Annotated in this window: 54 protein-coding genes (1 of these 54 only partly in view); 25 read left to right on the top strand and 29 right to left on the bottom strand. The window is 58.1% G+C overall.

The genetic code is table 11. From position 1 onward, the window contains the following. From KPHS_51360 to KPHS_51310, 6 genes are all read right to left on the bottom strand, one after another. A protein-coding gene (locus KPHS_51360; RefSeq protein YP_005229436.1) for a glucosyl transferase crosses the window boundary here: on the bottom strand, positions 1-579 show its 5' portion. 198 nt of this gene lie to the left of the window's left edge; only the first 579 of its 777 coding nucleotides appear in the window; it begins with the start codon at positions 577-579; the stop codon falls past the left edge of the window. Further along, positions 579-1853, bottom strand: coding sequence for a 3-deoxy-D-manno-octulosonic-acid transferase (locus KPHS_51350; protein ID YP_005229435.1), 1275 nt, complete (start codon positions 1851-1853; stop codon positions 579-581). The genes KPHS_51360 and KPHS_51350 overlap by 1 nt, the downstream gene beginning before the upstream one ends. A gap of 91 nt (positions 1854-1944) precedes the next feature. After that, positions 1945-2934, bottom strand: a complete 990-nt coding sequence (locus KPHS_51340) for a putative glycosyltransferase (protein YP_005229434.1) — start codon at positions 2932-2934, stop codon at positions 1945-1947. A 29-nt stretch (positions 2935-2963) separates the two neighbouring features. After that, entirely contained in the window at positions 2964-4058 is a 1095-nt protein-coding gene (locus tag KPHS_51330) for a putative glycosyltransferase (RefSeq protein ID YP_005229433.1), read from the bottom strand. A 2-nt stretch (positions 4059-4060) separates the two neighbouring features. Continuing rightward, on the bottom strand, positions 4061-5188 hold the full coding sequence (locus KPHS_51320; protein ID YP_005229432.1) for a glucuronic acid transferase: 1128 nt from the start codon (positions 5186-5188) through the stop codon (positions 4061-4063). Beyond that, a complete protein-coding gene (locus KPHS_51310; RefSeq protein ID YP_005229431.1) occupies positions 5185-6261 on the bottom strand; it encodes a heptosyl III transferase in 1077 nt (358 codons plus the stop codon). The genes KPHS_51320 and KPHS_51310 overlap by 4 nt, the downstream gene beginning before the upstream one ends. Positions 6262-6372: 111 nt before the next feature. On the opposite strand from KPHS_51310, the gene KPHS_51300 reads away from it, so the two are divergent. The 4 genes from KPHS_51300 to KPHS_51270 all read left to right on the top strand — a co-directional run bounded on the left by KPHS_51300 (position 6373) and on the right by KPHS_51270 (position 9499). After that, the gene (locus KPHS_51300; RefSeq protein YP_005229430.1) at positions 6373-7335 is read left to right on the top strand and encodes a deacetylase; all 963 of its coding nucleotides are present in this window, start codon (positions 6373-6375) and stop codon (positions 7333-7335) included. 18 nt (positions 7336-7353) lie between these two features. Further along, complete coding sequence (locus KPHS_51290; protein YP_005229429.1) at positions 7354-7719, top strand: putative heptosyl transferase; 366 nt, start codon at positions 7354-7356, stop codon at positions 7717-7719. A 21-nt stretch (positions 7720-7740) separates the two neighbouring features. Next, on the top strand, positions 7741-8709 hold the full coding sequence (locus KPHS_51280) for a transposase InsC for insertion sequence IS903 (RefSeq protein YP_005229428.1): 969 nt from the start codon (positions 7741-7743) through the stop codon (positions 8707-8709). 67 nt (positions 8710-8776) lie between these two features. Beyond that, complete coding sequence (locus tag KPHS_51270) at positions 8777-9499, top strand: putative heptosyl transferase (protein YP_005229427.1); 723 nt, start codon at positions 8777-8779, stop codon at positions 9497-9499. A 43-nt stretch (positions 9500-9542) separates the two neighbouring features. Here KPHS_51270 and KPHS_51260 read toward each other — a convergent pair whose 3' ends face one another. From KPHS_51260 to KPHS_51220, 5 genes are read right to left on the bottom strand one after another with little or no spacing between them, the layout of a single operon-like run. Beyond that, positions 9543-10712 carry an O-antigen polymerase gene (locus KPHS_51260; protein ID YP_005229426.1) on the bottom strand — a complete coding sequence of 390 codons (1170 nt, stop codon included), beginning with the start codon at positions 10710-10712 and terminating at the stop codon, positions 9543-9545. After that, positions 10690-11598, bottom strand: a complete 909-nt coding sequence (locus KPHS_51250; protein YP_005229425.1) for a putative glycosyltransferase — start codon at positions 11596-11598, stop codon at positions 10690-10692. The genes KPHS_51260 and KPHS_51250 overlap by 23 nt, the downstream gene beginning before the upstream one ends. Next, on the bottom strand, positions 11598-12569 hold the full coding sequence (locus KPHS_51240) for a heptosyltransferase I (protein YP_005229424.1): 972 nt from the start codon (positions 12567-12569) through the stop codon (positions 11598-11600). The genes KPHS_51250 and KPHS_51240 overlap by 1 nt, the downstream gene beginning before the upstream one ends. Before the next feature lie 3 nt (positions 12570-12572). Next, the gene (locus tag KPHS_51230) at positions 12573-13601 is read right to left on the bottom strand and encodes an ADP-heptose--LPS heptosyltransferase (RefSeq protein YP_005229423.1); all 1029 of its coding nucleotides are present in this window, start codon (positions 13599-13601) and stop codon (positions 12573-12575) included. A 39-nt stretch (positions 13602-13640) separates the two neighbouring features. Then, positions 13641-14573: an ADP-L-glycero-D-manno-heptose-6-epimerase gene (locus KPHS_51220; RefSeq protein YP_005229422.1), complete on the bottom strand. Its 933-nt coding sequence runs from the start codon at positions 14571-14573 to the stop codon at positions 13641-13643. Between the two features lie 213 nt (positions 14574-14786). On the opposite strand from KPHS_51220, the gene KPHS_51210 reads away from it, so the two are divergent. The 3 genes from KPHS_51210 to KPHS_51190 all read left to right on the top strand — a co-directional run bounded on the left by KPHS_51210 (position 14787) and on the right by KPHS_51190 (position 17975). Beyond that, on the top strand, positions 14787-15980 hold the full coding sequence (locus tag KPHS_51210; RefSeq protein YP_005229421.1) for a 2-amino-3-ketobutyrate coenzyme A ligase: 1194 nt from the start codon (positions 14787-14789) through the stop codon (positions 15978-15980). A gap of 12 nt (positions 15981-15992) precedes the next feature. Beyond that, on the top strand, positions 15993-17018 hold the full coding sequence (locus KPHS_51200; protein ID YP_005229420.1) for an L-threonine 3-dehydrogenase: 1026 nt from the start codon (positions 15993-15995) through the stop codon (positions 17016-17018). A 219-nt stretch (positions 17019-17237) separates the two neighbouring features. Continuing rightward, positions 17238-17975 (top strand): putative family 2 glycosyl transferase, encoded by a 738-nt coding sequence (locus tag KPHS_51190; protein ID YP_005229419.1) that lies wholly within the window; start codon positions 17238-17240, stop codon positions 17973-17975. 5 nt (positions 17976-17980) lie between these two features. Here KPHS_51190 and KPHS_51180 read toward each other — a convergent pair whose 3' ends face one another. From KPHS_51180 to KPHS_51160, 3 genes are read right to left on the bottom strand one after another with little or no spacing between them, the layout of a single operon-like run. Next, positions 17981-18928, bottom strand: a complete 948-nt coding sequence (locus KPHS_51180; protein ID YP_005229418.1) for a divergent polysaccharide deacetylase family protein — start codon at positions 18926-18928, stop codon at positions 17981-17983. 3 nt (positions 18929-18931) lie between these two features. Next, positions 18932-20203, bottom strand: a complete 1272-nt coding sequence (locus KPHS_51170; protein YP_005229417.1) for a murein hydrolase activator EnvC — start codon at positions 20201-20203, stop codon at positions 18932-18934. Positions 20204-20212: 9 nt separating this feature from the next. Beyond that, positions 20213-21757, bottom strand: a complete 1545-nt coding sequence (locus KPHS_51160) for a phosphoglyceromutase (protein ID YP_005229416.1) — start codon at positions 21755-21757, stop codon at positions 20213-20215. Positions 21758-22002: 245 nt separating this feature from the next. On the opposite strand from KPHS_51160, the gene KPHS_51150 reads away from it, so the two are divergent. The 5 genes from KPHS_51150 (at position 22003) to KPHS_51110 (ending at position 25232) form a co-directional block, all read left to right on the top strand. Next, the gene (locus KPHS_51150) at positions 22003-22434 is read left to right on the top strand and encodes a putative phosphatase (RefSeq protein ID YP_005229415.1); all 432 of its coding nucleotides are present in this window, start codon (positions 22003-22005) and stop codon (positions 22432-22434) included. A gap of 104 nt (positions 22435-22538) precedes the next feature. Further along, positions 22539-22790, top strand: coding sequence for a glutaredoxin 3 (locus KPHS_51140; RefSeq protein ID YP_005229414.1), 252 nt, complete (start codon positions 22539-22541; stop codon positions 22788-22790). 60 nt (positions 22791-22850) lie between these two features. Beyond that, positions 22851-23318 carry a preprotein translocase subunit SecB gene (locus KPHS_51130; RefSeq protein ID YP_005229413.1) on the top strand — a complete coding sequence of 156 codons (468 nt, stop codon included), beginning with the start codon at positions 22851-22853 and terminating at the stop codon, positions 23316-23318. Continuing rightward, positions 23318-24337: an NAD(P)H-dependent glycerol-3-phosphate dehydrogenase gene (locus tag KPHS_51120; RefSeq protein YP_005229412.1), complete on the top strand. Its 1020-nt coding sequence runs from the start codon at positions 23318-23320 to the stop codon at positions 24335-24337. Before KPHS_51130 ends, KPHS_51120 begins: the two co-directional genes overlap by 1 nt. A gap of 73 nt (positions 24338-24410) precedes the next feature. Then, entirely contained in the window at positions 24411-25232 is an 822-nt protein-coding gene (locus KPHS_51110; RefSeq protein ID YP_005229411.1) for a serine acetyltransferase, read from the top strand. Positions 25233-25313: 81 nt separating this feature from the next. On the opposite strand, the gene KPHS_51100 is transcribed toward KPHS_51110, so the two are convergent. The 5 genes from KPHS_51100 to KPHS_51060 all read right to left on the bottom strand — a co-directional run bounded on the left by KPHS_51100 (position 25314) and on the right by KPHS_51060 (position 30137). Continuing rightward, complete coding sequence (locus KPHS_51100; protein YP_005229410.1) at positions 25314-25787, bottom strand: putative tRNA/rRNA methyltransferase YibK; 474 nt, start codon at positions 25785-25787, stop codon at positions 25314-25316. A gap of 92 nt (positions 25788-25879) precedes the next feature. Then, positions 25880-27064 carry an L-lactate dehydrogenase gene (locus tag KPHS_51090; RefSeq protein YP_005229409.1) on the bottom strand — a complete coding sequence of 395 codons (1185 nt, stop codon included), beginning with the start codon at positions 27062-27064 and terminating at the stop codon, positions 25880-25882. After that, on the bottom strand, positions 27064-27837 hold the full coding sequence (locus KPHS_51080; RefSeq protein ID YP_005229408.1) for a DNA-binding transcriptional repressor LldR: 774 nt from the start codon (positions 27835-27837) through the stop codon (positions 27064-27066). Before KPHS_51080 ends, KPHS_51090 begins: the two co-directional genes overlap by 1 nt. Further along, on the bottom strand, positions 27834-29489 hold the full coding sequence (locus tag KPHS_51070) for an L-lactate permease (protein YP_005229407.1): 1656 nt from the start codon (positions 29487-29489) through the stop codon (positions 27834-27836). Before KPHS_51070 ends, KPHS_51080 begins: the two co-directional genes overlap by 4 nt. Before the next feature lie 285 nt (positions 29490-29774). Then, positions 29775-30137 carry a YibL family ribosome-associated protein gene (locus tag KPHS_51060; RefSeq protein YP_005229406.1) on the bottom strand — a complete coding sequence of 121 codons (363 nt, stop codon included), beginning with the start codon at positions 30135-30137 and terminating at the stop codon, positions 29775-29777. A gap of 272 nt (positions 30138-30409) precedes the next feature. Between KPHS_51060 and KPHS_51050 the strand changes: the two genes are divergently transcribed. Then, on the top strand, positions 30410-30634 hold the full coding sequence (locus KPHS_51050) for a hypothetical protein (protein ID YP_005229405.1): 225 nt from the start codon (positions 30410-30412) through the stop codon (positions 30632-30634). Here the strand turns inward: KPHS_51050 and KPHS_51040 are convergent. The 3 genes from KPHS_51040 to KPHS_51020 form a co-directional block, all read right to left on the bottom strand. Then, entirely contained in the window at positions 30623-31219 is a 597-nt protein-coding gene (locus KPHS_51040; RefSeq protein ID YP_005229404.1) for a mannitol repressor protein, read from the bottom strand. The genes KPHS_51050 and KPHS_51040 overlap by 12 nt on opposite strands. Continuing rightward, positions 31219-32367 (bottom strand): mannitol-1-phosphate dehydrogenase, encoded by a 1149-nt coding sequence (locus KPHS_51030; protein ID YP_005229403.1) that lies wholly within the window; start codon positions 32365-32367, stop codon positions 31219-31221. Before KPHS_51030 ends, KPHS_51040 begins: the two co-directional genes overlap by 1 nt. A 100-nt stretch (positions 32368-32467) precedes the next feature. Further along, positions 32468-34375 (bottom strand): PTS family enzyme IICB/enzyme IIA, encoded by a 1908-nt coding sequence (locus tag KPHS_51020; RefSeq protein YP_005229402.1) that lies wholly within the window; start codon positions 34373-34375, stop codon positions 32468-32470. 538 nt (positions 34376-34913) lie between these two features. On the opposite strand from KPHS_51020, the gene KPHS_51010 reads away from it, so the two are divergent. The 6 genes from KPHS_51010 (at position 34914) to KPHS_50960 (ending at position 41199) form a co-directional block, all read left to right on the top strand. Continuing rightward, entirely contained in the window at positions 34914-35282 is a 369-nt protein-coding gene (locus tag KPHS_51010) for a DUF3302 domain-containing protein (RefSeq protein ID YP_005229401.1), read from the top strand. 3 nt (positions 35283-35285) lie between these two features. Then, positions 35286-36422, top strand: a complete 1137-nt coding sequence (locus tag KPHS_51000; RefSeq protein ID YP_005229400.1) for an auxiliary transport protein, membrane fusion protein (MFP) family — start codon at positions 35286-35288, stop codon at positions 36420-36422. A 106-nt stretch (positions 36423-36528) separates the two neighbouring features. Beyond that, positions 36529-37137, top strand: a complete 609-nt coding sequence (locus KPHS_50990) for a putative glutathione S-transferase (RefSeq protein ID YP_005229399.1) — start codon at positions 36529-36531, stop codon at positions 37135-37137. A gap of 105 nt (positions 37138-37242) precedes the next feature. Next, positions 37243-38631: a selenocysteine synthase gene (locus KPHS_50980; protein ID YP_005229398.1), complete on the top strand. Its 1389-nt coding sequence runs from the start codon at positions 37243-37245 to the stop codon at positions 38629-38631. Next, positions 38628-40469, top strand: coding sequence for a selenocysteinyl-tRNA-specific translation factor (locus tag KPHS_50970; RefSeq protein YP_005229397.1), 1842 nt, complete (start codon positions 38628-38630; stop codon positions 40467-40469). Before KPHS_50980 ends, KPHS_50970 begins: the two co-directional genes overlap by 4 nt. Positions 40470-40713: 244 nt before the next feature. Then, on the top strand, positions 40714-41199 hold the full coding sequence (locus KPHS_50960; RefSeq protein YP_005229396.1) for a putative electron transport protein Fe-S center: 486 nt from the start codon (positions 40714-40716) through the stop codon (positions 41197-41199). Positions 41200-41241: 42 nt separating this feature from the next. Here KPHS_50960 and KPHS_50950 read toward each other — a convergent pair whose 3' ends face one another. Both KPHS_50950 and KPHS_50940 read right to left on the bottom strand, forming a co-directional pair. Next, entirely contained in the window at positions 41242-42498 is a 1257-nt protein-coding gene (locus KPHS_50950) for a valine--pyruvate transaminase (RefSeq protein YP_005229395.1), read from the bottom strand. A 170-nt stretch (positions 42499-42668) separates the two neighbouring features. Next, on the bottom strand, positions 42669-44702 hold the full coding sequence (locus tag KPHS_50940; RefSeq protein YP_005229394.1) for a maltohexaose-producing amylase: 2034 nt from the start codon (positions 44700-44702) through the stop codon (positions 42669-42671). A gap of 569 nt (positions 44703-45271) precedes the next feature. Here KPHS_50940 and KPHS_50930 point away from each other — a divergent pair. Continuing rightward, the gene (locus KPHS_50930; RefSeq protein ID YP_005229393.1) at positions 45272-45835 is read left to right on the top strand and encodes a mannosyl-glycoprotein endo-beta-N-acetylglucosamidase; all 564 of its coding nucleotides are present in this window, start codon (positions 45272-45274) and stop codon (positions 45833-45835) included. A gap of 37 nt (positions 45836-45872) precedes the next feature. On the opposite strand, the gene KPHS_50920 is transcribed toward KPHS_50930, so the two are convergent. From KPHS_50920 to KPHS_50890, 4 genes are all read right to left on the bottom strand, one after another. Then, on the bottom strand, positions 45873-47051 hold the full coding sequence (locus KPHS_50920; protein YP_005229392.1) for a putative xyl operon regulator: 1179 nt from the start codon (positions 47049-47051) through the stop codon (positions 45873-45875). Positions 47052-47283: 232 nt separating this feature from the next. Continuing rightward, the gene (locus KPHS_50910) at positions 47284-48465 is read right to left on the bottom strand and encodes a D-xylose transport permease ABC transporter permease (RefSeq protein ID YP_005229391.1); all 1182 of its coding nucleotides are present in this window, start codon (positions 48463-48465) and stop codon (positions 47284-47286) included. Next, positions 48443-49984 carry a D-xylose transport system ATP-binding component gene (locus tag KPHS_50900; RefSeq protein ID YP_005229390.1) on the bottom strand — a complete coding sequence of 514 codons (1542 nt, stop codon included), beginning with the start codon at positions 49982-49984 and terminating at the stop codon, positions 48443-48445. The genes KPHS_50910 and KPHS_50900 overlap by 23 nt, the downstream gene beginning before the upstream one ends. Positions 49985-50048: 64 nt before the next feature. Continuing rightward, positions 50049-51104 carry a D-xylose ABC superfamily ATP binding cassette transporter, binding protein gene (locus KPHS_50890; RefSeq protein YP_005229389.1) on the bottom strand — a complete coding sequence of 352 codons (1056 nt, stop codon included), beginning with the start codon at positions 51102-51104 and terminating at the stop codon, positions 50049-50051. 434 nt (positions 51105-51538) lie between these two features. On the opposite strand from KPHS_50890, the gene KPHS_50880 reads away from it, so the two are divergent. From KPHS_50880 to KPHS_50850, 4 genes are all read left to right on the top strand, one after another. Further along, positions 51539-52861: a xylose isomerase gene (locus KPHS_50880; RefSeq protein ID YP_005229388.1), complete on the top strand. Its 1323-nt coding sequence runs from the start codon at positions 51539-51541 to the stop codon at positions 52859-52861. Between the two features lie 92 nt (positions 52862-52953). Next, on the top strand, positions 52954-54408 hold the full coding sequence (locus tag KPHS_50870; protein ID YP_005229387.1) for a xylulokinase: 1455 nt from the start codon (positions 52954-52956) through the stop codon (positions 54406-54408). Between the two features lie 168 nt (positions 54409-54576). Then, entirely contained in the window at positions 54577-54948 is a 372-nt protein-coding gene (locus KPHS_50860) for a hypothetical protein (RefSeq protein ID YP_005229386.1), read from the top strand. Between the two features lie 31 nt (positions 54949-54979). Next, entirely contained in the window at positions 54980-55426 is a 447-nt protein-coding gene (locus tag KPHS_50850; RefSeq protein YP_005229385.1) for a YiaB family inner membrane protein, read from the top strand. A 26-nt stretch (positions 55427-55452) separates the two neighbouring features. Here the strand turns inward: KPHS_50850 and KPHS_50840 are convergent, their stop codons facing one another. Continuing rightward, positions 55453-56448, bottom strand: coding sequence for an inner membrane protein YiaH (locus KPHS_50840; protein ID YP_005229384.1), 996 nt, complete (start codon positions 56446-56448; stop codon positions 55453-55455). Positions 56449-56627: 179 nt separating this feature from the next. Between KPHS_50840 and KPHS_50830 the strand changes: the two genes are divergently transcribed. Next, positions 56628-56927: a putative outer membrane protein gene (locus tag KPHS_50830; protein YP_005229383.1), complete on the top strand. Its 300-nt coding sequence runs from the start codon at positions 56628-56630 to the stop codon at positions 56925-56927. The last annotated feature ends 106 nt before the right edge of the window (positions 56928-57033 follow it).

The following is a 57033-nucleotide window of genomic DNA, read 5'->3' as shown; positions in this document are numbered from 1 at the left end:
CTGGTGACGCTCAAGCGCCCACGCGGCGGCATACGCCAGCTGTTTTTGCTGGAAGCCAGCGAAGTCGCGGCAGGTCAGGTGCAGGAGATCGCCGGTCAGCGGAATAACCTCAGCGCCCAGGCTATCCAGCGATTCATGGACCAGATTATCGTTATAGCGGTAACGGGCGCGTTCGTACAGGCGCAGGACGCGATCGGGATACCAACCGCTGTGGCGCATAAAGCGTCCGAGAAAATAGTTACGGCGGGCGATGCTGTAGATGGCGCCGCGCTGGGGGGCGTCCAGTACCTTAAGAATAGCCTGCCTGAGTTCTGGCGTGACGCGCTCATCGGTATCGATCATCAACACCCAGTCGCCGGTGGCGTAATCCTGCGCGCGCTGGCGCTGAATGCCATAGCCTCGCCAGTCGGTATGGGTATAGACCTGGGCGCCGAGGCCGCGGGCCAGCTCAACGGTGTTGTCGGTGCTGCCGGAGTCGAGGACGATAATTTCATCCGCCCAGCTAACGGAGCCCAGACAATCCGGCAGCAGGTCGGCGGCGTTTTTAGCGATCATCACCACGGAAAGCCGGTTCGACATTAATGACTCCGCTGCGGCAGGTAAGGTTGCAGTAACTGTAGCAGACGCGACAGCGCGCCCTGGTTCTGATGCAGCACTTCCACCGCGTGACGGCCATACCACAGACGGTAATCTTCATCGGTCAGGAGCGTGGACACCTCCCTGACCAGCGAATCGGCATCGGTAACGGTGATCAGGCCATCGTCCTGCTGCAGCTTGGCGCAGATATCTTTGAAGTTGAAGGTATGCGGACCCATCAGCACCGGAATGGCGTGCGCCGCCGGCTCTAGCGGGTTATGGCCGCCGCGCTCCACCAGGCTGCCGCCGACGAAGGCGAGGTCGGCAATGCCGTAGAGCAGCATCAGCTCGCCCATGGTATCGCCAATGACTACCTGGGTACTGGAGGAGGGGATCTCGCCCGTGCTGCGCAGAGTAAAGCTCATCCCAGCCTTTTGTACCATCTCACGGGCGTCAGGGAAGCGCTCCGGATGGCGGGGAACAAGGATCAGCAGCAGGTTCGGGAAAGCCTCCAGCAGTTTTTTATGCGCCTGGAGGATGATTTGTTCTTCACCGTCGTGGGTGCTGGTGGCAATCCAGACCTTGCGGTGTGGTGCCCATTGCCGACGCAGCGTCACCGCCCGGGCCGCCAGCTCTGGCGTGACGGAGATATCGAATTTCAGGCTGCCGGTGACCGCCAGCTGGTTGCGCTTCAGCCCCAGGGAGAGGAAGCGGTTACCATCTTCTTCATTCTGCGCGGCGATAAGCGTAATGCGGCTCAACAGGCGGCGCATAAAGCCGCCCAGTTTGGCATAGCCTTTGGCGGAACGTTCGGACAGGCGCGCGTTGGCGATCACCAGCGGGATCTTACGCTTATGCAGCGCGGCCACCATATTCGGCCACAGCTCGGTCTCCATAACGATCACCAGCTTCGGCTGAACGGTGTTCAGGAAGCGGTTCATGGCGCCGGGCAGATCGTAGGGCAGATAGACGTGATGAACATCTTTGCCAAACGCCGACATGGCGCGCTCGGAGCCGGTCGGCGTCATGGTGGTGACGGTGATCGGCAGAGAAGGGTAGCGATGGCGCAGGGCGCGGACCAGCGGAATGGCGGCTAAGGTCTCGCCGACGGAAACGGAGTGCAGCAGAATGCCATCCGGCTCTACCTTGTTCTGACAGAAGCCATAGCGTTCCGCCCAGCGTTTGCGATAGGCAGGAGCCTTACGACTGCGCAGCAGCAGCCGCAGCCACACCAGCGGCTGAATAAGGTAAAGTAGGGTGGTATAAAGCAATTCCAAACTATTTATCCGTTCTCTGTTTTGGCGGGCAAATTCTAAGCATTTAGCCCGCGTAAAGCTATCTCTTTGGCGGAAACAGCGGGTTTTTGGTCTATCCCGCGTGGCGATAACGCTTAATACGCAGATAACGGCGTCCCAGGCGCCAGCGTAAACGGAAAGTACAGGCGTTTTTCCAGATTAACCGCCAGATACCGCGGTCGAAGAATTCGTTAATAATAACATGCTTTTTGGACTCATCTTTCATGCTATCGAAGGTATGGATGATCCCCAGGCCTTCTTTGGCGATCTGCCAGCGACAGGCGGCGATATGGCGTACTTTATCCGGGTAGCGCTGGTTAATCGCCTCCAGCATCTCCAGAATCTTCATATAGTGGCGCGCCGAACGCATCAGCGTGTCGTCGTTGTCCGGCTTATGCGACACCGACTCAGAGTGAATGTAGTAATCATAGAACTGCTGACTGGTGTACTGCACGCGCTCCGCGGCCAGCAGGGCTTCTGTGGTCCATGGGATATCCTGATGGCGCAGGCCAGGCTCGAAATGGAAGTGATGCTGGCGGATAAAGTCGTGACGATAAATATTAAGCCAGGTGACGTGCAGAAACTTCCGCGAGTCCAGGGCCTGCTTAAGCCAGACATGGCCCGGCAGCACACCCGTCGAGGGCAGGCGATCCAGTGGGAAGATCGGGTGGCTCTCGCGGCGCTTTTCGTACACATAGGTGCCGTTGCAGGTGGCGATATCGAGATGTTCTTTCTCGGCCATCTCCAGCAGCGTGCGATACATGCCCGGATAGAGTTTGTCGTCGATATCCGGAAACGCGAGATATTTGCCGCTGGCGGCGGCGAGGCCGGTATTGCGCGCGACCGAGACGCCCTGGTTTTCCTGCTCCAGCACCTGGACGTTCTGCAGCCGCTCCTGCCATTCGGCGATCACCGCCAGGCTGTTGTCTGTCGAACCATCGTTCACCAGGATCAGTTCATAGCTGTCCAGCTGCTGCTGTTCAATGCACTCAAAGAATTGCGCTAGAAATTTCTCACCGTTGTAGACGGCAGCCACGATGCTCAATAAAGGCGTTTGACTCATAAATCTTCGATCCTGGTTAACTAACGGCGTCAGGTGCGCTGCAGCTGACGGTACTGCTGACAAATGGATACGACGCTGAATTTTTCCAGCGCGGCATCGTCGATGGCCGGCGGGTTATGGTAAATGCTTTGCATCGTCTGAGCCAGCGCCGGACTGGTCAGATCCGCCAGACCGCGGGCAAGTTCGCCGGTGAGGATCTCGGTGACGCCGCCGGGGCAGCGGGTGCTGGCGACAGGAGTATGTAACAGCAGCGCCTCCACCACCACATTGCCGAATCCTTCGCTATCGGAGCTCAAAACCAGCATCCGTGCGCCTTTGATCCACGGTAAGGGGTTTTTCTGAAAGCCTTTGAACCACACCCGATCGTCAATGTGCAGCGTTTTTGCCAGCTGGCGCAGGCGCTGCTCTTGCTCCGGTTTTCCCTGGCCTAGCAGCACCAGTGGTGCGTCGATGCCGCTCTGCGCATAGGCTTCAAGCAGGCGGTCATGGCGTTTGCCCGGATGGAAGCGACCGACGTGAATCAGGTAGTCACCGTCCGGGCGCTCGCTATCGGCTTCCGCCTCGGCGCGCAGGGCGGCGATATCGAAGGGATTGTAGATGGTTTTCAGCTGTGCCGGGCGCAGGGCAAACTCTTCCACCAGATCTCGCCCCACCGCGTCGGAAACCGTCACCACGTTGCGACCCTGATAAATTCGCTTAATTTTCTGCTGCTTCATCCAGCGGTCAAAGCCGGTGCGGTGCCCGAGATAGGAGGCAGAGAATACGCCGTGCAGACAGAACCAGACGTTACGCTCGCGCAGCGCCCGGCTGCGGGCGACGATGCGGTCGGTTTTGTGCAGGTTGGAGAGCACAAGGTCAAATTGCCCCTGCTGTTCGGCCCGCACGACTGCGGCATCCAGCTGGCGGGCGCGGCGGGACAGCTCGGTCAGCTTGCGCCACGGTTTACGGCAGCGATCGGCAACTACCTGGTAGTCGAGCCCCTCGGGCAATGGGTACTCGCAGACATCGCGCAGCGAAATGAGCGACACCCGATCGCCGTCGCGCAGGAACTGTGCCGCCAGGGTCAGGACCACTTTTTCCGCGCCGCCGCCGGGTAAACCGTCAATCACAAATAAGATGCGCATCGTTATTTCACCAGATCCTGATAAAGAGAAAGCAGCTGGGTTGAGAGTCGCTCGCTGGTGCAGGCCATAATGCGCTCGCGGGCGTGACCGCCTTGCGCGGAGCCCAGCGCGCGCGCGGGCAGGGCCATTACCGCCTGCTGTAGCGCCGGGATATCCAGAGCGTCGCAGACGTAACCATTGTGGCCGTCGACGATAAACTCCGCCCCGCCGCAGCCGGTAGTGGTGATCACCGGCAGACCGCAGGCCATTGCCTCGAGGATGACGTTGGGGAACGGATCGTAGAGGGTGGGCAGCAGCAGACCATCGGCCATTTGATAGAAGGGCAATGTCTCCGACTGCATGCCGAAGAAGCGCACCCGCGCTTCACAGTTCAGGCTCTTCGCCAGCGCCTGATAGCGCGGCTGATCCTTATCTTTGCCGACCACCAGCAGGTAGCGATCGGTGGGAGCGATGGCGCGGATCGCCGCCGCCAGCCCTTTACGTTCAAAGCCGGAGCCGACGTAGATCAGGCAGGTCGCCTGCAGCGGCAGCTGCCATTTGGCGCGTAAGGCGGCAAAGGTCTCTTCGTCTGGCGGCAGGAAGCGCTGGTTGTCAATGGCGTTGTAAATAACGTGGATCTTCTCCGCCGGCAGGCCAAAGTCTTCGATAATCTCGCGCTTGATCATCTCGGCGTTGCAGATCACCCCGCGCAGGTGTGAGTCTTCATACATCTCGCGTTCCGCCTGCATGACGTAGCGGTGGTAACGGTCGGCGAACAGCAGGCGGCTTTTCCAGGCCGGTAAAATGCGCGAGCGCTGCTGCAGCCAGCGGCGATGAACGCCATCGCCAGCGCGGTAGAGATCGCAGCCGGGAATACGTTCATGGCTCTGCACCAGGTCGAAGGACTCGCGCTGCCAGAGCGCGCGCGCGGCGTTGGCAAAGCCGCGCTCGCGGCTGATGCGCCCCCATTTACGTGGGTTACAGATATGGATCTGCCAGTCCGGTTTCACCGGCCCCTGCCATTCGCGGGTGATGACGTTCAGTTGCAGATGACTGCTGTCGAGGGCTTCCAGCGCGCGGGAGACAAACCGTTCTGCGCCGCCGTCCGGGCGGTACTTCTGCCGCACCAGAGCCAGCCTGAATTTACTCATGCCAGTACCTTTTTCGCCGCCGCGATCACGGCGTCGGTAGGAATTAAATCAAGATAACGTTCGTCGGTGTTGGTGTTGATAGCGTCCGGATCGGGCAGCGGACCGAAGTCGCCGGCCCAGATCACCTCGCCTTTCGCCTGCCACGGACGCCAGAAGGTCAGCTTCGAGGGGCCGAACAGGGCGACCAGCGGAGTGCCAAGGGCTGCAGCCATATGCATCGGCACCGAGTCGACGCCGATAAACAACCGGGCATGATCGATCACCGCCGCCAGCTGGCGCAGCGTTAACTGGCCGGCTAAAGAGTGTAGTCGCGCCTGCGGGCAGCCGGCGATGATGGTATCCACCATCTTCTTCTCTCTAGCATCGGGGCCGGAGGTGAGCACCACCGCGTATCCTTCGGCGGACAGCGCGTTGATCAGGGCGCTCATCCGATCTTCGCGCCAGCATTTAAAGAACCAGCGCGACGTCGGCTGGATGACGATGTAGTGTTCCCGGAAGTCCTCCGGCAGCAGGGCGCGGCTGGCGGCCCAGTCTGCTTCGCTGTAGCCCATCCGCGCCGGCGCTTCGTTCAACTGGAGACCGAGCGGAGCGAGAATAGAGAGATTCTGCTGTACCGTATGCAGCTGGTTGTGCTGTTGGGTGGAGGCCAGCGCGGTGTGGCAATAGCGCCAGACCGGGTGGCGGCGCTTCGGAAAATCAAAACCAATCCGCGTCGCGGCGCCGGTCAGTTTGCTGATAACCGCGCTCGGCCACTGGTCGGCCAGGTTAAGCACCATATCGTACCGCTGCTGGCGCAGCGTCTGAATGAGCTGCCATTGCATCTTCAGCTGATACCTTTTTCCCTGCTTTTTCCAGCGGCGATCGAGACCATAAATATGGTGGATATCGGGGTTGGCTGCGAGCATATCCCGGGTCTCTTCATACAACAGGACATCCACGCTGGCGGCGGGGTACTGCTGTTTCAGCGCGTGAATAAGCGGGGTGATCAGCAGCATGTCGCCATGATGGCGCAGCTTAATGACCAGGATCCGCGCCGGGTTCAACGGGCCGCGGGAGAGGGTTTCAGGCGTCATACTCTGTTCTTCATCCAGGATAAGGGTTCCGATTCTAGGGGATCAGACAGATTGAGAGAAGCGTTGTATTGCTCTACCATGACCCGATACGTATGGCCTGAGGACGTTTTCGTGCACAATCCCGCATTTCTCATTACGATTGATACAGAGGGCGATAACCTCTGGCAAAAACATGACAGCATCACCACCGAGAATGCGCGTTATCTTCCGCGTTTTCAGCAGCTTTGCGAAAAGTATGGCTTTAAACCGGTCTATTTGACCAACTATGAAATGGCCATCGACCCCTTTTATATCGAATTCGCCAGAGACGTGATTGCCCGCGGCACCGCGGAAGTCGGCATGCATCTGCATGCGTGGAACAGCCCGCCGACCGAGCCGCTGACTGCAGATGACTGGCGCCATAAGCCTTATCTTATTGAATACAGCGACGCTATGATGCGTGAGAAGGTCGACTATATGACGCGTCTGCTGGAGGATACCTTCCAGACCAAAATGGTTAGCCATCGCGCCGGGCGCTGGGCTTTTGACGAGCGCTATGCGCGTCTGCTGGTGGAATACGGGTATCAGGTGGATTGCTCGGTGACCCCGCGGGTGAACTGGAAGACCGCCAAGGGGGCGCCGCAGGGCGATGGCGGGACCGATTATCGCCGCTTTCCGCAGCATGCCTATTTCCTCGATGAAAATGACATCAGCCGCGAGGGCCACTCGCCGCTGCTGGAAGTGCCGATGAGCATCCAGTACAAGCACTCAGCGTGGATGAACAGCGTGAAGCAGGGCTACGACCGCCTGCGCGGCAAAGTGCGATCCCCCTCCGTACACTGGCTGCGACCGATGGGCGGCAATGTGGAGACGATGAAAAAAGTCGTCGAACAAACGTTGACGCAGGGCAATGACTACGTGGAATATATGCTCCACTCTTCAGAGTATATGCCCGGCGGCAGCCCCACGTTCCAGAATGAACGGGATATTGAGCGTTTATACGCTGACCTCGAAGCCTTTTTTAGCTGGCTGGCGCCGCAGGTGAAGGGCATGACGCTGGCAGAATATTACCAGCGGAAAATTACACAGCGCTAACACAGCTCAAGGTACCGTATGCGTATCCTTAAACAATTAACGCGGAAAAAGAATGCTTTTTTCCGCGGCATTAAATTTAATTTAATTAACTATCGATACAGAAATAAGCCGGCGCGTAAAGCCTTCGACCCAGCGGCTGTGCGCCGCGTGCTGCTATTGCGTCTGGATGATAAAGTCGGTGATATGGTGGTCACGACCGGCTGCGCCAGAATACTGGCCGAACGGGGATATCAGGTTTCGGTGTTAACCGGACCAATATGCAGCGAAATATTAGCAGGCTCAGAATTCATTCAGCAAGTATATTTATATCGGCCTCGCATGTCCTTAAATACGTTGCGGGCGGCGGGTTTTGATGCGGTTATCGATTTTGATGGGTTTTGTTGAATAAATCGAACTTTTGCTGAGTTGAAGGATCAGATCACGTATCTTCCCGACAACGCAGACCGTTCCGTGGCAAAGCAAAAGTTCAAAATCACCAACTGGCCCACCTACAATAAAGCCCTCATCAACCGTGGCTCCATAACTTTCTGGCTGGATGATGAAGCTATTCAGGCCTGGTATGAGTCAGCAACACCTTCTTCACGAGGCAGACCTCAGCGCTATTCTGACCTTGCCATCACGACTGTGCTGGTCATTAAACGCGTATTCAGGCTGACCCTGCGCGCTGCGCAGGGCTTTATTGATTCCATTTTTTCTCTGATGAACGTTCCGCTACGCTGCCCGGATTACAGCTGTGTCAGCAGGCGGGCAAAGTCGGTTAATATCAGTTTCAAAACGCCCACCCGGGGTGAAATCGCACACCTGGTAATTGATTCCACCGGGCTGAAGGTCTTCGGTGAAGGCGAGTGGAAAGTCAAAAAGCATGGCCAGGAACGCCGTCGTATATGGCGTAAGCTGCATCTGGCAGTTGACAGTAAAACACATGAAATCATCTGCGCTGACCTGTCGCTGAACAACGTTACGGACTCAGAGGCCTTCCCCGGGTTAATCCGGCAAACCCACCGGAAAATCAGGTCAGCCGCCGCCGATGGAGCTTACGATACCCGGCTCTGTCACGATGAACTGCGGCGTAAGAAAATCAGCGCGCTTATCCCGCCCCGAAAAGGTGCGGGTTACTGGCCCGGTGAATATGCAGACCGTAACCGTGCAGTGGCTAATCAGCGAATGACCGGGAGTAATGCGCGGTGGAAATGGACAACAGATTACAACCGTCGCTCGATAGCGGAAACGGCGATGTACCGGGTAAAACAGCTGTTCGGGGGTTCACTGACGCTGCGTGACTACGATGGTCAGGTTGCGGAGGCTATGGCCCTGGTACGAGCGCTGAACAAAATGACGAAAGCAGGTATGCCTGAAAGCGTGCGTATTGCCTGAAAACACAACCCGCTACGGGGGAGACTTACCCGAAATCTGATTTATTCAACAAAGCCATTTTGATGACGTGACCAGCTATGAACGCTTTAAATTACTCGCCGATTTACGGGCGACCAGCGTGATTGGTTTTAATAAAGAGCCCTATAAACTTTACGATCACTCAATCGCTTTTTTTGACGGCAACAGCCATATTTCCCTGCGCTATAAGCAGGTGGTGAAGCTGTTTGGCATCGTTGACGACCGCCCGTATCACTATCATCTCCCCGGCTGCCGCCATGAGCGGGAGAAAGTGGCCCGCTTGCTTTCTCAGGCCGGAGAGGTCGAACTGCGTATCGCCATTAACCCTTTTACCGCCTCCGAGGATAAAGACTTCTGTCGTCACCAGGTGGCGACCCTGGTCGAGCGGCTACATGCTCTGCCTTACCGGGTCTGTATCGTGATGGTGGGGCGCAGTGAAAAAATCCGCCAGCTGGGGCTGGATATGGCGCTGTACATCGCCGACAGCACCATCAACTCCGCCGTAGAAGTGATCCGCAGCTGTGATTTAGTCATTACGCCGGACACCTCGATCGTGCATATTGCCCGGGCTTTCGATAAGCCGATGGTGGCGGTCTATAACAAACGCAAACTCAAGAATACCGGGCTGCCCGGCTATCACATCTGGGCGCCGGGCTATGACAAGGCGAAGCAGATAGTCTGTGAAGAAGCGAATGTCGCCGATGTGGCGATTGAGTCGGTGTGGCCCGTGATTAAAGAGCAGGCCGACCGGCTGGTCGCCGCCCGCAGTTGATTTAAAAAGTTAATATAAAAAGGGCCGCTGACGGCCCTTTTTGTTAGCGTTTTTCCGCCAACCCTTTGCTGAGCGCAATGCCCAGCGGCAGCCAGAACAGCACCCAGGTTTCCCGGGGATTGCTGATGATAAACATCCCCTGCGAGGCCATAAACACCAGCGCGTAAAACAGGATCGCCAGACTGTAGCGGCTGTCGGTATGGCGCTTGCGCCACGCCTGCCATAGCCCGCAGGCAATGATCGCCAACAGCAGCAGTAACCCCACGATGCCGCCTTTCAGCAGGGCGCCCATATACACACTGTGGGTGGTGGTGATGTGCTCGCCGCTGTAGTTGATGAAATCCAGTTCATAGCTGAAACCGCGCCCCAGCCACGGCTGGCTGGCCATCTCCGACAGCGTATGGTGCCAGATGCTCAGGCGCAGCCCGCTTTGGGTGCCCAGCTCCTCGAAACGGGCGAGCAGCATGTCGCCCACCGGCGTCATGACCAAAAGCAGCGCTACCAGCACGGCCAGCGCCGCGGCGATCAGCAGGTTGCGGCGGGTGAAGACGTGCAGGTGCAGCGTACAGCCGACCGCCAGCACCAGGGCGATGATCGGCCCGCGGCTTTGGGTGAGCAGCAGCATCACCAGCATGATGACCACCGGCAGATAGAGCCAGTGGCTGGCTTTTTCTTTCAGTAGCATGCCGCAAATTAAAATGCCGATGCCGCAGTAACCGGCAAGGTCGATAACGTTCGTTGGTCCGGGGTTCTCGGGGGAGACCGCTCGTTCGGTGAGAACCAGCGTATGGTCGATAATCAGCGTCCACAGGGAGAGCACGGTGATCCCACCGACCACCGCCAGCATCGCCAGTCGGCGGGTTCGTCCGTCCCTGAGCAGCATCGTCATCAGCAACAGATACCCGGTCAGATACACGCCGTGGGTGATCGGCGAGTCAATATGCTGCGGCGTATGGCCCCACACATTACTGAGGGCGTAATAGATAAAGAAAGCCGCCAGCAGCGTCCAGGTCTGCCACTGCTCGCGTAACACCCCGGCCAGCGCCTGGCGGTTTTCCTGGCGTACCAGCGACAGCAATAGCAGCAGGATCGATAAATGCAGCAGATTATTGGTCCGGGTGGACATGCAAAAAATCGCGCTGAAAAATAAAAACAAAGGAAAGACAATCGAGTAACCCTGTCTGGCGAAGTTACTCACTTTTAAAGTACTCATTAAACGCAACCTTTTCGAAGATAGTATCCGGCACAGCGCTTTCTGGGGAAAAATTAATCACCCGAATCTGGCGTTGCTGCAGTACCTGCGCGGCATGCGCAAAGGAGGGCATGACGAGGGTATCCACTTTTGTTGCCAGGTAAGAAGGCAATTTTTCTTGTTGTGTTTCGTAGAATCGCGGCTGGTTAAAGTTGGTCATATCCAGGCCGCTCACCAGGATAGTATTGAAGCCCAGCCAGGCGAGAATTTGCAGCGCCCAGTAGACCACCGTGCCGGCATCAAAGATGCCCTGGCGAATATCGGTGCTAAAACAGATATCCGGGCGCTGAGGATGAAAGCACATCGCCGCATTCTGCTGGTAAGTGCGCTTTATCGCTTCGCTGGCGACTTTCGGCTGGTAAATCTTATAGCAACCGTCCTCAATCAACGCCAAACGGCAGCGCAGCGCGTCCCCATAGCGATCGACGATTTTGGCGATCCCGTGCATGGTGGTGAACAGCAAAATATCCGGCTGGCTGACAATGGCGCGGATAATGTCCGGCTTCTTATCGAAAAATTCCATGTCGACGATGGTATAGAGTGAAAAGTGCAGCCGGTCGGCAAGATGCCAGGCGCCATTGACGCCCATCACCGGGATCGTTTTCGACAACAGGGAAAAATCGATATTGCGGGTTGAGGGGCCGGTGGCGGTCAGCAGGACTTCGCCCTGCATACTGTTTTTCAGCGCGCTCAGGCTGACCAGCGGCACCGTTTTCCCTTTATAGCGTAACGCGCTGATTTCGCCGCTTGGCGCGCGCGTAATACGGGTAAAAGGCCACAGATTTTCATTGTGGCGATACGCGCGAGGGCGCGTATAGCGGTAGATCTGCTTAAACAGGGATCCCATCAGAGCAGCCCCTGATTTTGCAGGAGAAGATGAATCCGGCTGGCCGCAATATCGCCGGTGCTGGCGCTGTTTTCCGGCCGCACGATATGCTGGTTTTTACCGTATCCGCCAATCAGCCCCGGGTCGGTCGGGCCGTAGAGCGTAAAGTTCGGTTTATCCAGCGCGGCGGTCAGATGGCTCAGCCCGGTATCGACCGAGACGACGGCCCGGGCGCCGGCCAGAACCTGCGCCACCTGCTCAAGGCTCATGCGCGGCAGCACTTCGACATACTCCCGGCCTTCCGCCAGCCGCTTCGCCCGCGCCTCTTCGTGCGGGGCCCCCCACGGCAGCTTAATGTGGACGCCGCTGTCGGCCAGCAGATCGAGAAGCTCCTGCCAGCGGGTTTCCGGCCAGTGCTTATCGTCGCGGGTGGTGGCGTGCAGAAACACCAGATAGGGCGCGGCAGCGCTAGCCTCGTGCTGCAGGAAATGGCGCGCAATGGCGTAATCCCCCTGGGTCTGGGGTTTCGCGTAGCCAAGGCTTTTGGCGAACAGCTCACGGGTACGCTCCACCGCGTGCTGCTGTTTCGCGATATGGTGGCGGCGGTTGTAAAACAGGCTCGCCAGCGGCTCGCGGGCCGTTTGCCAGTCCATACCGTGCTTGACGCCGTGCGCCAGGCGAGTAACCAGCGCGGCGCTTTTTACCAGCCCTTGGGCATCGATGATGGCGTCATACTTTACCGCCTGAACGGCCTCGCGAAAGGCTTGACGCTCGGCTTTGATCGGCGCGGAAAACCAGGCTTTGCGCCAGCGGCGGATCGCCACCGGGATAACCCGCTCGACGCTTTCATGCCAGGAGGGGATCTGCGCGAAACCCTCTTCAACCACCCAGTCGAAGCGGATGCCGGGGATAGCCTGCGCGGCGTCGGTTAGCGCGGGCAGCGTGTGCAGCACGTCGCCCATGGAGGAGGTTTTAACGATCAATACCCGCATCCGTTACGCTTCCTCGTGCTCGGTTTTTTCCGCTAACAGTTCGTTCAGCTCTTGCAGGACGCGTTCTGGGGTGATGTCGATCAGGCTCTGATGATAGCCTTCGGCGGCATCGCCTTTGCGCACCTTGTGGTAGCCGGTAATCAGACGGATAACCCGCGCTTTATGCGACAGCGGCGGGGTAAAGTCCGGACTGCTCGGGCCATACAGCGCCACCAGCGGGCGGTCCAGCGCTGCGGCGACGTGCATCAGCCCCGAATCGTTAGTCACTACAGCTTTACAGGCGGCGATCAGAATGACCGCCTGCTCCAGCTGGGTTTCACCCGCCAGATTACGGCACCAGGCCTGCTGCTCGCTGCTGAGGGCGGCGATGATCTCTTTGCCGGCCTCGTTATCTTTCGCCGAGCCGAAAAGCGCAATCTGATAGCCATCGTCGATAAGCTTTTTCGCCAGCGCAGCATAATGATAGTGCGGCCAGCGTTTGGCCGGGCCGAACTCCGCGCCGGGGCAGAAGCCGACGATCGGCCGATCGTTGGACAGGTTAAAGGCGCTGCAGGCCTGCGACTTTTCCCCTTCGTTGACCTGCAGCTGCGGCCACAGCAGCGGCTGCGGCAGATCTTTGGCGCAGCGCATCACGCCGTTGTCGTAGGCCAGCGCCACGTAGCGTTCCACCATCAGCGGCCAGGCGTCTTTGTCCAGCACTCGGGCGTCGTTGAGCAGGCCGTAGCGCATCTCGCCGCGCCAGCCGGTGCGCAGCGGGATATTGGCAAAGAAAGGGACTAATGCCGATTTAAACGAGTTCGGCAGCACGTAAGCGCGATCGTAGCGACGCTCGCGCAGGCTGTGGCCGAGCTTGCGGCGTTCGCCGATAGCCAGCGCGCCGTGACCCAGCGGCATCGGGATCGCTTCGTTCACTTCCGGCATGCGCGAAAGCAACGGACGGCACCAGGCTGGCGCCATCACGTCGATAATCGCCTGGGGATAGCGCGCCCTGAGCGTACGATAAAGACTTTGCGACATCATCATGTCGCCCACCCAAGACGGGCCTACCACCAATATTTTCATGCTTGTTTCTTACGCGTCGCGGTTTAGCCAGGCCATATATTCCGTTACGCCTTCGGCAACGGTTTTGAACGGTTTGTCATAGCCCGCTTTGCGCAGGTTAGTCAGATCCGCCTGAGTGAACGCCTGGTAGCGGCCTTTCAGTTTGTCCGGGAACGGGATGTACTCGATGCTGCCTTTTTTGTGGTACGCCAGGGTCGCATCGGCGACGGCCTGGAAGGATTCCGCACGGCCGGTGCCGAGGTTAAAGATGCCGGAAACGCCGTTTTCCCAGAACCACAGGTTGACGTCAGCCACGTCGCCCACGTAGACGAAGTCGCGCTTGAAGCCGTCGCTGCCTTCAAACAGTTTCGGGCTTTCGCCATTATTCAGCTGGGTATTGAGGTGGAAAGCGACGCTCGCCATGCTGCCTTTGTGGCCTTCGCGCGGCCCGTAGACGTTAAAGTAGCGGAAGCCGACGATCTGCGAATTGGCTTCCGGCAGGATCTGGCGGACGTATTCGTCGAACAGGAATTTGGAGTAGCCGTAAACGTTCAGCGGCTGTTCGTACTCGCGGGACTCGATGAAGTCGCTGGTGCGTCCGCCATAGGTGGCCGCGGAGGAGGCGTACAGGAACGGGATTTCGCGCTCCAGGCAGTAGTGCAGCAGCTCTTTGGAGTACTGATAGTTGTTGTCCATCATGTACTTGCCATCCCACTCGGTAGTGGAAGAGCACGCGCCTTCGTGGAAGATTGCTTCGATTTCACCGAACTCTTCACCCGCCATAATCTGGATCAGAAAGTCTTCTTTATCCATGTAGTCAGCGATGTTCAGGTCAACCAGGTTTACAAACTTGGTGCCGTCTTTCAGATTGTCGACAACCAGAATGTCGGTGATGCCTTTGTCATTCAGCGCTTTAACGATGTTGCTGCCGATAAAGCCTGCGCCGCCGGTAACGATGATCATAACTGTACCTTTGAAGTTGAGAGCCCGGAGACAATCCGGACATGAATGCTCTTATCATATCACCACATGAGCAAGCCTACAGCCATTCGCAGAATAAGGTGCTGGGCTGACGTGATTTATGCTGCAAATAATTCATTCAAGCCTGCATCATCTCGTATCAGCGTATAGCTTTGGGTAATATGTGCCAAATTTTGCCGAATCTGGAGAGTTGCAATGCGTGGTGATTTCTACAAACAGTTAACTAGCAATCTGGAGACCGCTCGGGCCGAAGGGTTGTTCAAAGAAGAGCGCATCATCACCTCGGCGCAGCAGGCGGACATTACCGTCGGCGACAGCCACGTGATTAACTTCTGCGCCAATAACTATCTGGGTCTGGCGAACCACCCGGAACTGATTGCCGCGGCGAAATCCGGCATGGACAGCCACGGTTTCGGGATGGCCTCGGTACGCTTCATCTGCGGCACCCAGGATACGCATAAGCAGCTGGAGAAGAAGCTGGCCGATTTCCTCGGTATGGAAGACGCGATCCTCTACTCCTCCTGCTTCGACGCCAACGGCGGCCTGTTTGAAACGCTGCTCGGCCCGGAAGACGCCATTATCTCCGACGCCCTGAACCATGCCTCGATCATCGACGGCGTGCGTCTGTGTAAAGCGAAGCGCTTCCGCTATGCCAACAACGATATGCAAGAGCTGGAGGCGCGTCTGAAAGAAGCTCGCGAGGCCGGCGCGCGTCACGTGCTGATCGCCACCGACGGCGTGTTCTCGATGGATGGCGTGATCGCCAACCTGCAAGGCGTTTGCGACCTGGCGGATAAATACGATGCGCTGGTGATGGTCGATGACTCCCACGCCGTCGGCTTCGTCGGCGAAAACGGCCGCGGCTCCCACGAATACTGCGATGTGATGGGGCGCGTCGATATCATCACCGGCACGTTGGGTAAAGCGCTGGGCGGCGCCTCCGGCGGCTACACCGCCGCGCGCAAAGAGGTGGTTGAGTGGCTGCGCCAGCGCTCCCGTCCGTATCTGTTCTCCAACTCTCTGGCGCCGGCCATCGTGGCCGCCTCCATCAAAGTGCTGGAGATGGTTGAAGAGGGGGCAGACCTGCGCGATCGCCTGTGGGCTAACGCGCGTCTGTTCCGCGAAAAAATGACCGCGGCAGGCTTCACGCTGGCCGGCGCCGACCACGCCATCATTCCGGTGATGCTGGGCGAGGCGGTGGTGGCGCAGAACTTTGCCCGCGAGCTGCAGAAAGAAGGGATCTATGTCACCGGCTTCTTCTATCCGGTGGTACCGAAAGGCCAGGCGCGTATTCGCACCCAGATGTCGGCGGCGCATACTCCTGAACAAATTGAGCGTGCGGTGGAAGCCTTTACCCGCATCGGCAAACAACTGGGCGTCATCGCCTAATAAGGGTATGAGATGAAAGCGTTATCCAAACTGAAAGCGGAAGAAGGCATCTGGATGACCGACGTACCGGAACCGGAAGTCGGCCATAACGATCTGCTGATTAAAATCCGCAAGACCGCCATTTGCGGGACCGACGTGCACATCTACAACTGGGATGAGTGGTCGCAGAAGACCATTCCGGTGCCGATGGTGGTCGGTCACGAATATGTCGGCGAAGTGGTGGGGATTGGTCAGGAAGTGCGCGGCTTTAAGATTGGCGACCGCGTCTCCGGCGAAGGGCATATCACCTGCGGCCACTGCCGTAACTGCCGCGCGGGCCGCACCCATCTGTGCCGCAACACCATCGGCGTGGGCGTCAACCGCCCGGGCTGCTTTGCTGAGTATCTGGTGATCCCGGCCTTTAACGCCTTTAAAATCCCCGACAATATCTCTGATGACCTGGCGTCTATCTTCGACCCGTTCGGCAACGCGGTGCACACCGCGCTCTCCTTCGATCTGGTCGGGGAAGACGTGCTGGTTTCCGGTGCCGGTCCGATCGGCGTGATGGCGGCGGCGGTAGCGAAACACGTCGGCGCGCGTAACGTGGTGATCACCGACGTCAACGAGTACCGTCTTGAGCTGGCGCGCAAAATGGGCGTTACCCGCGCGGTGAACGTGGCCAAAGAGAACCTTAATGACGTGATGGCCGAGCTGGGGATGACCGAAGGTTTCGATGTGGGTCTGGAGATGTCCGGCGCGCCGCCGGCGTTTCGCAGCATGCTTGATACCATGAACCACGGCGGCCGTATCGCGATGCTGGGTATCCCGCCGTCGGATATGTCCATCGACTGGACCAAGGTCATCTTCAAAGGGCTGTTTATCAAAGGTATCTATGGTCGCGAAATGTTCGAAACCTGGTACAAGATGGCGGCGCTGATCCAGTCTGGTCTGGATCTCTCACCGATCATCACCCACCGCTTCGGCATTGATGACTTCCAGAAAGGTTTTGACGCGATGCGCTCCGGCCAGTCCGGTAAAGTGGTTTTGAGCTGGGACTAATCCCCCATGCTGGCGTAAAAATCAGCAAAAAAGGCGCCTGCGGGCGCCTTAATTTAGATTTGGATAACATTTTTAGCCTGCTTAATATTAAGCGCACAATTTCTACATCGATTTTACGGTTATTCGCTTATACAGTGTGTTTAGTCGCAGTTTAACTTTGTAACTATCATGCTTAAACTCTCCGTATGCTTACTGACCTGTAACTCTGCGCGCCTGCTGATGGAGGTGCTGCCGCCTCTGCTGAAGGTGGCCGATGAATGTATCGTCGTCGACTCCGGCAGTACCGACGAAACCGTCGCTATTTGTCAGCAGTTTGGTCTCACCGTCCATCACCATGCCTATAAAGCCCACGGCGCGCAGATGAACTATGCCATCGGGCTGGCCAGCCATGACTGGGTGCTGTGCATGGACAGCGACGAAATTCTTGATAATGACGTGGTGACGGCCATTCAGGCGCTAAAAGCGGGGGAGGAGCCTGACCCGACCTGCGCCTGGCGTCTGCCGCGCTACTGGTTTGTGCTAGGCAAACAGGTACGGACGATCTACCCCATTTCCTCACCGGATTATCCGGTGCGCCTCTTTAACCGCCAGCAGGCGCGGTTTAACGATCGGCCGGTGGATGACCAGGTGGTCGGACACGCGAGCTCCGTCAGGCTGCCGGGCTTCGTTCGCCACGATACCTTTTATTCGCTGCATGAAGTGTTTAATAAGCTGAACAGCTATACCACCCGGCTGGTGAAGTACCAGCAGATCAAACCTTCGCTGACGCGGGGGATCGTCAGCGCCATTGGCGCTTTCTTTAAGTGGTATCTGTTTAGCGGGGCGTGGCGCTATGGCAAGGTCGGCGTGGTGACCGGCCTGTACGCGACGTTTTACAGCTTTCTGAAATATTTTAAGGCGTGGTACGCCCACGAAGATAACCAGGCGCCCGTCGCGCAAAAGCGAACGGACCCCTGAGTAGTCTAGTTGCCGGGGTTGTCCCAGCCCTGCCATTTGAGGCGATAGTACTGGATCAGCGCGCTCTGGCTGATGCTATCGCTGAGGATAGTGAAGAAGCGGCTGGCGTTCACAGGCTCCAGCGGGCGCTTCGGTTTGCAAGACTTCACGCCATGGAACGGATTACGCGGCTTCTGCTGCGTTTGTTGCGCAGGCGGCTGGGCGTAGTTTGGCGTCGAGTTGTCGACCTGCGGCTCGTTCAGCAGGCTGCTCGGGCGCACCAGCGTGATATCCGGCGGCAGGTTATAGACCATCTGCTGCAGCACCCGCACCGTCGTCGGATGCGGATGGCCAATGGCTATCGCCGAACCGTTGCGCCGCGCCAGGGCGATGGCGCGATTGAACTGGTTGCGGATATCGGCTTCATTCTGCGTATCGTCGAGAAACACTTTGCGCTTAATCACCTTCACGCCGGTACCCTGCGCGGCGCGCATGGCCTGGGTGTTGCCGATGGTGACGCTGTCGAGAAAATAGAGATTGTAGCGCTCCAGGGCCTGCATCACCTTCTGCATGCCAAACAGGTTGGAGGTCATCGCGCTGCCCATATGGTTATTCAGCCCGACGGCGTAAGGGACTTTGCCGTAAGCCTCGCGAATAATGCGCTCGATCTCCTCGCTGCTCATTTCGGGACGCAGGGTGTCTTTTTCCAGCGGCTGTTTGCTGAGCGGCGCCATTGGCAGATGGATGAGCACTTCATGGCCCTGATTATGCGCTTTAGTGGCCATTTCCCGGGCGTGCGGCGCGTTCGGCAGCACGGCGACGGAGATAGTTGCCGGCAGCGCCAGCACCTGATTCTCGGTCTGCGGGCGGTAGCCAAAATCGTCAATAACGATGGAGAGTTTGCCAGCGAACGCTGGCGCCGCCAGAGCCAGCGAACCGGCTACGGCAAGAGCAATTGCGCGAAATTGAAGCAAAACTTATCTTCCCAACCACGGCTGTGGATTGACCGCCTGACCCTGGCGGCGAATTTCGAAATAGAGCGACGGACGGCCCTGACCGCCGCTGCTGCCTACGAGCGCGATAGGCTGGCCGGCACGCACCTGGGTGCCAACGCTGACCAGCGCGCTTTGGTTATAGCCATACAGGCTCATGTCGCCTTTGCCATGTTCGACCACCACCACCAGACCATAGCCCTGCAGCCAGTCGGCCAGAATGACCCGACCATCGGCAATGGCTCTGACTTCGGTGCCTTCAGACGCGGCGATAACCATCCCTTTCCAACGTAGTTCACCTTGCAGCTGTTCGCCATATCGATGAAGGAGCGGACCGCGAACCGGCCAGAACGCCTGACCGCGCGGCGAGCCCAGCCCGCCGGTGCGTGACATCAGCGAACGCTCGCTTTCCGTTGGTTTATAGGTAGTGCCTTTGCGCGATGCTTCCTGCTGGCGGTCGCGCACCGCCTGCGCGTCGCGTGCTTCCCGATCGGCGCGGGCTTTGGCGGCAGCCTCCGCCTGGGCGATACGACCGCGTAGGCGCGATTCGTTAGCCCGTAATTCACTTAATTGTTGCTGACCCTGCTGAATGGAAGACTCCAGGCCGGAAAGGGTCTTTTTCCGTTCGTTACGCGCCTGCTCCAGCTTCGCCTGCTGGGCCTTTTGCTCGTAGACCAGCGTTTGCTGCTGGCTCTGTTTTTCTTCGAGCATCGACTTTTGCACCGCCATCTCTTCGCGCGTTTTCTTCAACTCCGCGATAGTCTCCTGGCGGGCCTGGTTGAAATAGCTGAAATAGACCTGCATCCGCTGATTGCGCTGGCCCTCTTCACCGCTGAGCACCATCTGGATGCCGGTATGCGGCCCCTGGCGGAAAGCGGCATCGAGCTGCGCGGCGAGGTTCCGCTCCTGAGACGCGCGCTGGCGCTCCAGCTTCGCGAGAGCGGCGTTCATCTCGTCAATCTGCTTATTGAGCTGGTTCAGGCTATCCTGGGTTTCGCGCAGTTTGCGGGCCGCGGCGGCGATCGCCTCTTCCTGCGCTTTGAGCTGGGCGAGCAGGCTTGCGCGCTGCTGCTGCTGTTGCTTAATCGCCCGCTGCCTGGCGGCGATGTCGGCCTGGATGGACTTTAGCTGATCGCGATCGTCGGCATGCGCAGATGACGCGCACAGCAATACGCCAGCGCTGAGCGCGCTGGCGTAAAGGACGGATCGAACTGCCGCTGCGATCCATGTAGTTGAATACATCGCCTTTCCCCTCATGGGGAAGGATTATTCCACGATGAACAGCGGCTTGCCAGTCATCTCTTGCGGGATTTCCATTCCCATCAGCGACAGCATGGTCGGGGCGATGTCGGAAAGTTTGCCGCCGTTGACCGCTTTGACCGCTTTATTACCGACGTAGATCAGCGGAACCGGCAGATTGGTATGGGCGGTGTGCGCCTGGCCGGTGGCCGGGTCGCGCATCTGCTCGGCGTTGCCGTGGTCGGCGGTGATCAGCAGCTGGCCGCCAACGGATTCCACCGCCTGAGCCACCTGGTCGATGCAGCGATCCAGCGCTTCAACCGCTTTTACGGCAGCTTCCATCACCCCGGTATGGCCAACCATATCGCCGTTCGGGTAGTTACAGATGATGGTATCGTATTTTCCGCCTTTGATGGCGGCGACCAGTTTCTCGGTCAGCTCGGCGGAGCTCATTTCCGGCTGCAGATCGTAGGTCGCCACTTTCGGCGAGTTAATCAGGATCCGCTCTTCGCCTTTAAACGGCTCTTCTACGCCGCCGTTGAAGAAGAAGGTGACGTGAGCGTATTTTTCAGTTTCGGAGATACGCAGCTGGGTTTTATCGTGCTTCGCCATCCACTCGCCGAAGGTATTGGCCAGCGAGGCGGGCGGGTAGGCGCAGGCGACTTTGATGTCGGCGGCGTATTCGGTGAGCATCACGAAATCGAGATTAACCACTTTCTTACGCGCAAAGCCGTCGAAGTCGGCGTTGACGAAGGCGCGGGTGATTTCACGCGCGCGGTCGGCACGGAAGTTCATGAAGATCAGCGCGTCGCCGTCTTCCATCGCGGCATCGGCCTGGCCGGCGGCGCGGATAACGGTGGCTTTCACGAATTCGTCGTTTTCGTCACGGGCGTAGGCGGCCTGCAGACCCGCGACGGCGGTATCGGCCTGGAATTCGCCTTTGGCCAGGGTCAGCAGATCATAAGCTTGTTCCACGCGATCCCAGCGGTTGTCGCGGTCCATGGCGTAATAGCGGCCGATGAGCGACGCGATGCGACCTTTGCCCAGCGCGGCAAATTTGGCTTCGAATGTCGCCAGCGTTTTTTCCGCACTGCGCGGCGGCGTATCACGGCCGTCGAGGAAGGCGTGCAGGTAGATCTTCTCAGCGCCGCGCTCTGCCGCCAGCTCCACCATCGCCATGATGTGATCTTCGTGGCTGTGGACGCCGCCTGGCGACATCAGGCCCATGATATGTACTGCTTTGCCGGCGGCAACCGCTTTATCGACCGCGGCGGTCAGTACCGGGTTGGCGAAGAAGGTGCGTTCTTTAATTTCCACATCGAGACGGGTCAGGTCCTGATAGACGATACGACCGGCGCCCAGGTTGACGTGGCCTACTTCGGAGTTCCCCATCTGACGGTCCGGCAGGCCGACTTCGAGGCCGGATGCATCGATCAGGGTATGTGGACGTTTGGCCCACAGCGCGTCCATTACCGGCGTTTTAGCGCTATAAATGGCGTTATCCTGTTGGTCTTCGCGATAGCCGTAGCCATCCAGAATCACCAGTACCATAGGTTTTTTAGAAACCGACATTGCGACAACCTCATGCTCAAAGACAGAAATTTTGCGTAATTTTACTACAGCTGAATCGTTTAAATCCCCGTGAAAGATCAAAGAAAGGGAGCGGCCGGGCCGCGCCGGGTCAGCGAGAGCGGCTTTTTTTCGCCACCGCCCGCAGAAAATACATTACATCGCGCTCACTGGCTGTAATTGCCGCAAGGCACAGGTATACTCCTTTCCTGGTTTTTTTCTCACTTAGTCGGGAGTTGTAACCCCCCATGCAAGAAATTATGCAATTCATCGGCCGTCACCCGGTCCTGAGCATCGCGTGGATCGCGCTGCTGGGTGCGGTAGTGTTCACCACCTTCAAGGGGCTGATGTCGAAAGTTAAAGTCATCACCCGTGGTGAAGCGACGCGTCTTATCAATAAAGAAGATGCGGTGGTGGTCGACCTGCGTCAGCGTGACGATTTCCGTAAAGGCCATATTGCCGGCGCTATTAACCTGCTGCCCAGCGATATCAAAGCCAATAACGTCGGCGAGTTGGAAAAACACAAATCGCAACCCATTATTGTGGTAGACGGTTCCGGCATGCAGGCGCAAGAGCCCGCCAGCGCGCTGAACAAAGCCGGGTTTGAAAAAGTCTTTGTACTGAAAGAGGGCATTGCTGGCTGGAGCGGCGAAAACCTCCCTCTGGTACGCGGCAAATAACTTACCTCGCGTGGTGATGCCGCCGCGTTTTCTCCTTCACGCCTGACGTGAAGGGAACACAGGCTGCGGCGTAAAACCCTCAGGGTAACAACAGGAGTGAAGTCATGGCCAATATTGAGATCTACACCAAAGCGACCTGCCCGTTCTGCATCCGCGCGAAAGCGCTGCTGAACAGCAAAGGCGTAACGTTCCATGAGTTGCCGATCGATGGCGATGCCGCGAAGCGTGAGGAGATGATCCAGCGCAGCGGACGGACGACGGTTCCGCAGATTTTTATTGATGCGCAGCACATTGGCGGCTGTGACGACTTGTATGCGCTTGATTCACGTGGTGGACTTGATCCCCTCTTGCGCTAATTTTTGCGCGCTTTCCCTGGCGGAAGCGCGTATTTAAGGACAACACGAAAGGGTTTTACTATGTCAGAACAAAACAGCACCGAAATGACCTTCCAGATCCAGCGTATCTATACCAAAGATATCTCTTTTGAAGCGCCGAACGCGCCGCAAGTTTTCCAGAAAGACTGGCAGCCGGAAGTTAAACTTGATCTGGATACCGCCTCCACCCAGCTGGCTGAAGGCGTTTATGAAGTGGTGCTGCGTGTGACCGTGACCGCTGCGCTGGGCGAAGAAACCGCGTTCCTCTGTGAAGTACAGCAGGGCGGTATTTTCTCCATCGACGGCATCGAAGGCACCCAGATGGCGCACTGCCTCGGCGCATACTGCCCGAACATTCTGTTCCCGTACGCGCGCGAGTGCATCACCAGCCTGGTTTCCCGCGGCACCTTCCCGCAACTTAACCTTGCGCCAGTGAACTTCGACGCGCTGTTCATGAACTATCTGCAGCAGCAGGCTGGCGAAGGTGCTGAACAACATCAGGATGCCTGATGAACGCACTTAATGCTGCAATGACTGTGATCGGTGCCGGCTCTTACGGCACCGCTCTTGCCATCACCCTGGCAAGAAATGGCCACCACGTTGTGCTGTGGGGCCATGACCCGAAACATATCGCGACGCTGCAACACGATCGCTGCAACGCCGCGTTCCTTCCCGATGTGCCTTTCCCGGATACGCTGCATCTTGAGAGCGACCTGGCCACCGCGCTGGCCGCCAGCCGCGACATCCTTGTCGTGGTGCCGAGCCATGTATTCGGTCAGGTGTTACGCCAGATTAAACCGCTGATGCGTTCCGACGCGCGGCTGGTGTGGGCCACCAAAGGCCTGGAGGCCGAAACCGGCCGTCTGCTGCAGGACGTGGCGCGTGAAGCGCTGGGCGATGATATTCCGCTGGCGGTGATCTCGGGGCCAACCTTCGCCAAAGAGCTGGCCGCCGGCCTGCCGACGGCGATTTCGCTGGCGGCCACGGATCCGCAGTTTGCGGAAGACCTTCAGCGCCTACTGCACTGCGGCAAAAGCTTCCGCGTCTACATCAACCCGGACTTTATCGGCGTGCAGCTCGGCGGCGCGGTGAAAAACGTCATTGCCATCGGGGCAGGTATGTCGGATGGCATCGGCTTCGGCGCCAATGCGCGTACGGCGCTGATTACCCGTGGGCTGGTGGAAATGTCCCGCCTCGGCGCGGCGCTGGGCGCCGATCCGGAAACCTTTATGGGCATGGCCGGCCTCGGTGACCTGGTGCTCACCTGCACCGACAACCAGTCCCGTAACCGTCGCTTCGGCATGATGCTCGGCCAGGGTATGGACGTGCAGAGCGCCCAGGACAAGATTGGCCAGGTGGTTGAAGGCTACCGCAATACCAAGGAAGTTCGCGTTCTGGCACAGCGTTTAGGTGTCGAAATGCCAATAACCGAGGAAATTTATCAGGTATTGTATTGCGGAAAAATTGCGCGCGAGGCAGCATTGACCTTATTGGGTCGCGCCCGCAAGGACGAGCGCAGCAGCAATTAGCTTTCCTTTGTCACCTGAATGACCCTGCCAGCGCAGAACTGGCAGGTCATTACTATATCGCCTGGAGTATGCAATGCCGTGTGAAGAACTGGATATCGTCTGGAATAATATTAAAGCCGAAGCCCGGGCTTTGGCTGACTGTGAGCCGATGCTCGCCAGTTTTTACCACGCAACGCTACTCAAGCATGAAAATCTCGGCAGCGCGCTGAGCTATATGCTGGCCAACAAGCTGGCTTCCCCGATTATGCCGGCGATCGCCATTCGCGAAGTGGTGGAAGAGGCCTACGCCGCCGATCCGGAAATGATCGCCTCCGCCGCCTGCGATATTCAGGCGGTGCGCACGCGCGACCCGGCGGTGGATAAATACTCCACGCCGTTGCTCTATCTGAAGGGTTTCCATGCCTTGCAAGCCTATCGTATCGGCCACTGGCTGTGGACTCAGGGGCGACGCGCGCTGGCGATTTTCCTGCAAAATCAGGTCTCCGTCTCTTTCCAGGTGGATATCCACCCGGCGGCGAAAATCGGCCGCGGGATCATGCTCGACCATGCCACCGGCATTGTGGTCGGCGAAACGGCGGTGATTGAAGATGACGTCTCTATTCTGCAGTCGGTCACCCTCGGCGGGACCGGTAAAACCAGCGGCGACCGTCATCCGAAAATTCGCGAAGGCGTAATGATTGGCGCCGGGGCGAAGATCCTCGGCAATATTGAAGTCGGGCGTGGCGCGAAGATTGGCGCCGGTTCGGTGGTATTGCAGCCGGTTCCGCCGCACACCACCGCGGCGGGCGTACCGGCGCGTATCGTCGGCAAGCCGGAGAGCGACAAGCCGGCGATGGATATGGATCAGCATTTCAATGGCATCCACCACACCTTCGAGTACGGCGATGGGATTTGATGTATTGCCATTTGCCGCTGCTAAGCACAGAAATGTAGCCCGGATAAGGCGCAACGCGCCGTAATCCGGGAACCGCTCAGGTTAGCTGCGCAAGACCGCGCCAGGATACCCCAGCTGGCGCCAGGCTTCATACACCACCACCGACACCGCGTTTGACAGGTTCATACTGCGGCTGTCCGGCATCATCGGAATACGGATTTTCTGCTCCGGCGGCAGGGCATCGAGGATGCTGGCCGGCAGACCGCGGGTTTCCGGGCCAAACATCAAGAAATCGCCGTCCTGATAGCTCACTGCGCTGTGCGCAGGCGTGCCTTTGGTGGTCAGGGCGAACAGACGCTGCGGCTGCGCGCTGGCGACAAACGCCGCGTAATCCGCATGGCGCTGCACGGCAGTGAACTCGTGATAGTCCAGTCCGGCGCGTCTCAGGCGTTTATCGTCCCAGGTGAAGCCCATCGGCTCAATGATATGCAGACTGAAGCCCGTGTTGGCGCACAGGCGGATAATATTCCCGGTGTTCGGCGGGATCTCTGGTTCGAATAACACGATGTTCAGCATACTGCCCCCTTAATTGCGGGGGGCAGAATAGCAGATATTTGGCGAACCCTCACCCTGAGGGAGAGGGGCGGCGTAAGGGAAAACGTGGAGAATTACGCGGCGTTATTCTGCTTCAGCGCATCGAAGGTCTGCAGCGCTTCGGCGTTCTGCACCAGCGAATCACGGCTGATTTCACGGATACTTTTCGCCCCGGTGAGGGTCATCGCCACTTTCATCTCTTTCTCGATGAGGTTCAGCAGATTCGCCACGCCCTGCTTACCGTGGGTCGCCAGGGCGTACAGGTAAGCGCGGCCCAGCAGTACGCTGTCGGCGCCCAGGGCGATCATCCGCACCACGTCGAGCCCGTTGCGGATGCCGCTGTCTGCGAGAATAGTGATGTCGCCTTTCACCGCGTCGGCAATTGCCGGCAGGGCGCGGGCCGAGGAGAGCACGCCATCGAGCTGGCGGCCGCCGTGGTTGGAGACGACAATGCCGTCAGCGCCGAAGCGCACCGCGTCGCGGGCGTCCTCCGGATCGAGGATCCCTTTGATCACCATCGGACCGTCCCAGAAATCGCGGATCCACTCCAGGTCTTTCCATGAAATCGACGGATCGAAGTTATTCGCCAGCCAGCCAATGTAATCCTCAAGCCCGGTCGGTTTGCCGAGATAGGCGGAGATATTGCCCAGATCGTGCGGGCGACCGTTAAGGCCGACGTCCCACGCCCACTGCGGATGGGTGACGGCCTGCCAGTAGCGGCGCAGGGCGGCGTTCGGGCCGCTCATGCCGGAATGGGCGTCGCGGTAGCGGGCGCCGGGAGTCGGCATATCGACGGTAAAGACCAGCGTCGAGCAGCCGGCGGCTTTGGCGCGCTCCAGCGCATTGCGCATAAAGCCGCGGTCGCGCAGGACATACAGCTGGAACCACATCGGGCGCTTGATGGTCGGGGCGACCTCTTCGATCGGGCAGACGGAAACGGTAGAGAGGGTGAACGGAATGCCTTTGTCGTCCGCCGCGCCGGCGGCCTGCACTTCGCCGCGGCGGGCGTACATCCCGCACAGCCCGACCGGCGCCAACGCCGTCGGCATCGCCAGCTTCTCGTTGAATAACGTCGTTTCCAGACTCAGGTCCGACATATTGCGCAAAATACGCTGGCGCAAGGCTACATCGGAAAGGTCCTCGACGTTGCGGCGCAGGGTATGTTCGGCGTAGGCGCCGCCGTCAATATAGTGGAACAGAAACGGCGGCAGGATACGCTGTGCGGCGGCGCGATAGTCGCTGGCGGCGGAAATAATCATCACGAGTTCTCCCTGGAATTTTCATTGTGGTCACCGGGCAGGCGGGTAATTCGCGCCTGGCGGGCCTGGTCTTCATCAAAACGTTTGATGGTGGCGTGGACAAAGCCTAAGTGGCCCATCATCGCCTGGCGCGCCGCCTCGGCGTCGCCGGCGACAATCGCCTCCATGACGGCCTGGTGCTGTTCGGTCAGGCGGGCAAACACCGGCGGCACCTGATACATGCGCTGGCGGCTCTGCTTAACGGAGGAGTGCAGCAGGTCGAAAAAGCCGCGCATGGTTTGCAGGAGCACCACGTTATGCGAGGCTTCGGCGATCGCCAGGTGAAAGCGGACATCCGCCTGCGAGGCGATATCCGGGTCTTCACTCTGGGTCGCTTCAAAGCACAGACGAATTTTTTCTTTATCGGCGTCGGTGGCGCGCATCGCCGCGTGCCACGCGGTGCTGGCTTCGATGGCGTGGCGAGCTTCGAGGATATCGAAGCTGTAGTCCGGGTCATCGGCCAGCAGCGTCTTCAGCGGCTGGACGATGTTTTGCTCTGACCACGGCTCATGCTGAAAGCGGACGAAGGTGCCGCCGCCGCGACGGCTCAACAGCACCCCTTCATTGACCAGCATCGCCAGCGCTTCGCGCAGGGAATTGCGTGAGACGCCGAGCTGGGCGGCGAGCTGGCGCTCGGCGGGCAGTCGCATGCCCGCCTCCAGCTGTTGTTCTTCAATCAGCGCCCGGACGCGACGCGCCACGTCGTCGGCCAGGCGTTTAGGCATCACTATCACGGGATCATCCAGGTTAAAACGTAGGCCTGCAGCGTGGTGATCAGCCCCACCATGCAGGTGAAGATCAGGCTATGTTTGACGGTAAAGCGGAACAGATCCGACTCTTTGCCCACCAGGCCTACCGCGGCGCAGGCGATGGCGATCGACTGCGGGGAAATCATCTTGCCGGTAACGCCGCCGGTGGTATTGGCCGCGACCAGCAGAATATCGGAGACGCCAATCTGCTGCGCCGCCGTTGCCTGCAGCGCGGCGAACAGGGCGTTAGACGAGGTGTCCGAACCGGTCAGGAATACCCCCAGCCAGCCAAGGAACGGCGAGAAGAAGGTAAACGCGTGGCCGGTATGGGCCAGCGCCAGGGCCAGGGTCGACGACAGCCCGGAATAGTTAGAGATAAAGGCGAACGCCAGCACCATGCCGATAGAGTAGATCGGCAGCGCCAGATCCTTCAGCGTCCCGGCGAAGGTGGTCAGCGCATCTTTCGGCTTCATGCGCAGCCAGACGATGGACAGCAGGGCGGCGAACAGAATGGCGGTGCCGGTTGCCGACAGCCAGTCGAATTTATACACCGCGGCGTAGGGCGTCGCGGCGCTAACCACCGGCGGCATACGGGCAACCATTTTGTCGAGGAATGGTACCGAAATATTGATAACGAAGTCATACATCGCGCCGCCAGGAGCGAACAGCGCTTTGAATGGCGGCACGCTCCACAGGGTCACGGTGGCGGTCAGGAACAGGAACGGCGACCAGGCGCGGATCACTTGTCCCGCCGTGTAGCGTGTGCGGGCCAGCGTCATATCCACCTGCGAGGCGCCGAGATCGCCGAAGCGGAAGATGCGTACCGGCTGCCAGCGTTTGAGGAACAGGGTCAGACAGACCAGGGAGACCAGCGACGAGATGATATCCGGCAGCTCCGGGCCAAGGAAGTTAGAGCTGAGGTACTGGGCAATAGCGAACGAACCGCCTGCGACTATCACCGCCGGCCAGGTCTCTTTAATGCCGCGCCAGCCGTCCATAATCGCCATGATCCAGAACAGCACGATAATGGTCAGGAACGGCAGCTGGCGGCCCACCATCTGGCCGATGGCGAAGCTATCGATACCGGTCACCTGGCCGGCGACCAGAATCGGGATGCCCATCGCGCCGAAGGCCACCGGCGCGGTGTTGACGATCAGGCACAGGCCAGCCGCATACAGCGGGTTAAACCCGAGACCAACCAGCAGCGCGGCGGTAATCGCCACCGGTGCGCCGAAACCCGCCGCCCCTTCGAGAAAGGCGCCGAACGAGAAGCCGACGATCAGCATCTGCAGGCGCTGGTCCGGCGTAATCGACAGAATCGATGAGCGGATGATGTCGAACTGTCCGGTCTTCACCGAGATTTTATAGACGAAGACCGCGGCGATAATAATCCACGCGATAGGCCACAGGCCGTAGAAGAAGCCGTAGACCACCGAGGCTAAGGCGCGGTCCACCGGCATTTTATAGAACAGTAAGGCAACGACCAGCGCGATTGCGACGGTCCAGGTGGCAGCGATGTAGCCTTTCAGTTTGAGCTTAATCAGCGCAAAAAAGAAAAACAGAATCGGTAGCGATGCGATAAGACTGGATAGCCAGATATTACCGGCGGGATCGTAGTTTTGTTGCCAGAGATTCATGCAGGGTCTCCATCGGGCCGCCAGGAGAGGAGGGCTGAGTCTGCGCTCATTGCCGATCCCACCAAAAGTAAAATTGGCCCGGCCAATTAAGGGTATCAGGGTTGATGACAATGAATGGTTAATCAGATGTTACTCTTAAGCAACGTGTTTGTGATGGGTTTTGACGGATTTGTGAACTGCCAGGGGGTGGATGAAATTATTGGTTGGACCAATCGACCCGGCTGAAGGTAAAAATGTGGGGGAGTGAAGACAGAATAGCCCTCTCCGTACGGAGAGGACTGGGGATCAAAATTCGCTGCGGGCGAAACCGGTCATCTCTTTCAGACCCATTTCCCGGCCCAGGGCGGTCATCGGATGGACAACCACCAAGCCGCGAACGCTTTTCTTCAGCTTGCCCATATCGGCCTGCTCTTTTTTGGTAATCGCGCGGCGGAACGGCAGGCTCATCAGTTTCTGCGCCTCTTTGCTCAGCTTCTGGCTCTGGACGGAACGCAGACGTTCAATCTCCGTTTCCAGAGTGGCTTTTTCTTTTTCCAGTTCAGCATATTTATCGGCGGCTTCCACCAGCGACAGCTCGGCCTGCTGGTGGCGGATGGCGTCGAGACGATCGCTCAGACGCTTGATTTCATTCTTTTCGACTTCTTTCATGGTGATTTGATCTGTTAATAAAGGGGCTTCATTCGCCTATAGTATGTGCCGTGACCGCTATTGTTGATAGCTATTTATCAAAAATTCGCCGTTTGTCGCCCGCGGAATGCAATATCATTTATCGCTAATAATTTGAATTTTATTAATATTCCGCCTAATACCCGTTCTAATTTCATTTCTGTGAAGCCTGTCGGCAGATAAGCACGTTTTCCTTAACCCACGCTGGTGAATTGGCTAATGCTTAATCAGATTATTCCCAAAAGGAGGACGTGATGGCAAAGATCGGCGACGGCGTACCACGTTTAATCGACAAAGCGGTTGATTTTATGGCTTCCAGTCAGGCGTTTATGGAGTATTTGAAAAAGTCTCCGCGTCTGCAGCATGTACCGCGAGACATTCCTCAGGATAAGGAAGCGTTGTTCCTGCAGCGTCTGGAATATTATCGTCAGCTTTACCGGCCGACCTGCGACCAGACGGAACCGGAATCAGAGCGTTGATTTCTGAAAGGCTTTTTTTAAGCTGATTCGTGAAATCAGCTCAGTCAGGGACAGCACCATCGTTGAGCGCACCATCTGCTGGTAACGCAGTTTCTGCATTGCCAGCAGTTCGGCATCGCTGTCATCAAATTGCGGCGTTGGCGGCAGGGCGGCGACGCAGTGCAGCTCGCCGAACGGACCGATAATTTCGTCGTCGGTAAAGCTGTACTCATTGCCGTCGTGGTTAAGCTCTTCGCGCAGGGCCATCAGCAGCTCAGCGTCTTCATATTCGGCACGACTTATCACCCCAAGGCCATAAATCAGCTTCAGGCGTACAGAGAGATCGCCGAGCGGCCCGCTGCCCTCCAGCAAGGGCTCGACGGCGTATTTCACCGCGTAGTCGTCTTTACGGAACACCTGAAGCACCAGAATATTGACCGCTTCCGTTAACAGCTCGACGGTGGCGATCAGGAAGCTTCGTACGGTTTTGCCAGCATTCAGACGCTCAAGCACACGGTTTTCAAATGCTTGTGTTTCTTCCATCATTGCCTGCATATCTGACAGGAGTCGTAATGGGCGCGACGTCGGCCGCGCCAGGTTGTGCATCATTTTTCCGCGTTGTAGTCGTTAACGGCCTCCGCGACGACATCACTTGCGGCATCCAGGCCGGAAATCTGCGCCAGCGCGGCCTGCGGCCCCTTGTCGGCGATCAGTGCCGCCAGCTCCTGCGCCTGCGGATCGTCTTCGCTACGGAAATGCATCGCCGCCGCAATCCCTTTCACCAGGTTGCGGTGCGGCAGCCCGTATTCCAGTGTACCCAGCAGCGGCTTAATTAAACGGTCGCCAGCGCTCAGTTTGCGCAGCGGCTGACGGCCAACGCGCTCAACATCGTCTTTCAGGTACGGGTTCTCGAAACGGCCAAGTATTTTCTGGATATAAGCCGCGTGCTTCTGCGGGTCAAAGGCGTAACGTTTGATCAGCACCGCGCCGCTCTCTTCCATCGCGCCCTGCACGACGGCACGAATTTTCTGGTCGAGGATCGCGTCGCGAATCGTCTGATGGCCCGCCAGTTTTCCGAGGTAGGCGGTTATAGCATGCCCGGTGTTCAAGGTGAAGAGCTTGCGTTCGACAAATGCCATCAGGTTATCAGTTAATTCCATTCCCGGGATAGTCGGCAGCGCGCCCTTGAACTGAGTCTTATCGACAATCCATTCGCTAAAGGTTTCCACGGTGACTTCCAGCGGGTCATGAGTGGCGGAAGCCGATGGCGGCACAATACGGTCAACGGCAGAGTCGACAAAGCCGATATGCGCTTCCACCCACGCTTTATCTTCTTCCGCCAGCGCGTTAAACACGTGGCCTTTTAACTGCGTGGTGCCGCGCACCATATTTTCGCAGGCGATGATGTTCAGGGGGCGTTCGGTGCCCTGCGCTTTGCGCTGCGCCAGCCCTTTGGCGATCGCTGGCGCGATGCGCTCGAGCACGACGGGACCGACGGCGGTGGTGACCAGATCCACTTCAGCGATCAGGTCCACAACCTCATCGCCGATGCTGCTGACGGCATTGACGCCGGAGACGGTGTCCACCTGCTCATTCTCACCGACGACGTGAACCTGATAGCTATGACGGGCATTCAGGGCATCAAGTACGGTCTGATTGACATCGGCAAACGTCAGTTCGATGCCCGCGTCGGCCAGCAATTTACCGATAAAGCCACGTCCGATATTACCTGCGCCAAAATGTAATGCTTTCATAGTATTAACCTTCAATTAATGTTTTCACCTGAGAGGGCTGGGGTGAGGCCTTTCCCCTCACCCCAACCCTCTCCCAAAGGAGAGGGGTGGATAGCGCTGATTATTTATTTAACAGTGCCAGAACTTCGTCGACGCTGGTGGTTTTCGCCAGGCGCTCAATCACGGTTTCGTCATCCAGGGCGTTAGTCAGACTGGTGATAACCTGAATGTGCTCGTTATTACGAGCGGCGATGCCGATGACCAGACGCGCGACTTCATCTTCTTCTTCACCGAAGCGCACGCCTTCCGGGTACTGGCAGAAGACGACGCCGGTTTTCAGCACGCGGTCCTTCGCTTCGATGGTGCCGTGCGGTACCGCAATGGACTCGCCGAGATAGGTCGAGGTCAGTTTTTCGCGGTCCAGCATCGCCTGCACATATTCCGGCTCAACGTAACCGCCTTTCACCAGCTGCTCACCGGCGAAGCGAATCGCTTCTTCTTTGGTGGCTGCTTTGCGACCGAGGAAGATGTTATCCGCGCCCAGCTGGAACAGGTTGTTGTTAGTATCGTCAAAGCTGTCTTTCAGGCTATCGGTGACTTTGACTTCGTTGTCGATGTGGCGCTGGGCCGCGACCAGGCGCTCGGTCAGGCTGGTGTACAGACCGCTGTCGAGGAAGTTGGTCAGCGAAATATGCTGCGCCTGCGGCACCTGGCGCATGGCGCGCTCGGTAAGGTCGCGGTGGGTGATGACCAGGTCAACATCCGGCGGCAGGTTATTGATTGCGCTGTTGGTGACCGAGATGTTGCTCAGCCCGGCATCCTGCACTTTCTTGCGCAGTACCCCGGCGCCCATAGCGCTGGAACCCATCCCGGCGTCGCAGGCGACGATGATTTTACGCACATGGCTCAGGTCGTTGGTGACATTACCGGCCGCCAGCGGGCTGGCGCCTTTGGATTCCGCTTTCATGTCATGCATACGACGCGTTGCGGCTTCGATATCGTCTTCTTCTTTAACTTTGCTGGTCTTGAGCAGAACCGCAGAGACCACGAAGGAGACCGCCATCGCTGCGATAATCGCGGCGATGTTAGCGAAGTAGGCGCCTTTCGGCGTCATCGCCAGTACCGCCAGGATAGAGCCTGGGGAAGCCGGGGAAACCAGACCGCCATTGAGGATAGTCAGGGTGAAGACACCGGTCATCCCGCCGAGGATAACGGCCAGGATCAGGCGCGGGTTCATCAGTACGTACGGGAAGTAGATTTCATGGATACCACCCAGGAAGTGGATGATAGCAGCCCCGCCTGCAGACTGTTTTGCGCTGCCGCGGCCAAAGAACATGTACGCCAGCAGAACGCCCATCCCTGGACCCGGGTTAGCTTCAATCAGGAAGAAGATGGATTTACCCAGCTCGTGGGACTGCTGAATACCCAGCGGCGAGAAGATACCGTGGTTGATGGCGTTGTTAAGGAACAGGATTTTTGCCGGTTCGACGAAGATAGACGCCAGCGGTAGCATGTCGTGCGCCACCATAAAGTTAACGCCAGCCGCCAGAATTTTCGACAGAACTTCGACCGCCGGGCCAATGCCGAGGAAGGCCAGAATGGCGAGGATCATCCCGATGATGCCGGCGGAGAAGTTATTCACCAGCATTTCAAAACCGGATTTGATCTTACCGTCTACCCAGTTATCGAACTTCTTGATGCAGTAGCCGCCCAGCGGGCCGGCAATCATTGAGCCGAGGAACATCGGCATATCCGCGCCGACGATAACGCCCATGGTGGTGATCGCCCCGACCACGCCACCACGTTCGCCGCCGACTAATTTACCGCCGGTGTAACCGATCAGCAGCGGCAGCAGGTAGGTGATCATCGGACCGACCAGCTTCGCCAGCGTTTCGTTTGGCAACCACCCTGTCGGAATGAAAAGCGCGGTGATGATACCCCACGCGATAAACGCGCCGATATTCGGCATCACCATATTGCTGAGGAAACGACCAAAGCTTTGCACTTTGATCTTGATATCGGATGACATAAAACACCCCTTCTTCTGTTTTGCGTAGCGCGCAGGCTTAAAGCCCGAGGTTTGTTGTTAATGTGGCGGCAGAGGTAGCCGGGCCCTGATTGATAGTGCGAAATCTGGCACTGAATCGTTTAGCTGTCCAGCCAGCGCCCTTTTATGTGATTTGGATCACATGAATATAGGGGGCTAAGAGGGTTTTTTAGTGATGATGATCACAAAATTACTGTGTAAAAAAACAACACAGCGCCTTTTTAGCCGCTGATCTGCCTTTTTGTGTGATATTTGTCACATTTTTGTTTCGTGTTTTTGTTGTTTGTTTGTGATTTTGATCACAAAGAATTTCGCGGGGGGTTTACGCCGCTGTGATCTCGGCCCGGTTTTGCGGCCAGGGCGAGATGGCTCTGTAACTAAGCAACCTTAACTGCCGAATAACTTTTTTACGCCGGATGGCAAAAATGAAAGGCGTGAATTATGCTCAAAATAGCGGCCCGAATGTCAGTGGGTCGTGAATAAAATTCATATAAATTATTAGCGTAAAGCCGAGGGAATTATGTTTCTCAATTATTTTGCGCTGGGCGTTCTGATCTTCGTTTTTCTGGTCATTTTTTATGGGATTATCATTATTCACGATATTCCTTATTTGATCGCCAAAAAACGCAACCACCCTCATTCCGATGCTATTCATGTCGCCGGATGGGTCAGTCTTTTTACTCTCCACGTCATCTGGCCGTTTTTATGGATTTGGGCCACGTTGTACCAGCCTGAGCGCGGCTGGGGCATGCAGCATAAGGCGAATACGGCCCCTGACGAACCTGAAAAAGAGACCGATATACAACAGCTTCGCCAACGACTGAGCGACCTTGAACACCAGGTGGCGGCCATCCAGCGGCCGCAGTCCACCTCTGCGGCGGAGAAATAATCTATGGATCTGTTGATAATTTTGACCTACGTGGCCATCGCCTGGTCGATATTTAAAATCTTCAAAATACCGGTAAATAAATGGACGGTACCTACCGCGGCGCTGGGGGGCGTATTTATTGTTAGCGCGCTTATTTTATTAATGAACTATAACCACCCTTACACCTTTCTGGCGCAAAAGGCGGTGATATCTATTCCTATTACGCCGCAGGTTACCGGAGTGGTTAACAGCGTCACCGACAAAGCGAATCAGCGCGTCAAAAAGGGTGAGGTGCTTTTTACTATTGACCCGGCGCGCTATCAGGCGCGGGTCGACCGTCTGCAGGCCGACCTGGTGACGGCGCTGCACAGTATTAACACCCTCAAAGCGCAGCTCTCTGAAGCCCAGGCCAACACCACCCGCGTGTCGGCGGAACGCGATCGCTTATACAAGGACTATCAGCGCTACCTGAAAGGGAGCCAGGCGCGGGTGAACCCGTTCTCGGAAAGCGACATCGATAACGCCAGGCAGAATTACCTTGCCCAGGACGCGCTGGTCAAGGCGTCGGTGGCGGAGCAGGCGCAGATCCAGAGCCAGCTGGACAGCATGATCAACGGCGAGCAGTCGCAAGTGGCCAGCCTGCGCGCCCAGCTGGCGGAGGCGAAATATAATCTCGATCAGACCACCGTGCGGGCGCCAAGCGATGGGTATATCACCCAGGTGCTGATCCGTCCGGGGACCTATGCCGCCTCGCTGCCGCTGCGTCCGGTGATGGTGTTTATCCCCGAGCAAAAACGGCTGATCGTCGCCCAGTTTCGGCAAAATTCCCTGTTAAGGCTGGAGAAAGGCGACGACGCGGAAGCGGTGTTTAACGCCCTGCCCGGACAGGTATTCCACGGCAAACTGGTGAGCATTTTACCGGTGGTGCCGGGGGGAACCTATCAGGCGCAGGGGGCGTTGCAGTCGCTGACCGTGACGCCGGGCAGCGATGGCGTGCTGGCGACCATTGAGCTCGATCCGAATGCCGAAATCGATGCACTACCCGATGGCATCTATGCGCAGGTGGCGGTCTACTCCGACCATTTCGCCCACGTTTCGGTGATGCGTAAAGTGCTGCTGCGGATGACCAGCTGGATGCACTACCTCTATCTCGACCATTAATGCGATCGGCGGCAGGTTGAGCGGGATGCTCACCTGCCTTTTACCTCGCCCTGAGCCATACTCATATCTTTGTTGGCGATAATTTGTTGGCGATAAGGAGCAGGCTATGAAACTGATCGGCAGCTACACCAGTCCCTTTGTGCGCAAAATATCGGTGATCCTGCTGGAAAAGCGCATCCCTTTTGAGTTTGTCAACGAATCCCCCTACAGCGAAAGCAACGGTGTGGCGCGCTATAACCCGCTGGGCAAGGTACCGGCGCTGGTGACGGACGACGGTGAGTGCTGGTTTGACTCCCCGGTCATCGCCCAGTATCTGGAGCTGCTGGGCGTGGCGCCGCCGATGATCCCCGCCGACCCCAGAGCCGCTCTCAGGATGCGCCAGCTTGAGGCGCTGGCAGATGGGGTGATGGAGGCCGCCCAGGCGCTGGTGCGCGAAAAAGCTCGCCCTGCGGCCCAACAGTCAGAGCAAGAGCTGCTCCGCCAGCGGGAGAAAGTGGCGCGCGGCCTCGACAGGCTGGAAGCCTGCGCGGCGGACGGAACGCTACGCGGTGACGAGGTCAATCTGGCGACCATCTCTACGGCCTGCGCCATTGCCTACCTGAACTTTCGCCGGGTGGCGCCGGGCTGGTGCGCCACCCGGCCGCAGTTGGTGAAGTTGGTGGATGCGCTGTTCCAGCGCGCCAGCTTTGCGCGCACCGAACCGCCGCGGACTTGACCCAGGCAGGTAACAGTTTGCGCAAGGAGGCGTTACAATCGCCGCTGATTGTTGACTCCCTCTCCCGTCGGGAGGGGGGAAAATAACTTACCGCCAGGCCCATTCATGACTACCGAAATTCGTGCGCTTTATACCCGGCTTCCGGCCATTGACCGCTTACTCCGCGACCCCGCTTTTTCCTCCCTGCTGGCGCAGCACGGCCATTCGCAGGTGGTGACGCAGCTGCGCCAGATGCTGGACGAGGCGCGGGAACAGATCCGCCAGTGTCAGACACTGCCTGACTGGAGCCATGACTGGCTGCACGCCTGTGAGCAGCGGCTCACCGCCGGCCAGCGGAGCGCCCTGCGTCCGGTGTTTAATCTCACCGGTACGGTATTGCATACCAATCTGGGGCGCGCCATCCAGGCGGAGTCGGCCGTGGAGGCGGTTGCCAGCGCGATGCGCGCGCCGGTGACGCTCGAATATGATCTCGACGACGCCGGGCGCGGCCATCGCGATCGCGCCATTGCCGATCTGCTGTGCCAGATCACCGGCGCGGAAGATGCCTGTATCGTGAACAACAACGCGGCGGCCGTTCTGCTGATGCTGGCGGCCACCGCCAGCGGCCGCGAAGTGGTGGTTTCCCGCGGCGAACTGGTGGAGATCGGCGGCGCATTTCGCATTCCTGATGTGATGCGTCAGGCGGGTTGTCAGCTGCACGAAGTGGGTACCACCAACCGCACCCATGCCAAAGATTATCGCCAGGCGGTGAATGACAATACCGCGCTGCTGATGAAGGTCCACACCAGCAACTACAGCATTGAGGGCTTTACCAAAGCCGTCGACGAAGCGGAGCTGGCGGCCATTGGTCGCGAACTGGATGTTCCGGTGGTAGCCGACCTGGGCAGCGGGTCGCTGGTGGATCTCAGTCAGTATGGCCTGCCAAAGGAGCCGATGCCGCAGGAGATGATCGCCGCCGGGGTGAGCCTGGTCAGTTTCTCCGGCGACAAGCTGCTCGGTGGCCCGCAGGCCGGGATTATCGTCGGCAAACGCGCGCTGATTGCCCAGCTGCAAAGCCACCCGCTGAAGCGGGCCCTGCGCGCCGATAAAATGACCCTCGCGGCGCTGGAGGCTACGCTGCGCCTCTATCAGCACCCGGAGGCGCTGAGGGAGAAATTGCCGACGCTGCGCCTGCTCACCCGTCCGGCGGAGGAGATCCGCCGGCTGGCTGAACGCCTGCAGCCTGACCTGGCGGCACACTATGCTGATTTTGCCGTCAGCGTGGCAGCCTGCCAGTCGCAGATTGGCAGCGGCTCGTTACCCGTCGACCGCCTGCCCAGCGCGGCGTTGACCTTTACCCCGCATGACGGCCGCGGTAGCCGGCTGGAGGCGCTGGCGGCCCGCTGGCGCGCGCTGCCGTGTCCGGTGATTGGCCGCATTTATGACGGTCGGCTCTGGCTGGACCTGCGCTGTCTGGAAGATGAAACCCGCTTTATGGAGATGTTGTTACGATGATTATTGCCACCGCTGGACATGTTGACCACGGCAAAACGACGCTGCTGCAGGCGATAACCGGCGTGAATGCCGATCGTTTGCCGGAAGAGAAAGCGCGGGGAATGACGATCGATCTCGGCTATGCCTACTGGCCGCAGCCGGACGGGCGGGTGCTGGGATTTATTGACGTTCCCGGGCACGAAAAGTTTTTGTCCAACATGCTGGCGGGGGTGGGGGGTATTGACCATGCGCTGCTGGTGGTGGCCTGCGATGACGGGGTGATGGCGCAAACCCGCGAACACCTGGCGATCCTGCAGTTGACCGGAAAGCCGACGCTGACCGTGGCGCTGACCAAAACGGACCGCGTGGCGGCCGCCAGGGTGGCGGAGGTTCAGGCTGAGGTCGAGCAGACCCTGGGCGAGCTGGGCTTTGACGCCGTCGCTTTCTTTCCCACCGCGGCGGCGGAAAACATCGGTATTGCGGAACTGCGCAGCCATCTGCTGCAGCTTGCGGAGCGCCCCCGCCCGCAGCAGCAGCGGTTTCGCCTGGCGCTGGATCGCGCTTTTACCGTCAAAGGCGCGGGGCTGGTGGTCACCGGGACGGCGCTCTCCGGCGAAGTACGGGTCGGGGATACCCTGTGGCTTACCGGCGTCAACACGCCGATGCGCGTCCGCGGCCTGCATGCCCAGAATCAAGCGGTTGAGCAGGCGCACGCCGGACAGCGCATTGCGCTGAATATTGTCGGCGATGCGCAAAAAGAGGCCGTGCACCGCGGCGACTGGCTGCTCTCCTCACCACCGCCGGAGCCAGCAGAACGGGTGATTGTCGAGCTGCAGTGCCATACGCCGCTCAGCCAGTGGCAGCCGCTGCATATTCACCATGCTGCCAGCCACATTACCGGCCGGGTGTCGCTTCTTGAGGGCAACCTGGCGGAGCTGGTGCTGGATACTCCGCTGTGGCTGGCGGATAACGACCGGCTGGTGCTCCGCGATATCTCTGCTCGCTTGACGCTGGCGGGCGCACGGGTGGTGACGCTGGATCCTCCGCGTCGCGGCAAACGTAAACCGGAATATCTGCAGTGGCTGCACGCCCTGGCAGCGGTCGGCGCTGACGATGCGCAGGCGCTGGAGTTACATCTGCAGCGGGATGCCGTCCGGCTTGAGCACTTCGCCTGGGCGCGGCAGCTCAGCGAAGCCGGAATGGCGGCCCTGATCCAGCGACCGGACTATCTGCAGGCCGGACAGCGCCTGCTTAGCGCGCCGCTTGCCGCCCGCTGGCAGCGAAAATTGCTGGATGCCCTTGCGCGCTACCATGAGCAGCATCGAGACGAGCCGGGCCCTGGCCGGGAGCGCCTGCGCCGCATCGCGCTGCCGATGGAAGATGAAGCGCTGGTGCTGCTGCTGATTGAGCAGATGCGCGAGAGCGGCTTAGTCCACAGCCATCACGGCTGGCTGCATTTGCCGGAGCATAAAGCCGGGTTTACCGACGAGCAGCAGGCGGTCTGGCATAAGGTGGAGACTCTGTTCGGCGACGATCCGTGGTGGGTGCGCGATCTTGCGCGCGAAGTCCATGTTGAAGAGTCACTGATGCGCGCGGTGCTGCGCCAGGCGGCGCAGCAGGGGATGATTACTGCGATCGTCAAGGATCGTTACTACCGCAACGATCGCATTGTGCAGTTCGCCCAGCGGGTGCGCGAGCTGGATCGGCTGCGCGGTTCAACCTGCGCGGCGGATTTCCGCGATACCTTAAACGTAGGGCGGAAGCTGGCGATCCAGATCCTGGAGTATTTCGATCGGATTGGCTTCACCCGCCGTCGCGGCAACGATCATATCCTGCGCGATAAGGCATTGTTCCGGTAATCATTAACGTCGGCTCCCCGGCGGACTTCGTGCCGGGGAGCTGGCGAAAAGAACTTGTTAAAACCACTACGTGAGACCGCCGAAGCAATTTCGCGTGAGCTGGGTTTCACGGTGCGTGAAGCGTCAGGCAAATGACCACATCCTGCAGGCCATCTGACAAAAAACAGCGCTGATTCCATTCAGGATCAAAGCGCGGGCAGGGACTATTCTGGCACCCTGCGGTTTTATCCCCAGGGAGCAGAGGATGAACCAGTTTCTTATTGCCAATGCCCAGCGGTGCATCGGCTGTCGTACCTGCGAAGTGGCCTGCGCGGTGGCGCACCAGCAGGCGCAGGATGTCGCCGCCCTGTCGACGAACCATTTCGCGCCGCGTATCCGGGTGGTGAAAAGCGGTGACATATCGACGGCGATGGCCTGTCGGCAGTGCGAGGATGCGCCCTGCGCCAGCGTTTGCCCACAGGGGGCGATTCAGCGCGACAATGACGTCTGGTGGGTCGACCAGCGGCGCTGCATCGGCTGCAAAAGCTGCATGGTGGCCTGCCCGTACGGCGCGATGACCGTTACGGTAATGAACCAGCAGGCGCAGGCGTTGAAATGCGATCTATGCCATCACCGCGCCGAAGGACCGGCCTGCGTGGCCGCCTGCCCGACGCAGGCGCTGCGGGTGATGGTTCCCGCAGAGCTGGAAGCGCTATGCGCGCAAAAACGCCAGCGGCTGGCGCTGGCATGAATGGGGTCGCTGACGAACGTTACCCGCCCGCGGCGTCCGAGACTATGCTTCCTGTTCGCGCCAGGCAAATTCTACCTCTTCGGCGAGGATTTTCACTCCGGCTTCGATTTTTTGCGGGTCCGGTACATAGTTCATGCGCATACACTGGTGGGTGTGCGGCCACGGTTTATCCAGACCAGGGAAGAAGTAATCCCCCGGCACCATCAGCACGCCGCGCTTTTTCAGCCGCTGATACAGCAGCTCGGTGGAGATCGGCAGATCCTTAAACCACAGCCAGAGGAAGATTGCCCCCTCCGGTTTGTGAATAAGGCAGCGCTCCTCCGGCAGATAGCGGCGAATAATGGCGATGGTTTCCTGCACCCGCTGGTAATAGAAGGGCTTGATCACCGTCTCTGACAGGCGCAGCAGATCCTGTCGTTTAATCATTTCGCACATCATTGCCGGCCCGATGCCGCCAGGGGCGAGGCTGATAATGCCGTTCATGTTGCTGATGGCGGTGATGATTTTTTCGTTGGCGATGATAATCCCGCAGCGGCTGCCCGGCAGGCCCAGCTTGGACAGGCTCATACACAGCACGATGTTCGGATTCCACAGCGGTCGGGCGTCGCTAAAGATAATGCCCGGGAACGGCACGCCGTAGGCGTTATCAATCACCAGCGGGACCCCGTGCTGATTCGCCAGCGCATCCAGTTTGATCAGCTCTTCATCAGTGATGACGTTGCCGGTCGGGTTGGTGGGGCGCGAGACGCAGATCATCCCGGTCTCTTCCGTCACCTGCAGATGCTCAAAATCAACATGGTACTTAAACTGGCCTTCCGGCAGCAGTTCGATGTTCGGCCGGGTGGCAACGAACAGATCCTCTTCCAGACCGGCATCGGCGTAGCCGATATATTCCGGCGTCAGTGGGAACAGTACCTTACGGGTGGTGCCATCTGCCCGACGGCCTGCAAACAGATTAAATAAGTAGAAAAATGCGCTCTGACTGCCGTTTGTTAGCGCAATATTCTGTGGTTCGATCTCCCAGCCCAGCTCGTCGCGCAGCATATTCGCCAGCAGAGCCAGCAGCTCGCTTTTGCCCTGTGGACCATCATAATTACAAAGCGCATCAAGGGCTTTGCCATTATCCAGCATGTCGGCCAGCAGCTGCTGGAAGTAGTCATTCATTTCCGGGATCTGAGCGGGGTTGCCGCCGCCCAGCATAATAGCGCCCGGCGTGCGCAGACCGTCATTAAGGTCTTCCATCAAGCGGGTGATGCCTGAATGACGGGTGAATTTGTCGCCGAAAAGGGAAAATGTCATCGCGAATAGTCTATCGGTGGTTCTGGAAAGTGGCTAACCATAACGCCAGCGCTGGCGTGGTGCAAATCGGCGGGAGGAGGCGGGTTTTTATCTTTATCCTGTATATTGCTATTTTGTTAGCATTTTGTTCTAAATGGTGGCTCCCCGCAGGGCGGAGAGCCACATGTGGATTACTGCTGCTGGCCGGCCCAGATGACCATCACTTTGTCTTCACCGCTCTCACGCACGAACCCGTAACCACGCGACATCGACAGCGTTGTCTGTTTGCCCATGCCGATTGCCGGATGGCGAGCGCGGAACTGGCCGATCTTCTGCCAGTGGGTAACGCTGCGGGCCGCCTTGCCGTTGACATCCTGCCAGTTCATCTCCGAGCGGGTACCCTGCAGCGGGTCCGAGCCGGTGGGGCCGAACGGGCGCGATGATTCGTCGCCATAGAAAATCTGCACGGCGCCAGGGGCCAGCAGCAGTAGCTCCGCCGCGGTGGTGCCGCCTTCGCGGAACAGCCGCGTATCGTGCGAGGAGAGGTAGCTCAGGACGTTAAAGCTCTGCAGCTTGTCCGCCATTTGCTGCCAGGTGAGGTCAATATTGGCCATACAGGTCGCCGCTTTCGCCGCCTGGTCCTGGTAGTCGAAATTGATCATCGCATCAAAACCGTGGCGATAATAATCGCTCTGCATCACTCCATGTCCCCAGGCTTCGCCAGTCATCCAGAACGGCGCCGCATCCAGCGCTTTATCCGGATTGGCTTTCTTCCACTCCGCCAGCGCGGCGGTGGCCTGGGTTTTTAACTGCTGCCAGGCGTCCATCTCCACATGTTTGGCGGTATCGACGCGGAAGCCATCGATGCCGTAGTCACGTACCCACTGGCTCAGCCAGTGTGTCAGATAGTCGCGCGGCGTATAGCCCGGGATCGCTTTCGCTGCGGTGTCTGGTTTATGGCTATAGAAGTTCGGCAGGCCTGAGACCTCCTTCGATTCGGTTTTCAGGTCCGGCAGGAAGGCCAGCGACATGGTGAGATCGTCATAGCCCGGATTGTCGTAATCGCCGATATCGGTGCGGATCCACTTCTTACCCCACCATTTCTCCCACCCGGCTTTGTCGCTGAAGTTGATATAGTCGTTAAAGCTGTGCCAGGTCTGTCCCGCGCCCGGCTTCCAGTCCGTCCAGCGCTCGCCGAGAGTTTTTTTCAGCTCATCTCCTTGCAGATACAGGGAGCCGAACTGGAACTCCTGCATGTCGGCCAGGGTAGCGTAGCCGGCATGGTTCATCACCACGTCGAACAGAATACGTATTCCGCGCTTATGCGCTTCATCCACCAGTCGGCGGAGATCCGCTTCGGTCCCCATGTTGGCGTCCAGTTTCGACCAGTCCTGGGTGTAATAGCCGTGATAAGCGTAGTGAGGGAAATCGCCCTTCGTGCCGCCGCCGACCCAGCCGTGGATCTGCTCGAGCGGGGAGCTGATCCACAGGGCGTTAACTCCCATCTGCTGCAGATAATCCAGCTTGCTGGTTAATCCCTGCAGGTCGCCGCCGTGGAAGGTGCCGATCTCCTGCATGCCGTCTTTATGGCGACCATAGCTGTTGTCGTTGGCCGGGTTACCGTTTACGAAGCGATCGGTCAGGACGAAGTAGACGGTGGCATTGTGCCAGTCAAACGGCGCCGGGGCGGCCGTCTCGGCGCGCTCAAGCAGCAGCAGGCCATTGCTGCCGAAGGCGGGCTGCAGGGTGATTTTGCCGCCGCTGACGGTCGCGACATTGCCGCTGTAGAAATCGCGGACCTTGCTGCCCTCGGCGAAGGTTTTGCTGACGTCGATGGTCAGAGGTTTTCCGTCCCACTTCGGACACTGGCGGATCTGCGGCGCCGCGGCGCTGGTCTCTTTTTCCTCCAGCGAAATCATCATCGTTGGCGTGCCGGAACGGGTATCCACCTCCAGGGTATACAGACCCTGGCGGAAGATGCGCCATTGCGGCGGTGTGCCGCGACAGGGCTCCATGGACAGCATCTGGTTGAGCTTAATGCCGCCGGAAGGCTGCCAGCACTGCTGGTCAAAATTTAGCTGCAGGGGACGTGTACCCTTCTCAACCACTTTCTGGCTGATGAATCGGCCGGTCCCTTCTTCGGTAAAAGCAGGAAAGTCGGTGGTAGTCCAGGCGGCAAAGGCCATCCCAGGCACGAATAACGTGGCAAGCGCAGCGAGTTTCATTGCGAGATCCTGTGAGCGGTTTTTATCTAGTGTGCCTTGTCGCCGCGCGGGTGAACTCCTCCTGACGCGCGTTTTACCAGGAGGATGAAAAGGGGTGAGTGACACCGCTCAAAAAATAGGCTAAAAATGAGACGAAGCTAGCATTTTCGCGCTGGCGATGCGCCGCAGAAACCGATTTCAGATGACAGCAATTAGGAATTGGACTATTTCTGTTGATGCCCTCAGTGCGTATTTTTGATACTATTAGCGATTCAGCTATCGTTTTTTTGTGAAAAACAAGGTGTTGGAATGCATATATCCGACCAGGAGACCTGATGATATCGAATCCCATACGACGATATGGGGCCGCCATACTTATGTTACTAACCTGCATCTTTTCAGGTAGTGTGTTGGCGACAACGCACACAGCGACAAAGAGTCATAAAGCCCCAACGGTAAAGAAGATAAGTAGTACTAAGGTAAGCAGTAAACAAGAGTATTCTCGCAATAGTGTAAAGAGCAGTTCACTTCCTGACTTGCGAAAATACCCTTCCGGAACACCAAGGAAAAAAGCGTTTCTCCGGACGGTCATGCCTTATATTACCAAGCAGAATCAGGCGATTACTGCGGATCGTAACTGGCTTATTTCCAAGCAGTACGATGCTCGCTGGTCACCGACTGAGAAGGTGCGCCTGAAGGATATCGCTTCCCGTTATAAGGTGAAGTGGTCAGGCAATACGCGTCATGTGCCCTGGAACGCGCTGCTTGAGCGTGTCGACATTATTCCGAACAGCATGGTGGCGACCATGGCGGCGGCGGAAAGTGGCTGGGGTACCTCCAGGCTGGCGCGCGAGAATAACAACCTGTTCGGCATGAAGTGCGGCGCCGGTCGCTGCCGCGGCGCGATGAAAGGTTACTCGCAGTTTGAGTCGGTAGAGCAGTCGGTGCAGGCTTACGTAACAAACCTGAACACCCACCCGGCCTATTCTTCTTTCCGCAAGTCGCGCCTGCAGCTGCGCAAGGCGGATCAGGAAGTAACCGCCAGCACCATGATTCATAAGCTGAAGGGGTATTCGACCAAAGGGTCGAGCTACAACAACTATCTCTTCGCGATGTATCAGGACAATCAGCGGCTCATCGCCGCCCATCTGTAATCCGGATGCCCGGCCTTGTCGCCGGGCATTTTTTACCCTACAGCATCACCTCGCTGTGCCGATCGCGGTACTCCTTCGGCGTCACGTCGTACTCCTTCTTAAACACCGAATAGAAATATTGCAGCGACGGATAGCCGCACATCTGCGAAATCTCATTGATCGACAGACTAGTGGACACCAGCAGGCTGCGCGCCTTTTCCAGTTTTTCGCTGTGGATCACCGTGTGGATGGTCTCCCCGACCTCCTCTTTGAAGCGTTTTTCCAGATTAGAGCGAGAGATGCCCACGGCGTCGAGCACCTGTTCCACCTTGATGCCTTTGCAGGCATTGTTGCGAATGTAATGCATCGCCTGTATCACGGAGGGATCGTTTAACGACCGGTAGTCGGTGGAGCGTCGCTCAACGACGCGCATCGGCGGGATCAGCTGGCGCTGCAGCGGGAGGGCCTCGTTATTCAACAGCCGGTGGAGTAATTTTGCCGCCTGATAACCCATCTGGCGGGTGCCCTGGGCGACAGAGGAGAGGGCGACGCGAGAGAGATAGCGGGTTAGCTCCTCGTTATCGATGCCGATAACGCACAGTTTCTCTGGCACCGGGATATGCAGCAGCTCGCAGGCCTGCAGGACGTGGCGGGCACGGGCGTCGGTGACGGCGATGATGCCGGTTTGCGGCGGCAGGGTTTGCAGCCAGTCGGCGAGCCGGTTTTGCGCGTGCTGCCAGTTCTCCGGCGCTGTCTCCAGCCCCTGGTAGACCACGCCGCGATACTTCTCCTTCGCGACCAGCTGGCAGAAGGCATACTCGCGCTCTACCGCCCAGCGTTTACCGCTGGAGGCGGGGAGTCCGTAAAACGCGAAGCGGTGCACCCCTTTTTCCTTTAAATGGAGAAAAGCGCTTTCCACCAGCGCGGCGTTGTCGGTGGCGATATAGTGGACCGGCGGGTACTGCTCTGGCTGATGATAAGATCCGCCGACGCCGACGATGGGCACGTGGACATCGGCCAGCAGCTTTTCGATTTCGGGATCGTCATAGTCGGCGATGACGCCATCGCCCAACCACTCTTTGATGTTTTCGATGCGTGCCCGAAAGTCCTCTTCAATAAAGATATCCCACTCCAACTGGGAGGCCTGCAGATACTCGCCGACACCTTCAACTACCTGGCGGTCATAAGCTTTGTTGGCGTTAAATAACAGCGTAATACGGTGACGCTTTTCAAACATAGATAATGTTCCTGCTCTAACCCCGGTCATACCCCTTCATTCAAGATGTTGCCGATGGCCTGACTTACCACTCATCCCGGCCACGTACGCCGGTACGCGGCCGGGGGCGCCGTCTGCAACCCGAATGATGTTGGGTATACACTACCGGCTAATGCCCGAGATATTTCAAGCGCCTTATGGCGAAGTTTGGCGGTAGCGCAAAGAATTCAGACATTCTTCAGAGAGTCTCTCCTTATGCGCGCCGCTTGGTGGCAGAGTCCATCCACACCGCCAGCAGCAAAATGGCGCCTTTAACGATATATTGCCAGAAGGTGGCGACGTCCATCATGCTCATGCCGTTATCCAGGGCCGACATAATAAACGCCCCCATTACCGCCCCGGCGACGCTGCCGATGCCGCCCGCCAGGCTGGTGCCGCCGATGACGCAGGCGGCGATGGCGTCCAGTTCGGCGATATTGCCCGCCGAAGGCGACCCCGCGCCGAGCCGTGAGCTGAGGATTAGCCCGGCAATGGCGACCATCAGGCCGTTAATGGCAAACACCGCCAGCTTGGTACGCTCGACGTTAATCCCGGACAGACGGGCCGCCTCCAGGTTGCCGCCGATGGCGTAGATGCGGCGACCAAAGGCGGTGCGGGTGGCCATAAACAGGCCCGCCAGCAGCAGGGCGGCGAGGATCAGCACCGGGGTCGGTACGCCGCGATAGTCATTGAGCAGCCAGATTGCGCCCAGCACAATCACCGCGGTAATGGCCTGGCGGCCGACGGCGGCGGTGGAGGACGAGGTCGCCAGACCTAACGCCTGCCGGCGCATCCGCCCGCGCCACTGCCAGACGATAAACACCGCCATGCCGACAACGCCGATGCCGAAGCCGATGCCGTCTGGCAGGTAGCTTTGGCCGATCTGCGACATCGCCGGACTGGTGGGCGAGACGGTGGTCCCGTTGGTGATGCCGATCAGAATGCCGCGAAACGCCAGCATCCCGGCAAGGGTGACGATAAACGAGGGCACCTTGCGATAGGCTACCCACCATCCGTTCCACGCGCCGAGCAGCAGGCCCATCACCAGCGTCACCAGAATGGTGAGCGGCAGCGGCCAGCCGAGCCAGACGTCAAAGATCGCCGCAGCGCCGCCCAGCAGCCCCATCATCGAGCCAACGGACAAGTCGATTTCTGCCGAAATAATCACAAACACCATGCCGACGGCGAGGATGCCGGTGATGGCCGTCTGCCGCAGCAGGTTGGAGATATTGCGTGCGCTCAGGTAGGCGCCATCGGTAACCCAGGTGAAAAACAGCATAATGACGACGATGGCGGCGATCATCACGAAGACCTGGAGATTCAGCCCTTTTAGCGCCGGCAGGGCCGCGGGGGCGGTTGGGGTGAGTTTGATTTCAGACGACGTGTTCTTCGACATGGCGTTCGCTCCTCAGCGCGGCTTCCATCACCTGTTCCTGGGTCAGATGTTGATTAACCAAATTGGCTTTTAGTCTGCCTTCGTGCATGACCAGCACCCGATCGCTGAGACCGAGCACCTCGGGCAGTTCGGATGAAATGACAATGACCGCGATGCCCTGCTGCACCAGCTGGTTAATCAGTTTATAAATTTCATACTTCGCCCCGATATCGATGCCACGGGTGGGTTCGTCGAGGATCAGAATGCGCGGATTGAGCAGCAGACAGCGCGCCAGAATCGCCTTTTGCTGGTTGCCGCCGCTCAGACGGCCAATCGCCAACTCCGGCGAGGAGGTTTTAATTTTCAAACGCTGAATGGACTGCTGAATGCAGTGCTGCTCGGCGGCGTCGTCCAGGCTACTCATTGCGCCGGTGAACTGGTTGAGCGCCGCGAGGGTAATGTTTTTGCCCACCGCCATCACCGGCACGATGCCGTCTTTTTTGCGGTCTTCCGGCACCATGGCGATGCCGTGGGCAATGGCCTGCTGGCAGTTAGAGATGCTCACCGGCTGGCCATCAATAAAGATCTCCCCTTGCCAGCGCCCCGGCCAGACGCCGAACAGGCACTGTACCGCCTCGGTACGTCCGGCGCCGACCAGCCCGGCGATGCCGAGGATTTCTCCGCGACGCAGGGAAAATGAGACGTCATTGACCCGTTTAATATGGCGGTTTACCGGGTGCCAGGCGGTTAAATGTTCAACCCGCAGGATCTCCTCGCCGTGGGCGTGCGGCTCGCTGGGATAGAGCGCGGTGAGCTCGCGGCCGACCATCATGGTGATGATATCGTCTTCGCTCATGCCGCTGGCATCGCGGGTGCCGATGTGCTGGCCGTCGCGGATCACGCAGATCGTATCGGAGATCGCTTTGACCTCATTGAGCTTATGCGAGATATAGATGCAGGCGATATCGTGGTTTTGCAGATCGCGAACGATCGCCAGCAGCGTCGCGGTTTCTTGTTCGGTTAAGGAGGCGGTCGGTTCGTCGAGGATCAGCAGGCGAACCTGTTTATTCAGCGCCTTGGCGATCTCCACCAACTGCTGCTGACCAAGGCCGAGGTCGCCGACGCGGGTATCGGGGGAAATGGGCAGATTGACCTGCGCCAACAGCTTCTGACAGCGCAGCGTCATGGTTTCATAATCCAGCAGACCATGGCGGGATATCTCGGCGCCGAGGAAAATATTCTCCAGCACGGTGAGATGTTTCACCAGCGCCAGCTCCTGATGAATAATGGCGATGCCTTTGCGTTCGGTATCGCGAATATGGTTTGCCTGCAGCGTTTCGCCGGCAAAAATAATCTCGCCCTCATAGCTTCCGTGCGGATAGATACCGCACAGCACCTTCATCAGCGTCGATTTCCCCGACCCATTTTCACCGCATAACGAGACCACCTCGCCTGCGTTCAGGCGCAGGCTGACGTTATCCACGGCTTTAACAGCGCCGAAGGTTTTGGTGATGTTCTTCATTTCGAGTAGCCAGGTCATAAAGACTCCGCAACAGTGATATCCGGCGGGATGAAAATGACGCCCCGCAGCGGGGCGTCAGCCATTACAGTTCACTCTTTTTATGGAAACCGTCTTTAATCACCGTGGCGTCGATATTCTCTTTATTTACCTCAATTGGCGTTAACAGGCGCGAAGGGACGTCTTTTAAGCCGTTATTCAGCGTGGTATCGGCCTTCGGCTGCTTATCGTTACCCAGCTCAACGGCGATTTCAGCGGCGTTGGTGGCCAGGGTGGTAATCGGTTTATAGACGGTCATCGTCTGGGTACCGGAAATAATGCGCTTCACGCCCGCCAGGTCGGCATCCTGACCGGAGATCGCCACTTTGCCGGCCAGCCCCTGGGCGGTTAAGGCCTGGATGGCGCCGCCGGCGGTGGCGTCATTGGAGGCGACCACGGCATCGATCTTGTTATTATTCGCCGTTAGCGCGTTTTCCATTATTTTCAGCGCGTTCTCCGGCAGCCAGCCGTCAACCCACTGATCGCCGACAATCTTAATTTTGCCATCATCGACATACGGCTTGAGAACCTTCATCTGTCCGGCGCGGAACAGTTTAGCGTTATTATCCACCGGCGAACCGCCCATCAGGAAATAATTACCCTGCGGCACTTTGTCGACCAGACTTTGCGCCTGCATTTCACCAACTTTTTCATTATCGAAAGATATATAGAAATCAATGTCGGCATTATTAATCATACGGTCATAGGCCAGGACTTTAATACCTTCCTGCTTGGCTTCTTTAATAACGTTACTGAGTACCTGGCCGTTATAAGGAATAATGACTAACACATCGACGCCGCGGTTGATCATGTTTTCAATTTGCGACATCTGCGTTTCTTCATTGCCATTAGCGGACTGGACAAAAACTTTGGCGCCTAAGGATTCCGCTTTATTGACGAAAATATCACGGTCTTTCTGCCAGCGCTCCAGACGCAGATCGTCGATGGCCATGCCAATCTTCACTTCTTTCGCCATCCCCGCCATGCTGGCGAGCAGGAGGGAGCTGGCGCAAAGCGTAAGGCAAAGGTTCTTTATCTTCATAATAACGATACCTTTTTTGTAAGGGTAGGTAAGCCGAACGGAAAATAATGTTTGATACATGAGGTTGCGGATACGTTACAGATTCTTAACGCGGAAAGCAGGGCTGGCAATTACCGGTTCTTATTTTGCCGTTATGAAATTTCGTTTAATGTGCAAATTATGACGGCGATCGTATTTTATTCATGCACGCTCTTATTATTGCACTGGACTGTCTCTGACAAAGCGGCGCAACGGTGACTGGATATTATTTTTGCGAGCTGGCGCACGTTTGTGGATTCTCTCAATGGCGGTGTGAAATAACGTAATTGAGGAAAATGAAAGCGAAATTCTATATTGGCTTAAACCCGTCATACTTCAAGTTGTAGGTGGGTTGGTGACATTCGTTGCTCCGCCCCCGGTTACCGGGGACTCGCGCTCCTGCCGCCTTCCTGCAACTCGAATTATTTAGGGTATCTGATTGGTTATTCGCCGCATCTCTGAATATGGAGTTCTCTATGCAGACCTATTTCGATCAACTCGATCGCGTTCGTTACGAAGGCCCGAAATCCACTAACCCGCTGGCTTTCCGTCATTACAACCCGGATGAACTGGTGCTGGGCAAACGGATGGAAGATCATCTGCGTTTTGCGGCCTGTTACTGGCACACCTTCTGCTGGAATGGCGCCGATATGTTTGGCGTGGGCTCCTTTGATCGTCCCTGGCAGCAGCCTGGCGACGCCCTGGAGATGGCCAAACGCAAAGCCGATGTGGCGTTCGAATTCTTCCATAAACTCAACGTGCCTTACTACTGCTTCCACGACGTTGACGTCTCGCCGGAAGGCGCTTCGCTCAAGGAGTACAGCAATAACTTCGCCCGGATGGTCGAGGTGCTGGCTGAGAAACAGCAGCAGAGCGGCGTGAAGCTTCTGTGGGGGACCGCAAACTGCTTTACCAACCCGCGCTACGGCGCCGGCGCGGCCACCAACCCGGATCCGGAAGTATTTAGCTGGGCGGCCACCCAGGTGGTCACCGCCATGAATGCCACCCATCAACTGGGCGGTGAAAACTATGTGCTGTGGGGCGGTCGCGAGGGCTATGAAACCCTGCTGAATACCGACCTGCGCCAGGAGCGTGAGCAGATTGGCCGCTTTATGCAGCTGGTGGTGGAGCATAAGCATAAAATCGGCTTTAAAGGCACGCTGCTGATTGAGCCCAAACCGCAGGAGCCGACCAAGCATCAGTATGACTATGATGCCTCTACCGTTTACGGCTTCCTCAAACAGTTTGGTCTGGAAAAAGAGATTAAACTGAATATTGAAGCTAACCATGCCACGCTCGCCGGCCATTCGTTCCATCATGAAATTGCGACGGCCATTGCGCTGGGGCTGTTCGGCTCCGTTGACGCCAACCGCGGCGATCCGCAGCTGGGCTGGGATACCGACCAGTTCCCGAACAGCGTCGAAGAGAACGCGCTGGTGATGTATGAAATCCTCAAAGCGGGCGGCTTCACCACCGGCGGGCTCAACTTTGATGCGAAAGTGCGCCGGCAGAGCACCGACAAATACGATCTGTTCTATGGTCATATTGGCGCGATGGATACCATGGCGCTATCGCTGAAGGTCGCGGCGCGGATGATTGAGGACGGCGAACTGGATAAGCGCGTGGCCAGACGCTACGCCGGCTGGAACGGTGAGCTGGGGCAGCAGATCCTTAACGGGCAGATGACCCTGAGCGATATTGCCCAGTATGCCGCTCAGCATCAGCTGGCGCCGCAGCATCGCAGCGGCCAGCAGGAACAACTGGAAAACCTGGTCAACCATTATCTGTTTGACAAGTAATCATACGGCGGCGCCCGGGGTGACCGGCGCCGCAACCAGGATGCTCTGTTCGCGCCACGCTCAGCCGTGGCGCGCGTTTAAGGAGAGGGAGTATGTATATCGGCATCGATCTGGGGACGTCGGGCGTCAAAGCCATTCTGCTCAATGAGCAGGGTGAGGTAGTGGCATCGCATACCGAAAAACTCACCGTCTCGCGTCCGCATCCGCTGTGGTCGGAGCAAGATCCCGAACAGTGGTGGCTGGCGACGGACACGGCGATGAAAGCCCTGGGCGCGCAGCATAGCCTGCGCGACGTGAAGGCGCTGGGCATTGCCGGGCAGATGCACGGCGCCACCCTACTGGATAAATCGTTACAGGTGTTGCGTCCGGCCATTTTATGGAATGACGGCCGCTGCGCCGAAGAGTGCCAGCTGCTGGAAGACAAAGTCAGCGCTTCCCGGCAGATCACCGGCAACCTGATGATGCCGGGCTTTACGGCGCCGAAGCTCTTATGGGTACAGCGCCACGAGGCGGCAGTGTTCAGCCAGGTCGATAAAGTGCTGCTGCCCAAGGATTATCTGCGCCTGCGCATGACCGGCGAGCTCGCCAGCGATATGTCTGACGCCGCCGGCACGATGTGGCTGGACGTCGCCCGGCGCGACTGGAGCGACGAGATGCTCGCCGCCTGCGATCTCAGTCGGGATGCGATGCCGGCGCTGTTCGAAGGCAGCGACGTCACCGGGCAACTGCGACCTGAGGTGGCGCAGGCGTGGAATATGCCGCCGGCGCTGGTGGTGGGCGGCGGGGGCGACAACGCCGCGGGCGCGGTCGGGGTCGGCATGGCCGATGCCGGTCAGGCGATGCTGTCGCTGGGTACGTCAGGCGTCTACTTCGCCGTCAGTGAAGGGTTTCTTAGCAAACCCGAAAGCGCGGTGCACAGCTTCTGCCATGCCCTGCCGGGCCGCTGGCATTTGATGTCGGTGATGCTCAGCGCGGCCTCCTGTCTGGACTGGGCGGCAAAATTAACCGGTCTCGCCAGCGTGCCGGCGCTGATCGCGGCGGCGCAGACGGCGGATGAAAGCGCCGGTCCGGTGTGGTTCCTGCCCTATCTGTCTGGCGAACGCACGCCGCACAACAACCCGCAGGCTAAGGGCGTCTTTTTTGGCCTGACGCATCAGCATGGGCCGGCAGAGCTGGCGCGGGCGGTGCTGGAGGGGGTGGGCTATGCGCTGGCGGATGGTATGGACGTGGTGCACGCCTGCGGCATCAAGCCGCAGAGCATCACGCTTATCGGCGGCGGGGCGCGCAGCGCTTACTGGCGGCAAATGCTGGCGGATATCAGCGGCCTGCAGCTCGATTACCGTACCGGGGGCGATGTCGGCCCGGCGCTGGGGGCGGCCAGGCTGGCGCAGCTGGCGGTTCACGACGAGGCAGACCGCCCCGGGCTGCTGAAGCCGCTGCCGCTTGAACAAGCCCATCGCCCGGACGATCGCCGTGTGGCCCACTATGCGCCGCAGCGGGAAACCTTCCGCCAGATTTATCAGCAACTGAAACCGCTGATGTCTTAGCCTCAGTCCGTCCGGCAGCGCCGGGCGGATTCCCTTCCTGAATGTCCCGGCTACATCCATCCATAAATGCGTATTTATTTATTCCGAAATCTCCGCTTTGTCGTACGTAATCTGAGGCATCGCCGAGGGAGTCGGTCATAATCAGCCCCTGTCGACCAGGGAGGTGAGATGATCACAAAACGCAATATTGCCAGGGGGATGATGGCGACAGGATCGCTGGTTTATCTGCTCGGTATCTGGCGGACCTGCCCGCTGTTCAGCGGCAAAGGGTATTTTCTCGGCGTGCTGGTGATGGGGATGTTTGCTGTTCTCGCCCATCAGCGCGCCAGTCAGTGGCAGGAACAGGACGACGGTTTTATTGCCTTATGCCGGCTGGTGCTGCTGCTATCGGTCGGCCTGCTGCTGGTCGGCGCCTGGTATGTACCGGCAGACTGGCATGAAAAAGCCGTCTATATCGCGGCATGGTTTGTCTGCTTATATGGCGCATCGGCAACCCCCGAACGGACCCGCATCGCCCGCGCGATGCAAAAAACGGAATAAGCGCCGCCCCGAGGCGCGTAAAAGGTAAAAAATGATGGAAAACAAGCACGCGACGTATTCTCCTGCGTTTCATTTGATCTCCTGGATTGCCCTGATCGGCGGCATCGTCACCTATCTGGTGGGGCTGTGGAATGCCGATATGCAGTTGAATGAGAAAGGCTATTATTTTGCCGTCCTGGTACTGGGGCTGTTTGCCGCGGCATCTTATCAAAAGACGGTGCGCGATAAGTATGAAGCCATTCCGACCACCGCGCTGTACTACACCACCTGTCTGGTGGTCTTCGTTATCGCTGTAGGTCTGCTGGTTATCGGACTGTGGAATGCCACTCTGCTGCTCAGCGAGAAAGGGTTCTATGGGCTGGCGTATTTTTTGAGCCTGTTTGGCGCTGTTGCGGTACAGAAAAACGTGCGTGATGTCTGGGACCCGACGCGCTTACGGGAACCTCTCAGCGTGACGGAAGAGGGGCCTGAGACGTAAGTCGGGCCCCTCCGGGCGGCGGACCGTTAGCTGACCAGCCGGCGGCTATCAATCCGCTGCACCAGGCCTGACAGCAGCAGGCTGCCGAGCAGGGCGGCGCTAAATATCCACACAATATCCAGCAGCGGCCAGCGGGATAGCTCCAGATGGCTGGCGCGCAGCGCATGCACTATCAGGGCATGAAAGCCGTAGATCCCCAGCGAATGTCGCGCAATGCAGGCGATACCGGGCAGGGGACGCGCGTTAAGCCAGTTTTTGGCCAGCGTCAGCAGGGTGACCGCGCAAACAAACACCGCCGGTCCGCAGTAGAGATACCAGGTGTCGCCGAAGTCTCCGCGCCAGCGCAGCTCATGCAGCGTGCCGCGGGAAATGACCCACACGGCGGCGATGAACAGCGCGGCGCAGAGCGGTGTTAGCCATTTTTTATCGGTGTCCAGGGTGCCAATGGCTCTGCCCAGCACGCCGTAGAGCACGTAGTAGAAGGTGTCGCCGTTGATATAGAGGTTGACTGGCAGCCACTCAATCCCGACGGCTTTAACGCTGACCATATTGGGGTTGGCCAGAATGCCGAGGATCGCCATCAGCGCCAGCAGCATTGTGCTACTGGTGGACTTAACCTGAATCAGCGGCGAGAGCAGGTAGATGACGGCGATAGCAAAGAAAAACCACAGGTGGTAGAAGACAGGCTTCTGCAGCAAATTCTTTAACGACAGCTCGACGTTGATATGGGTAAACAGCGTGATATACAGCAGAGATAGCGCGCTATAGAACGCAATGCACAGGCCAATCCGCCAGAAATGGCGCGGCTGGGCGCTGCGTTCCCCAAAAAAGAGGTAGCCCGAGATCATAAAAAACAGCGGCACGCTGACGCGGGAGGCGGAATTGAGCAGATTGGCGATATCCCATTGCAGCAGGGTAATCGCATGGGGGTGAGTGATATACCAGCTGGTGCTGTGGATCATCACCACCATCATGCAGGCGATGCCGCGCAGGTTGGTGATCCAGTGTATCTTTTCTTGCATCAGTCCCTCAATGTCTGCTGGCGAAATAAGATATGACCTGCCCGGTTTCCCGGTGTCGCAATAGATTAGTCTGAGTTTTCGGTCACAGACTTGTCGCAGTTTCATGATATTCGCAAAATACCTGTAATACTGAATCTTTAAGATAACAACTTGCTAACAAGGCGGTGGAGGAGAACGTGGTGAAAGGTGTTGTTTCCGTCATGCTGGTGCTGCTCCTCGCGGGCTGCAGCGAGACCGTCTCCCCGCCGACGCAAAAAGCGCAGCGCGCTCGTATTACGCCGCAAACCACGCTCAATATGGCGCAGCTTTGCAAGGATCAGGCGGCTATCCGCTATAACACGCAAACGCAGCTCGTTGACGTGAACCACTTTGAACAATTCCAGGCGAGCTATGAGCTTTCTGGCCGTACCGGCAAGAATGAGCGTTTCATCTGTTCCTTTGACCCGGACGGCCAGTTTATGCATCTTTCGATGCGCTGAATCGACCCCGCCTGGCGTAAATTTCGTCCGTTTTCCTGAAACAACGCCGTTTCGTACTGTATATCTCGCAGCCAGCGGGTATACTGACTCCTTCCTTTAAATCCAC

This window comes from Klebsiella pneumoniae subsp. pneumoniae HS11286 (assembly GCF_000240185.1).
Classification (GTDB): Bacteria; Pseudomonadota; Gammaproteobacteria; order Enterobacterales; family Enterobacteriaceae; genus Klebsiella; species Klebsiella pneumoniae.
Note: the sequence above shows the minus strand (reverse complement) of the source record. Positions and strands in the feature narration are given on the sequence as shown.

Bases quoted from the DNA above. Each gene is read 5' to 3' on its own strand.
- KPHS_51340 (YP_005229434.1), bottom strand. From the start codon at position 2,934: ATGAGTCAAACGCCTTTATTGAGCATCGTGGCTGCCGTCTACAACGGT.
- KPHS_51330 (YP_005229433.1), bottom strand. From the start codon at position 4,058: ATGCGCATCTTATTTGTGATTGACGGTTTACCCGGCGGCGGCGCGGAA.
- KPHS_51320 (YP_005229432.1), bottom strand. From the start codon at position 5,188: ATGAGTAAATTCAGGCTGGCTCTGGTGCGGCAGAAGTACCGCCCGGAC.
- KPHS_51310 (YP_005229431.1), bottom strand. From the start codon at position 6,261: ATGACGCCTGAAACCCTCTCCCGCGGCCCGTTGAACCCGGCGCGGATC.
- KPHS_51290 (YP_005229429.1), top strand. From the start codon at position 7,354: ATGCGTATCCTTAAACAATTAACGCGGAAAAAGAATGCTTTTTTCCGC.
- KPHS_51260 (YP_005229426.1), bottom strand. From the start codon at position 10,712: ATGAGTACTTTAAAAGTGAGTAACTTCGCCAGACAGGGTTACTCGATT.
- KPHS_51250 (YP_005229425.1), bottom strand. From the start codon at position 11,598: ATGGGATCCCTGTTTAAGCAGATCTACCGCTATACGCGCCCTCGCGCG.
- KPHS_51240 (YP_005229424.1), bottom strand. From the start codon at position 12,569: ATGCGGGTATTGATCGTTAAAACCTCCTCCATGGGCGACGTGCTGCAC.
- KPHS_51220 (YP_005229422.1), bottom strand. From the start codon at position 14,573: ATGATCATCGTTACCGGCGGCGCAGGCTTTATCGGCAGCAACATCGTT.
- KPHS_51210 (YP_005229421.1), top strand. From the start codon at position 14,787: ATGCGTGGTGATTTCTACAAACAGTTAACTAGCAATCTGGAGACCGCT.
- KPHS_51200 (YP_005229420.1), top strand. From the start codon at position 15,993: ATGAAAGCGTTATCCAAACTGAAAGCGGAAGAAGGCATCTGGATGACC.
- KPHS_51190 (YP_005229419.1), top strand. From the start codon at position 17,238: ATGGAGGTGCTGCCGCCTCTGCTGAAGGTGGCCGATGAATGTATCGTC.
- KPHS_51170 (YP_005229417.1), bottom strand. From the start codon at position 20,203: ATGAGGGGAAAGGCGATGTATTCAACTACATGGATCGCAGCGGCAGTT.
- KPHS_51160 (YP_005229416.1), bottom strand. From the start codon at position 21,757: ATGTCGGTTTCTAAAAAACCTATGGTACTGGTGATTCTGGATGGCTAC.
- KPHS_51150 (YP_005229415.1), top strand. From the start codon at position 22,003: ATGCAAGAAATTATGCAATTCATCGGCCGTCACCCGGTCCTGAGCATC.
- KPHS_51140 (YP_005229414.1), top strand. From the start codon at position 22,539: ATGGCCAATATTGAGATCTACACCAAAGCGACCTGCCCGTTCTGCATC.
- KPHS_51130 (YP_005229413.1), top strand. From the start codon at position 22,851: ATGTCAGAACAAAACAGCACCGAAATGACCTTCCAGATCCAGCGTATC.
- KPHS_51120 (YP_005229412.1), top strand. From the start codon at position 23,318: ATGAACGCACTTAATGCTGCAATGACTGTGATCGGTGCCGGCTCTTAC.
- KPHS_51110 (YP_005229411.1), top strand. From the start codon at position 24,411: ATGCCGTGTGAAGAACTGGATATCGTCTGGAATAATATTAAAGCCGAA.
- KPHS_51100 (YP_005229410.1), bottom strand. From the start codon at position 25,787: ATGCTGAACATCGTGTTATTCGAACCAGAGATCCCGCCGAACACCGGG.
- KPHS_51090 (YP_005229409.1), bottom strand. From the start codon at position 27,064: ATGATTATTTCCGCCGCCAGCGACTATCGCGCCGCCGCACAGCGTATC.
- KPHS_51070 (YP_005229407.1), bottom strand. From the start codon at position 29,489: ATGAATCTCTGGCAACAAAACTACGATCCCGCCGGTAATATCTGGCTA.
- KPHS_51060 (YP_005229406.1), bottom strand. From the start codon at position 30,137: ATGAAAGAAGTCGAAAAGAATGAAATCAAGCGTCTGAGCGATCGTCTC.
- KPHS_51050 (YP_005229405.1), top strand. From the start codon at position 30,410: ATGGCAAAGATCGGCGACGGCGTACCACGTTTAATCGACAAAGCGGTT.
- KPHS_51040 (YP_005229404.1), bottom strand. From the start codon at position 31,219: ATGCACAACCTGGCGCGGCCGACGTCGCGCCCATTACGACTCCTGTCA.
- KPHS_51030 (YP_005229403.1), bottom strand. From the start codon at position 32,367: ATGAAAGCATTACATTTTGGCGCAGGTAATATCGGACGTGGCTTTATC.
- KPHS_51020 (YP_005229402.1), bottom strand. From the start codon at position 34,375: ATGTCATCCGATATCAAGATCAAAGTGCAAAGCTTTGGTCGTTTCCTC.
- KPHS_51010 (YP_005229401.1), top strand. From the start codon at position 34,914: ATGTTTCTCAATTATTTTGCGCTGGGCGTTCTGATCTTCGTTTTTCTG.
- KPHS_51000 (YP_005229400.1), top strand. From the start codon at position 35,286: ATGGATCTGTTGATAATTTTGACCTACGTGGCCATCGCCTGGTCGATA.
- KPHS_50990 (YP_005229399.1), top strand. From the start codon at position 36,529: ATGAAACTGATCGGCAGCTACACCAGTCCCTTTGTGCGCAAAATATCG.
- KPHS_50980 (YP_005229398.1), top strand. From the start codon at position 37,243: ATGACTACCGAAATTCGTGCGCTTTATACCCGGCTTCCGGCCATTGAC.
- KPHS_50970 (YP_005229397.1), top strand. From the start codon at position 38,628: ATGATTATTGCCACCGCTGGACATGTTGACCACGGCAAAACGACGCTG.
- KPHS_50960 (YP_005229396.1), top strand. From the start codon at position 40,714: ATGAACCAGTTTCTTATTGCCAATGCCCAGCGGTGCATCGGCTGTCGT.
- KPHS_50950 (YP_005229395.1), bottom strand. From the start codon at position 42,498: ATGACATTTTCCCTTTTCGGCGACAAATTCACCCGTCATTCAGGCATC.
- KPHS_50940 (YP_005229394.1), bottom strand. From the start codon at position 44,702: ATGAAACTCGCTGCGCTTGCCACGTTATTCGTGCCTGGGATGGCCTTT.
- KPHS_50930 (YP_005229393.1), top strand. From the start codon at position 45,272: ATGCCTTATATTACCAAGCAGAATCAGGCGATTACTGCGGATCGTAAC.
- KPHS_50920 (YP_005229392.1), bottom strand. From the start codon at position 47,051: ATGTTTGAAAAGCGTCACCGTATTACGCTGTTATTTAACGCCAACAAA.
- KPHS_50910 (YP_005229391.1), bottom strand. From the start codon at position 48,465: ATGTCGAAGAACACGTCGTCTGAAATCAAACTCACCCCAACCGCCCCC.
- KPHS_50900 (YP_005229390.1), bottom strand. From the start codon at position 49,984: ATGACCTGGCTACTCGAAATGAAGAACATCACCAAAACCTTCGGCGCT.
- KPHS_50890 (YP_005229389.1), bottom strand. From the start codon at position 51,104: ATGTATCAAACATTATTTTCCGTTCGGCTTACCTACCCTTACAAAAAA.
- KPHS_50880 (YP_005229388.1), top strand. From the start codon at position 51,539: ATGCAGACCTATTTCGATCAACTCGATCGCGTTCGTTACGAAGGCCCG.
- KPHS_50870 (YP_005229387.1), top strand. From the start codon at position 52,954: ATGTATATCGGCATCGATCTGGGGACGTCGGGCGTCAAAGCCATTCTG.
- KPHS_50860 (YP_005229386.1), top strand. From the start codon at position 54,577: ATGATCACAAAACGCAATATTGCCAGGGGGATGATGGCGACAGGATCG.
- KPHS_50850 (YP_005229385.1), top strand. From the start codon at position 54,980: ATGATGGAAAACAAGCACGCGACGTATTCTCCTGCGTTTCATTTGATC.
- KPHS_50840 (YP_005229384.1), bottom strand. From the start codon at position 56,448: ATGCAAGAAAAGATACACTGGATCACCAACCTGCGCGGCATCGCCTGC.